51 protein-coding genes and 1 tRNA gene (1 of these 52 running past the window's edge) are annotated in these 57,671 nt (G+C 59.0%); 19 read left to right on the top strand and 33 right to left on the bottom strand.

Features of this window, described 5'->3' with window-relative positions; genetic code table 11:
- From VE934_RS03505 to VE934_RS03450, 12 genes are all read right to left on the bottom strand, one after another.
- Positions 1-164 carry the start of a MucB/RseB C-terminal domain-containing protein gene (locus VE934_RS03505; RefSeq protein ID WP_324884372.1) on the bottom strand. 859 nt of this gene lie to the left of the window's left edge, so 164 of the gene's 1,023 nt are visible here — the first part of the coding sequence; its start codon is at positions 162-164; its stop codon lies off the left edge, out of view.
- 37 nt (positions 165-201) lie between these two features.
- Entirely contained in the window at positions 202-813 is a 612-nt protein-coding gene (locus tag VE934_RS03500; RefSeq protein WP_324884370.1) for a sigma-E factor negative regulatory protein, read from the bottom strand.
- A 77-nt stretch (positions 814-890) separates the two neighbouring features.
- Positions 891-1,526: an RNA polymerase sigma factor RpoE gene (gene rpoE, locus VE934_RS03495; protein ID WP_324884368.1), complete on the bottom strand. Its 636-nt coding sequence runs from the start codon at positions 1,524-1,526 to the stop codon at positions 891-893.
- On the bottom strand, positions 1,523-2,035 hold the full coding sequence (locus VE934_RS03490) for a hypothetical protein (protein WP_324884366.1): 513 nt from the start codon (positions 2,033-2,035) through the stop codon (positions 1,523-1,525). The genes rpoE and VE934_RS03490 overlap by 4 nt, the downstream gene beginning before the upstream one ends.
- A gap of 51 nt (positions 2,036-2,086) precedes the next feature.
- A complete protein-coding gene (fabF, locus tag VE934_RS03485; protein ID WP_324884364.1) occupies positions 2,087-3,331 on the bottom strand; it encodes a beta-ketoacyl-ACP synthase II in 1,245 nt (414 codons plus the stop codon).
- Between the two features lie 72 nt (positions 3,332-3,403).
- Positions 3,404-3,643, bottom strand: coding sequence for an acyl carrier protein (gene acpP, locus VE934_RS03480; RefSeq protein ID WP_324884362.1), 240 nt, complete (start codon positions 3,641-3,643; stop codon positions 3,404-3,406).
- Between the two features lie 175 nt (positions 3,644-3,818).
- Complete coding sequence (gene fabG, locus VE934_RS03475) at positions 3,819-4,565, bottom strand: 3-oxoacyl-ACP reductase FabG (RefSeq protein WP_324884360.1); 747 nt, start codon at positions 4,563-4,565, stop codon at positions 3,819-3,821.
- Entirely contained in the window at positions 4,562-5,512 is a 951-nt protein-coding gene (fabD, locus tag VE934_RS03470) for an ACP S-malonyltransferase (RefSeq protein ID WP_324884358.1), read from the bottom strand. The genes fabG and fabD overlap by 4 nt, the downstream gene beginning before the upstream one ends.
- Before the next feature lie 52 nt (positions 5,513-5,564).
- On the bottom strand, positions 5,565-6,542 hold the full coding sequence (locus VE934_RS03465) for a beta-ketoacyl-ACP synthase III (RefSeq protein ID WP_324884356.1): 978 nt from the start codon (positions 6,540-6,542) through the stop codon (positions 5,565-5,567).
- Positions 6,543-6,545: 3 nt separating this feature from the next.
- On the bottom strand, positions 6,546-7,643 hold the full coding sequence (plsX, locus tag VE934_RS03460; protein WP_324884354.1) for a phosphate acyltransferase PlsX: 1,098 nt from the start codon (positions 7,641-7,643) through the stop codon (positions 6,546-6,548).
- Between the two features lie 85 nt (positions 7,644-7,728).
- Positions 7,729-7,911 (bottom strand): 50S ribosomal protein L32, encoded by a 183-nt coding sequence (gene rpmF / locus VE934_RS03455; protein WP_324884352.1) that lies wholly within the window; start codon positions 7,909-7,911, stop codon positions 7,729-7,731.
- Positions 7,912-8,079: 168 nt separating this feature from the next.
- The gene (locus tag VE934_RS03450) at positions 8,080-8,622 is read right to left on the bottom strand and encodes a YceD family protein (protein ID WP_324884350.1); all 543 of its coding nucleotides are present in this window, start codon (positions 8,620-8,622) and stop codon (positions 8,080-8,082) included.
- A gap of 59 nt (positions 8,623-8,681) precedes the next feature.
- Between VE934_RS03450 and VE934_RS03445 the strand changes: the two genes are divergently transcribed.
- Both VE934_RS03445 and VE934_RS03440 read left to right on the top strand, forming a co-directional pair.
- Entirely contained in the window at positions 8,682-9,287 is a 606-nt protein-coding gene (locus VE934_RS03445) for a Maf family nucleotide pyrophosphatase (RefSeq protein ID WP_324884348.1), read from the top strand.
- On the top strand, positions 9,284-10,051 hold the full coding sequence (locus VE934_RS03440) for an SAM-dependent methyltransferase (RefSeq protein ID WP_324884346.1): 768 nt from the start codon (positions 9,284-9,286) through the stop codon (positions 10,049-10,051). Before VE934_RS03445 ends, VE934_RS03440 begins: the two co-directional genes overlap by 4 nt.
- Before the next feature lie 62 nt (positions 10,052-10,113).
- Here the strand turns inward: VE934_RS03440 and VE934_RS03435 are convergent, their stop codons facing one another.
- Genes VE934_RS03435 through VE934_RS03420 form a run of 4 tightly spaced genes read right to left on the bottom strand, consistent with a single transcriptional unit; the run spans position 10,114 to position 13,347 of the window.
- The gene (locus VE934_RS03435) at positions 10,114-11,130 is read right to left on the bottom strand and encodes a S49 family peptidase (RefSeq protein WP_324884344.1); all 1,017 of its coding nucleotides are present in this window, start codon (positions 11,128-11,130) and stop codon (positions 10,114-10,116) included.
- 9 nt (positions 11,131-11,139) lie between these two features.
- On the bottom strand, positions 11,140-11,517 hold the full coding sequence (locus tag VE934_RS03430) for a Rieske (2Fe-2S) protein (RefSeq protein ID WP_324884342.1): 378 nt from the start codon (positions 11,515-11,517) through the stop codon (positions 11,140-11,142).
- Between the two features lie 11 nt (positions 11,518-11,528).
- On the bottom strand, positions 11,529-12,200 hold the full coding sequence (locus VE934_RS03425; protein ID WP_324884340.1) for an HAD-IA family hydrolase: 672 nt from the start codon (positions 12,198-12,200) through the stop codon (positions 11,529-11,531).
- Positions 12,184-13,347, bottom strand: a complete 1,164-nt coding sequence (locus VE934_RS03420) for an RluA family pseudouridine synthase (RefSeq protein WP_414693807.1) — start codon at positions 13,345-13,347, stop codon at positions 12,184-12,186. The genes VE934_RS03425 and VE934_RS03420 overlap by 17 nt, the downstream gene beginning before the upstream one ends.
- Before the next feature lie 571 nt (positions 13,348-13,918).
- Between VE934_RS03420 and VE934_RS03415 the strand changes: the two genes are divergently transcribed.
- Both VE934_RS03415 and VE934_RS03410 read left to right on the top strand, forming a co-directional pair.
- Positions 13,919-17,083 (top strand): Rne/Rng family ribonuclease, encoded by a 3,165-nt coding sequence (locus tag VE934_RS03415; RefSeq protein WP_324884335.1) that lies wholly within the window; start codon positions 13,919-13,921, stop codon positions 17,081-17,083.
- Positions 17,084-17,180: 97 nt separating this feature from the next.
- On the top strand, positions 17,181-18,011 hold the full coding sequence (locus tag VE934_RS03410) for an urease accessory protein UreD (protein WP_324884334.1): 831 nt from the start codon (positions 17,181-17,183) through the stop codon (positions 18,009-18,011).
- 4 nt (positions 18,012-18,015) lie between these two features.
- On the opposite strand, the gene VE934_RS03405 is transcribed toward VE934_RS03410, so the two are convergent.
- The 4 genes from VE934_RS03405 to VE934_RS03390 form a co-directional block, all read right to left on the bottom strand.
- Positions 18,016-18,390, bottom strand: a complete 375-nt coding sequence (locus VE934_RS03405; protein ID WP_324884332.1) for a response regulator — start codon at positions 18,388-18,390, stop codon at positions 18,016-18,018.
- An 81-nt stretch (positions 18,391-18,471) separates the two neighbouring features.
- Positions 18,472-21,801 (bottom strand): PAS domain-containing protein, encoded by a 3,330-nt coding sequence (locus VE934_RS03400; protein ID WP_324884330.1) that lies wholly within the window; start codon positions 21,799-21,801, stop codon positions 18,472-18,474.
- Positions 21,764-23,662 carry a 7TM diverse intracellular signaling domain-containing protein gene (locus tag VE934_RS03395; RefSeq protein WP_324884328.1) on the bottom strand — a complete coding sequence of 633 codons (1,899 nt, stop codon included), beginning with the start codon at positions 23,660-23,662 and terminating at the stop codon, positions 21,764-21,766. The genes VE934_RS03400 and VE934_RS03395 overlap by 38 nt, the downstream gene beginning before the upstream one ends.
- 133 nt (positions 23,663-23,795) lie before the next feature.
- Positions 23,796-24,230 carry a DUF3597 domain-containing protein gene (locus tag VE934_RS03390; RefSeq protein ID WP_324884326.1) on the bottom strand — a complete coding sequence of 145 codons (435 nt, stop codon included), beginning with the start codon at positions 24,228-24,230 and terminating at the stop codon, positions 23,796-23,798.
- 232 nt (positions 24,231-24,462) lie between these two features.
- On the opposite strand from VE934_RS03390, the gene VE934_RS03385 reads away from it, so the two are divergent.
- From VE934_RS03385 to VE934_RS03375, 3 genes are all read left to right on the top strand, one after another.
- Positions 24,463-25,266 carry a M48 family metallopeptidase gene (locus VE934_RS03385; protein WP_324884324.1) on the top strand — a complete coding sequence of 268 codons (804 nt, stop codon included), beginning with the start codon at positions 24,463-24,465 and terminating at the stop codon, positions 25,264-25,266.
- Between the two features lie 151 nt (positions 25,267-25,417).
- Complete coding sequence (locus VE934_RS03380) at positions 25,418-26,617, top strand: cation:proton antiporter (RefSeq protein WP_324884322.1); 1,200 nt, start codon at positions 25,418-25,420, stop codon at positions 26,615-26,617.
- Positions 26,618-26,902: 285 nt separating this feature from the next.
- Positions 26,903-28,753, top strand: a complete 1,851-nt coding sequence (locus VE934_RS03375; protein WP_324884320.1) for a sensor histidine kinase — start codon at positions 26,903-26,905, stop codon at positions 28,751-28,753.
- A gap of 50 nt (positions 28,754-28,803) precedes the next feature.
- On the opposite strand, the gene urtE is transcribed toward VE934_RS03375, so the two are convergent.
- The 5 genes from urtE to urtA form a co-directional block, all read right to left on the bottom strand.
- Positions 28,804-29,496, bottom strand: a complete 693-nt coding sequence (urtE, locus tag VE934_RS03370) for an urea ABC transporter ATP-binding subunit UrtE (protein WP_324884318.1) — start codon at positions 29,494-29,496, stop codon at positions 28,804-28,806.
- A 705-nt stretch (positions 29,497-30,201) separates the two neighbouring features.
- A complete protein-coding gene (gene urtD / locus VE934_RS03365; protein WP_324884316.1) occupies positions 30,202-31,083 on the bottom strand; it encodes an urea ABC transporter ATP-binding protein UrtD in 882 nt (293 codons plus the stop codon).
- A complete protein-coding gene (gene urtC, locus VE934_RS03360; RefSeq protein WP_324884314.1) occupies positions 31,080-32,198 on the bottom strand; it encodes an urea ABC transporter permease subunit UrtC in 1,119 nt (372 codons plus the stop codon). The genes urtD and urtC overlap by 4 nt, the downstream gene beginning before the upstream one ends.
- Positions 32,199-32,200: 2 nt before the next feature.
- Entirely contained in the window at positions 32,201-33,775 is a 1,575-nt protein-coding gene (urtB, locus tag VE934_RS03355; RefSeq protein ID WP_324884312.1) for an urea ABC transporter permease subunit UrtB, read from the bottom strand.
- A 213-nt stretch (positions 33,776-33,988) separates the two neighbouring features.
- Positions 33,989-35,278: an urea ABC transporter substrate-binding protein gene (gene urtA, locus VE934_RS03350; protein ID WP_324884310.1), complete on the bottom strand. Its 1,290-nt coding sequence runs from the start codon at positions 35,276-35,278 to the stop codon at positions 33,989-33,991.
- Positions 35,279-35,733: 455 nt separating this feature from the next.
- Between urtA and VE934_RS03345 the strand changes: the two genes are divergently transcribed.
- Positions 35,734-36,216 carry a hypothetical protein gene (locus tag VE934_RS03345; RefSeq protein WP_324884308.1) on the top strand — a complete coding sequence of 161 codons (483 nt, stop codon included), beginning with the start codon at positions 35,734-35,736 and terminating at the stop codon, positions 36,214-36,216.
- Positions 36,217-36,244: 28 nt separating this feature from the next.
- Here the strand turns inward: VE934_RS03345 and VE934_RS03340 are convergent, their stop codons facing one another.
- Positions 36,245-37,660 carry a DHA2 family efflux MFS transporter permease subunit gene (locus VE934_RS03340; protein WP_324884306.1) on the bottom strand — a complete coding sequence of 472 codons (1,416 nt, stop codon included), beginning with the start codon at positions 37,658-37,660 and terminating at the stop codon, positions 36,245-36,247.
- 223 nt (positions 37,661-37,883) lie between these two features.
- Between VE934_RS03340 and VE934_RS03335 the strand changes: the two genes are divergently transcribed.
- Entirely contained in the window at positions 37,884-38,870 is a 987-nt protein-coding gene (locus VE934_RS03335) for a response regulator (protein ID WP_324884304.1), read from the top strand.
- 199 nt (positions 38,871-39,069) lie between these two features.
- On the opposite strand, the gene VE934_RS03330 is transcribed toward VE934_RS03335, so the two are convergent.
- A complete protein-coding gene (locus VE934_RS03330; protein WP_324884302.1) occupies positions 39,070-44,259 on the bottom strand; it encodes a PAS domain S-box protein in 5,190 nt (1,729 codons plus the stop codon).
- Between the two features lie 292 nt (positions 44,260-44,551).
- The gene (locus VE934_RS03325) at positions 44,552-45,025 is read right to left on the bottom strand and encodes a CreA family protein (protein ID WP_324884520.1); all 474 of its coding nucleotides are present in this window, start codon (positions 45,023-45,025) and stop codon (positions 44,552-44,554) included.
- A 122-nt stretch (positions 45,026-45,147) separates the two neighbouring features.
- On the opposite strand from VE934_RS03325, the gene VE934_RS03320 reads away from it, so the two are divergent.
- On the top strand, positions 45,148-45,573 hold the full coding sequence (locus VE934_RS03320; protein ID WP_324884300.1) for a hypothetical protein: 426 nt from the start codon (positions 45,148-45,150) through the stop codon (positions 45,571-45,573).
- A 20-nt stretch (positions 45,574-45,593) separates the two neighbouring features.
- Complete coding sequence (locus tag VE934_RS03315; protein ID WP_324884298.1) at positions 45,594-45,794, top strand: hypothetical protein; 201 nt, start codon at positions 45,594-45,596, stop codon at positions 45,792-45,794.
- Between the two features lie 12 nt (positions 45,795-45,806).
- On the opposite strand, the gene VE934_RS03310 is transcribed toward VE934_RS03315, so the two are convergent.
- Positions 45,807-45,953, bottom strand: a complete 147-nt coding sequence (locus tag VE934_RS03310; RefSeq protein WP_324884296.1) for a hypothetical protein — start codon at positions 45,951-45,953, stop codon at positions 45,807-45,809.
- 260 nt (positions 45,954-46,213) lie between these two features.
- Between VE934_RS03310 and VE934_RS03305 the strand changes: the two genes are divergently transcribed.
- A complete protein-coding gene (locus VE934_RS03305) occupies positions 46,214-46,813 on the top strand; it encodes a DUF502 domain-containing protein (RefSeq protein WP_324884294.1) in 600 nt (199 codons plus the stop codon).
- 103 nt (positions 46,814-46,916) lie between these two features.
- On the opposite strand, the gene infA is transcribed toward VE934_RS03305, so the two are convergent.
- The 4 genes from infA to VE934_RS03285 form a co-directional block, all read right to left on the bottom strand.
- Positions 46,917-47,171, bottom strand: a complete 255-nt coding sequence (gene infA, locus VE934_RS03300) for a translation initiation factor IF-1 (protein WP_324884292.1) — start codon at positions 47,169-47,171, stop codon at positions 46,917-46,919.
- Between the two features lie 43 nt (positions 47,172-47,214).
- Positions 47,215-47,463: a hypothetical protein gene (locus VE934_RS03295; RefSeq protein ID WP_324884291.1), complete on the bottom strand. Its 249-nt coding sequence runs from the start codon at positions 47,461-47,463 to the stop codon at positions 47,215-47,217.
- A gap of 376 nt (positions 47,464-47,839) precedes the next feature.
- The gene (locus VE934_RS03290; RefSeq protein ID WP_324884289.1) at positions 47,840-48,823 is read right to left on the bottom strand and encodes a response regulator transcription factor; all 984 of its coding nucleotides are present in this window, start codon (positions 48,821-48,823) and stop codon (positions 47,840-47,842) included.
- The gene (locus VE934_RS03285) at positions 48,816-52,397 is read right to left on the bottom strand and encodes a hybrid sensor histidine kinase/response regulator (protein WP_324884287.1); all 3,582 of its coding nucleotides are present in this window, start codon (positions 52,395-52,397) and stop codon (positions 48,816-48,818) included. The genes VE934_RS03290 and VE934_RS03285 overlap by 8 nt, the downstream gene beginning before the upstream one ends.
- Positions 52,398-52,528: 131 nt before the next feature.
- On the opposite strand from VE934_RS03285, the gene VE934_RS03280 reads away from it, so the two are divergent.
- From VE934_RS03280 to VE934_RS03250, 7 genes are all read left to right on the top strand, one after another.
- Positions 52,529-52,831 (top strand): urease subunit gamma, encoded by a 303-nt coding sequence (locus tag VE934_RS03280; RefSeq protein WP_324884285.1) that lies wholly within the window; start codon positions 52,529-52,531, stop codon positions 52,829-52,831.
- 210 nt (positions 52,832-53,041) lie between these two features.
- On the top strand, positions 53,042-53,347 hold the full coding sequence (locus VE934_RS03275; RefSeq protein ID WP_324884282.1) for an urease subunit beta: 306 nt from the start codon (positions 53,042-53,044) through the stop codon (positions 53,345-53,347).
- Positions 53,347-55,065, top strand: a complete 1,719-nt coding sequence (ureC, locus tag VE934_RS03270; RefSeq protein ID WP_324884281.1) for an urease subunit alpha — start codon at positions 53,347-53,349, stop codon at positions 55,063-55,065. Before VE934_RS03275 ends, ureC begins: the two co-directional genes overlap by 1 nt.
- An 18-nt stretch (positions 55,066-55,083) precedes the next feature.
- On the top strand, positions 55,084-55,674 hold the full coding sequence (gene ureE / locus VE934_RS03265) for an urease accessory protein UreE (protein WP_324884279.1): 591 nt from the start codon (positions 55,084-55,086) through the stop codon (positions 55,672-55,674).
- Positions 55,671-56,369 (top strand): urease accessory protein UreF, encoded by a 699-nt coding sequence (locus tag VE934_RS03260; protein WP_324884277.1) that lies wholly within the window; start codon positions 55,671-55,673, stop codon positions 56,367-56,369. Before ureE ends, VE934_RS03260 begins: the two co-directional genes overlap by 4 nt.
- Positions 56,366-57,022, top strand: coding sequence for an urease accessory protein UreG (ureG, locus tag VE934_RS03255; RefSeq protein ID WP_324884275.1), 657 nt, complete (start codon positions 56,366-56,368; stop codon positions 57,020-57,022). The genes VE934_RS03260 and ureG overlap by 4 nt, the downstream gene beginning before the upstream one ends.
- Positions 57,023-57,090: 68 nt before the next feature.
- Positions 57,091-57,178 (top strand) — tRNA-Ser (locus VE934_RS03250).
- Positions 57,179-57,671 lie beyond the last annotated feature (493 nt).

Below are 57,671 nucleotides of genomic sequence, written 5' to 3'. Positions count from 1 at the left end.
GCTTCGTGCATACGCATCAACCACTCGTTGATGTTTTTGGATTCACCGGTTGGGGCAGAGGCAGCCGGTGCGGGCGCCGATGACACGGCTTGGGCTGCTACGAAATTAGTAGCAAAGAAGCCACAACCTAAAAGGGCACAAAGGCTGAAGAGCTTGAAATTCATGGCATGAAACCGGTAAGGCTTTCGGGCACCAAACGCATCAACGCCGGTCACCCTGAGGCGCCTCGAAGGTGGCGTTTCGCAGGAAGCCAGACGGCATTTGCAAGGCTGACGTGCCGCCAAACTGTTTGTGCGCCGCCAGCAACTCCTGCATGCGTGCGTCGCGAACAATAGCGCCCTGCTCCGACATCACCAGCACCTGCTGCGGCGCGCCAGACTGAGCCAACTCCGGCCCGGATGAAGGCGCCAGCAACCCCGTGGCGGCTGTCCAGGCAATCGCAGCCACGGCCGCGACGGAGGCAAAACCGGCAACCAGCTTCCAGCGAAAAACGGCGTCGTTTGCCGCTTCAGGAGCGGGCAAACGCACAGGCATTTCTGCGGGAACAATCGTCACGCGCCCATCAGTCTGGCCATCCAGAGACGGAACTTGCCCCAGGCGTCCACGCAAGCGAGTCACAAAAGCTGCATCCGCGCCAAGCGGTGCCAGACCAGGTGAACGCAAGACGTCACCAATCAGGTGGTAGGCGTTCCAGCTCGCCACTGACTCGCCGTCGCTTTCACACACCGACAAAACATGCGCAAGGTCTTCCCCCGACAGCTGTCCATCAACGAGGGCTGAAATGAGTTCGCGGTTTTCGGATTTTGCATTCATGGTGTCAGTGGGCAGCTGGGCTGCCATTTTTCAATGATTTCTCTGCTTTCAATGACCTGTGTTTGATCATGCAAGTCCTACCAGCGTTTACCCGACTGGTTTTCCAGCAAGGGCTTGATCCGCTCCGATATCGCTTCACGTGCGCGGAAAATACGCGAACGCACAGTACCAATCGGACAACTCATGGCCTCGGCTATCTCTTCGTAACTCAAGCCTTCAATTTCCCGCAAAGTGATGGCCTGTCGCAGCTCCTCGGGAAGGGCCTCCATGGCCGCGTTCACCATCTCGGCAATTTCCTTGCCGGCAAGCACGGCTTCAGGCGTATCCGGGCTTGTTAGTTCGTTTTCAACAGGGGAAGTTTCATCATCGTCATCAGATTTGAAGGTATTTTCCGAAACGGTGGGATTGCGCTTGAGGTCCATCAGCGCCTTTTTGGCGGTGTTGACGGCAATCCGGTACAGCCAGGTGTAGAACTGGGCCTCACCCCGAAACTGGGCAAGCGCCCGGTAGGCCCTTATAAAGGTTTCCTGGGCAATGTCTTCCACCAGATCGACATCACGCACCATGCGCCCGATCAGGCGCTGAATCCGGCGCTGGTACTTGATGACCAGCAACTCGAAGGCCTTTTGGTCGCCCGCGACTGTACGCTCGACCAAAACGGCATCACTGTCGCTTGCCGTAGCAGGCTCTGCAAGAGGATTGTCAGTGCTCATGAATAAGGACGTGGCGGCGAGGCGTCCACCGGGAGCTCAACAGTGGAAAAGGCAGGGACTGGCTCAGGGTTCAGCGGCGTTGCCCGGCGCCGCGAATATACAGCACGACGCAAATCCATCCAACGCTCTGGTTGAGCTTGCCGCTCCACCCACAACCAACACACGGCGTTGTCATGGTTCTTGAGTTTGAGCAAAAGCACCTGCTGAAAATCAATCGCAACCGACAGCTCAAGCGCCGGCGTTGACGCATGACCTTCCGGGCCTTGCCAGCACCAAACCTGTCCGTCCCATCGCAGTTGCCCGTCAGGCGAGTTCTTCCAGCCCCAACCGGCAATCACCCCGCCAAGAACAAGGGCGGCGCCAGCGCTTGACTGGCGCCAATCGAAAACGGTTGCAGTTCCCCACCAGAGAAGAAACACAACCGCACCAGCCAGCCAGGTCGCGACCAACAAAAGGCCCGAAACCCGCGAACGCCGCAGCGGATAAACCACTGCAGGCGGGTTATGCACGGTCAGCGCCAGTGGTCGTATGCCGAGCAGCCGAGCGCGCGTGAAAAGGCATCAGGCCCGCTTGAAAACCAGCGTTCCGTTGGTGCCACCAAAGCCGAAGTTGTTTTTGACGGCAACGTCGATGTTGGCGTCACGCGCGGTGTTGGCGCAGTAATCCAGGTCGCACTCGGGGTCCTGGTTAAAGATATTGATGGTTGGCGGAATTTTCTGGTGGTGCAAGGCGAGCACGGTGAACACCGACTCAATGCCACCTGCGCCCCCCAGCAAATGCCCGGTCATGGATTTGGTGGAGCTCACCACCAGCTTTTTCGCATGGTCGCCAAATGTCAGTTTGATGGCATTGGTCTCATTCAAGTCGCCCACCGGTGTGGAGGTGCCGTGGGCGTTGACATATTGCACGGCATCCGCGTTGACACCGGCACACTGCAGCGCCATGTTCATGGAGCGCCGTGGACCATCCACGTCGGGCGAGGTGATGTGATACGCGTCGCCACTCATGCCGAAGCCCGAAAGTTCTGCATAAATCTTTGCGCCCCGCGCCTTGGCGTGCTCATATTCTTCTAGCACAAGCACGCCCGCACCTTCTCCCAGCACAAAGCCGTCGCGGTCTTTGTCCCAGGGTCGCGAAGCGGTTTTTGGGTCATCGTTGCGGGTAGACATTGCACGCGCGGCGGTGAAACCGCCAACCCCCAGAGGGGATACCGTGGCTTCGGCACCACCGGCAATCATGACATCGCAGTCACCATATTCGATCATGCGGGCAGACAGACCAATGGCATGCAAGCCGGTGGTGCAGGCCGTTACGACAGCAATATTGGGTCCCTTGAATCCGTACTTGATCGACACGTGACCCGAGATCATGTTGATGATGGAAGCTGGTACAAAAAACGGTGAAATACGGCGTGGACCGCGGTTGGTAAGCTCCGCGTGCGTCTGCTCGATCATCGGCAAACCGCCAATGCCCGAGCCGATGTTGCAGCCGATACGCGTTGCCAGCTCATCACCCAGCGCGTCGCCCGTCGGCAGCCCGCTGTCAGCGACCGCCTGGCAGGCCGCAGCCAATCCCAGGTGGATGAAGCGATCCATATGCCGGGCTTCTTTTTCGGGAATGTAATCCGCGATGTTGAAACCCTTGACCTCACCGGCAAATTTGCAGGCAAAACTGCTTGCATCAAATTGAGTGATCAGGTCAATGCCGGACTGGCCAGCCAGCAAGTTGGCCCAGGAATCGGCCACGGTATTACCTACCGGGCTGACACACCCCAGTCCTGTCACGACGACGCGACGACGGCTCATGCACAAATCCTGTAAAAATTCCCGACAAGGCCCGAAACGACCCATCGAGCGGGATTAAAACCAGCTGGCGCTTTAGGCTTTTTGATGGGCGTTTGCGTAGTCGATGGCGTTCTGAACAGTGGTGATTTTCTCTGCATCTTCGTCAGGAATCTCAATGCCAAATTCGTCTTCCAAAGCCATCACCAGTTCGACGGTGTCAAGCGAGTCTGCGCCCAGATCAGCCACAAAGGCCTTTTCGCTGGTGACTTGACCTTCTTCTACGCCAAGTTGCTCGGCAATGATTTTCTTAACACGTGCTTCGATATCGCTCATAGTTCCCTCTGAGGGTTGGTGATTAATCCGTGATTTTAGCGTTGTTAGAGTTGCTTCCCTAGCCCGCCAGCCGGACGGATAAAACCCGGCTTGAGTCCAGTGCCTGCAGATCTGCCTGCATCCCCATTATTCATGATCCTGGTGACACAGATGCAGCTCACAGCCGCCAGATAATTTACATGTACATCCCGCCATTGACGTGCAGCTCTTGCCCAGTCACATAACCTGCCTGCGGGCTGGCAATAAAAGCCACCGCATGGGCGATGTCCTGAGGTTTGCCAAGATGGCCCAAGGGAATCTGCCCCAGCAGCGCTTTTTGCTGCTCTTCAGGCAGACTCGCGGTCATGTCGGTTTCAATAAAACCCGGGGCGACACAGTTGACAGTGATGTTGCGGCTACCCAGCTCACGCGCCAACGCACGCGTCATGCCTGCCACACCGGCTTTGGCGGCAGCGTAGTTGGCCTGGCCTGCATTGCCAGACGCACCCACTACCGATGTGATGCTGATGATGCGCCCGTAACGCTGCTTCATCATTGTGCGCATCACCGCGCGGCTCATGCGAAACACCGCTTTCAGATTGGTGTCAAGCACGGCATCCCAGTCCTCGTCCTTCAGGCGCATGGCCAGCATGTCGCGCGTGATGCCGGCATTATTGACCAGCACATGCAGGGCGCCATGCTCCTTGACGATGCCATTAATCAAGGCCTCCGAAGCCACGGCATCGTTCACATTCAGATTGGCGCCGGAGCAGCCGGGGAAAGCGGCAAGCGCCTGGCTGATGGCCGAGGCGCCAGCGTCGCTTGTTGCAGTGCCAATCACTTTCAGGCCTCTCTGTGCCAGCTCAAGCGCAATCGCGGCCCCGATGCCTCGCGAAGCGCCGGTAACCAGGGCAACTTGCCCTTCAAATGAAACGTCGCTCATGCCAGCATCTCCCTGGTTTGCGCCAAACTGGCGGGATCAAACATCGCCACACCCGTGAGTTCGGCATCTATGCGCTTGACCATACCGGCGAGGACCTTGCCGGGGCCGCATTCAACAACCGTCGTCAATCCGCGGGCCTTGATGGCTTGAATACATTCAACCCAGCGCACCGGACCGAAGGCTTGCTCATACAAGGCAGCCCGAATGCGATCCGGCTCAGTTTCGACGGTGACGCCTACGTTGTTGATCAACGGAATCAGCGGAGGAGCCAATTGCACATCCGAGAGCTTTTCTTTCAGCTTGTCAGCAGCTGGCTTCATAAGGCTGGAGTGAAACGGTGCCGAAACCGGCAACGGCAATGCGCGTTTGGCGCCATTGGCCTTGAGTACCTCACAAGCTTTTTCCACCGCGGCTTTGCTGCCTGCGATGACGGTTTGCATCGGATCGTTGAAATTGACCGCTTCGACCACTTCCTGCGTATTCGGACCAAAGGAATTCACAGCCTCTGCGCAACCCATCACCACGCCAGCCGCATCCATGCCCAGGATGGCCGCCATGGCGCCGACACCGACGGGCACCGCTTCCTGCATGGCCTGCGCCCGAAAACGAACCAGCGGCGCTGCCTGCGTCAAAGTCAAAACGCCCGACGCGACCAATGCCGAATATTCACCCAGGGAATGACCGGCCACTGCGGCGGGCGCCGCGCCAGTCTCGGCCATCCAGACGCGGTAAGCAGCCACACCAGCAATCAACATGACAGGCTGTGTGTTGGTGGTCAGCGCCAACGCTTCCTTCGGGCCTTCATTGATCAGCCGACCCATCTCCTCGCCAAGCGCATCAGACGCTTCGGAGAGTGTCTGGATGACGACAGGGTGCGCGGCCCACGCGTCGAGCATGCCGACCGACTGCGATCCCTGTCCGGGAAAAACAAAAGCAAAAGGTTTCATCAGATTTCAGAGAAAAATCAGGTGTTCACCCATATAGAACGGGCGCAAGCTGCTACAGATTTAATAGTACCGATCCCCAGGTGAACCCACCGCCCACGCCTTCAAGCATGAGGGTGTCACCTTTTTTGATCTTGCCGCTTCGCACCGATACGTCCAGCGCCAACGGAATGGATGCGGCCGAGGTGTTGCCGTGCTGGTCCACGGTGACAATCAACTTTTCCAGGGGCATCTTCAGCTTTTTGGCCGTGCTGTGCATGATGCGGATATTGGCCTGATGGGGAATCAGCCAGTCGATGTCACTGTCCTGCAGGCCAGCTTTGGCCAGGCTGGCACGTGCGGATTCCTCCAGCACACCCACCGCCAGCTTGAAAACCGCCTGCCCATCCATCTTCAGGAGCGGGTCGCCCAAAACCTTGCCACCTGACACGGTGCCGGGTACGCACAGAATGCCAACGTGTTTGCCGTCAGCGTGCAGGTCCGTCGCCAGAATGCCGGGCGTCCGCGATGCTTCCAGCACAACAGCGCCCGCGCCATCACCAAACAACACGCAGGTGGTGCGATCGGAAAAATCAAGAATGCGTGAAAAGACTTCGCTTCCGATGACCAGCGCCTTGGTGGCAGAACCCGTCTTGATCATCGCGTCGGCGACCGTCAGCGCATAGACAAAACCACTGCAAACCGCCTGAACATCAAAGGCGGGGCAACCCGCGATTCCGAGCTTGTTCTGCAAAATGCAGGCCGTTGACGGAAAGATCATGTCGGGCGTGGAGGTCGCCACAATGATCAAATCGATATCCGCAGCTTGCAAGCCAGCAGCCTGCAATGCGTTTTTAGCGGCTTCGAGCCCCAGATCACTGCTGCATACATCCGGCGCCGCAAAATGCCTCGCCCGAATACCGGTGCGCTCAACAATCCATTGATCGGAGGTTTCGACGCCCTTGGCCGCGAGTTCAGCGGCCAGCTCGGCATTGCTCAGGCGTCGGGGGGGCAGATAACTGCCGGTACCTGTGATGCGTGAATAAAGAGTCATTAATTAGTGTGCGAGGGTGGGATCAGTGGACTCCGCCAGCGCTACCGCGACTTCCGGCTGCGCAACCGCCGCTCTCGCCAGTAGCGGAGCAGCGTGTACGATGCGTTCTCTGACCCTGTCCAGCAAATTGTTCCGAGCCGCATCATAAGCGCGATTCAAGGCGCGCTCGAATGCAAAGGCGTCTGCGGATCCATGACTCTTGAACACCAGTCCACGCAATCCCAGCAAGGCCGCGCCGTTATAACGCCGGTGGTCAACTCGATTCTTAAATGCAGATAGAACCGGATAGGCGACGATAGCAGCCATTTTGGTGAAGATATTGCGCGAAAACTCAGCCTTGATGAAGCCGCCGATCATGCTGGCGAGGCCTTCACTCGCTTTCAGCGCGACGTTACCGACAAAACCGTCACAAACCACAATGTCGACCACGCCTTTAAAAATGTCGTTACCTTCGACGTTGCCGTGAAAATTCAATTCACCGGCTCTCGCCGCAGATCGCAACAGTTCACCTGCTTTTTTGATAGTTTCGCTGCCTTTTATTGCTTCTTCGCCGATGTTAAGCAAACCCACGGTTGGATTGGGCCTGTCGGCAATAGCCGAAACCAGCGCCGAGCCCATGACCGCAAACTGAAACAGATGATCTTCGGTGCAGTCGATATTGGCACCCAGATCCAGCACGGTCGTAGCGCCGCCCACCGCGTTTGGCAACTGTGTGGCGATGGCTGGGCGGTCAATGCCGTCCAGGGTTTTGAGTACATGCCTGGCAATGGCCATCAGTGCGCCGGTATTGCCCGCCGAGACTGCAGCCTCGGCCGCGCCGTCTTTCACCTGGGTGATGGCCACCCGCATGGATGAGTCTTTTTTACGGCGAAGAGCGACCTCAATCGGGTCGTCCATGGCCACCACTTCAGAGGCAGCCACAACCTGGCAACGGGGGTGGGACCGAATAAGGGGGAATTGGGCCTGAGCGGCCAGCGCATCGGGCTGGCCCACCAGCACGATGCTGGCTTCAGGGTGACTGTCCAGAAATGCCAAGCTGGCAGGCAGCGTAACGGAAGGTCCGAAATCGCCACCCATGGCATCAACGGCTATCCTGATCATGGCAGGACCAACGCAGTCAAAAATGGGGGATTCAACAAAACAAAGGCCCGCAGGGTAAGTGCGGGCCAGTCGTTAAAGCGTGAAATTACGCTTCAGATTTGGTTTTCAACACCTTGCGACCACGGTAAAAACCGGTGGGGCTGATGTGGTGACGCAGATGGATCTCACCGGTGGTGGATTCAACAGCGATACCTGGAACGGTCAAAGCGTTGTGCGCACGGTGCATGCCGCGCTTGGAAGGTGATTTTTTGTTCTGCTGGACGGCCATGATCCGCTCCTGAGGGGGTATAGGGTTGGTAAATACGCTGAAATCCCTCCGGGGGACCGAGCGCCAAGCCTTTGATTATAGCGCGATATCTGACGGATTTCCATCCCCGGTTTGCGCGGGTGGATTCTGCCCCACGGCGAGCCGCCAGGCCAGTAAAACCGCCAAAAACTATTTGGGCTTCTTTAACTGGGCCAATGCCGCGAACGGATGCGGTTTGGCGTCTTCCTGCCCCGCCAATTCGCTTTCCCCCGCGCTGAACACAGGGGTGACGGGGCAGGTCTCGTGCATGGGCACCAGGGGCAAAGCCATCAAAAGCTCGTCTTCCAGCACGGCCAGCAGGTCAAACTGGGGCGCCATCACCAAAAGGTCTTCCTCCGACTGGTCGTCCTCAGCCATGGCAATGTCTTCGTCGGCGACGAAGCGGTACAACTGGTCAATCTCCACCGGCGTGGCAACCGCACCCATGCAGCGCTGGCACGTCAGCGGCAAGCTGGCTTTCGCCTCCAGCCGCAACCAGACTTCGTCTTCCACGCCGGCGCGCGGGCGCAACTCAGCGGTGGCTCGCCAGTTGATGGCTGAATCAGCCTCCAGCCCATGCATTTCCTGGGCTAGCCGCTCCAATTTTTGTAGCGGTGTGATTTCAACAAGCGGTTCGCCCTCCTGGGCAAGGGCCTGCATATTGAGGCGCTGGACATGAACATGTTTGGACATGCCAAGCAGTGTAAGAGAATCGCACCCATGACTCCCCTGCTGACTCTCCATCTTTCACCATGACACTGCGCACCCTGATTCTGGGATCGACCTCCCCCTACCGCCGCGAACTGCTGCAGCGCCTGGCGATTCCTTTTGAGGTCGCGTCCCCGAACGTGGACGAATCGCCGCGTCCGGGCGAAGCCCCGGCCCAGCTCGCGCAGCGGCTGGCTCTGGCCAAAGCCCGCGCAGTGGCCACCAACTTCCCGGAGGCTGTCGTCATCGGCTCCGACCAGGTCGCCGATCTGAATGGCGAGCCGCTGGGCAAACCTGGCACCCATGAACGCGCGGTTGCCCAATTGCGCCAAATGCGGGGCAAAACTGTTGTCTTTCAAACGGCGGTCGCCGTGGTCTGCCTGCAAGGCGGATTTGAGCAGACTGAAATTGCCGCCGTCAAGGTGAAGTTTCGCGATCTGAGTGACACCGAAATTGAAAACTACCTGCAAACCGAGCAGCCCTATGACTGCGCCGGCAGCGCCAAAAGCGAAGGCTTGGGCATTGCCCTGCTGGACGCGATCGACAGCGATGACCCGACTGCTCTTGTGGGACTGCCCTTGATCCGCACCTGCCGGATGATCCGGGCGGCCGGCATTCCCCTGCTTTCCGCCCCCGGAGGCCAGCCATGACGAACACGCGACGAGGCAAGCTTTACCTTGTGCCGGCACCGCTTGATTTTGGCTGTGACGTCCAGACTCCGATTCAGGATGTCATTCCGCTCGCCACCCTAAGGCAGGCCGCCGTGCTCTCCAGCTGGATTTGTGAAAACGCCAAAAGCACGCGGGCCTATCTCAAACGAATCAATGACGTGCAGCCACTGGCGCAAACGGTGCAGCAGCAGCAGATCCAGGAGTTGCCACGCGAAGTACACAAGAAAGGTGACCACGGCGGCAACTTTGACGCGCGACCTTTGCTGAAGCCGGCGCTTGAGGGCGACGATATGGGGCTGATCAGCGAAGCGGGTATGCCGGCGATTGCTGATCCTGGCTCGTCGGTGGTCAGGGCCGCGCACGATCTTGGCTTGCAGGTGCTGCCTCTGGTGGGTCCCATGTCGCTCATGCTGGCGCTTGCCGCCAGTGGCTTGAATGGACAAAACTTCGCGTTTGTCGGATACCTGCCGCAGGACGGCGGCGAACGCACCCAACGCATTCGCGAGCTTGAATCAATAGCCCTGAAGACCGGCCAGACGCAGATTTTTATTGAAACCCCCTACCGCAATGCAGCGCTGACGCAGGCGCTGTTGCAAACTCTACAGAGCAACACGCGGCTGGCTTTGAGTTGCGGCTTGACCATGCAAAACGGCTGGTCGCACAGTGCACAAGTCAGTGCCTGGAAGCGGGACAAGCCCGCTGCGCCATTGGCTCTGCCCACGGTGTTTTGCATGGGGCGCTGAAATTGCGCGCAACATAAAAAGGCCCGCTTGCTGCGGGCCTTTTTGCAGGCGTAAACCCGCGATTAACGAATCGCCGGCATCGCCTTGAAAGCCTGCATGGCACCACTGCCAACCGCTGCACCAAACTTCTTGGCCAGCCGCTCGGCCACGTTTTCCCGGCGGGTGTAATCAATGATTTCTTCTGCCTTGACGATGTCACGTGCAACAAACTCCAGCGTGCCAAGCTGGTCAGCCAGACCCAGCTCAATCGCCTGCTGACCTGTCCAGAACAAGCCACTGAACATCTCGGGGGTTTCTTTCAGCCGATTGCCACGGCCATTTTTTACAACGGTGATGAACTGCTGGTGAATCTGGTTCAACATGGCTTGCGCGTAGGCGCGCTGCTTTTCGGTCTGTGGGCTGAACGGGTCCAGGAAACCCTTGTTTTCACCCGCCGTCATCAAGCGGCGTTCAACGCCAACCTTTTCCATCAAGCCGGTGAACCCGAAGCCGTCCATCAAGACGCCGATGCTGCCCACAATACTGGCCTTGTCGACAAAAATCCTGTCGGCGGACGCGGCAATGTAGTAGGCCGCAGACGCGCAGGTTTCTTCAACGACGGCATAAACCGGCTTTTTATGTTTGGTCTTGAGGCGAACGATTTCGTCGTTCATCATGCCGGCCTGCACAGGACTGCCGCCGGGAGAGTTGATCAGCAACACCACCGCTTGCGCACCTTCATCTTCAAACGCTGCGCGAAGTGCAGCATTGACAAATTCAGCGCTGGCATCTGCGCCGTCCGCAATTTCACCCTTGATTTCCACAACGGCGGTGTGCGGCGCGCTGACGCTGGTGGAAGGTGCACCGCGCTGCACCACAAACCACACCAGAAACACAAAAAATGCCAGCCATGAAAGGCGAACAATGGTTTTCCAGCGGCGCGCGGCTTTTTGCTCGGCCAGCGAGGCAAACGCCAGCTTCTCTAGCGTGGCCCGCTCCCATCCGGGTTGGGATGTGGGATCAACTCCACCAGGGGATGAAGACCGTGGGGGGGTGAATTCCGGGTTATCTGACGGGTCGGGGCGGTTTAGATCATTCATGAGGGTAGTTTAGAACTCAATTGTTTTAAGGTTGTAGGAGGAGTGCCAGAAAACAAGGCCGTCTCGCTCGGTCAATGTAATTTTGACGAGGCCGCCCTGACAAGGCCCGCCAGCGCATTCGCCGGTATCAGGCCGGTACGCCGCCCCGTGGCTGGCGCAAAGCAGCCATTGCCCGCTGGCGTCGAACACCCGATTCGGCTGCCAGTCCAGCTCCATGGCCACATGGCTGCACCGGTTCAGATAAGCGTGGGGTTGTCCTTCAAACCGGACAGCGAAGGCGCGACAGGTCTGGCCAGCGTAAATGACATCAAAAGGCACGGCCTCTCCGCCTTCGATCAGTTCGCTCGCCCGGCACAGGGGAACAACCCCATTTGCCAGGTCAGACATGGGCAAACGCCTCAACCATTGACCGCCAGCCAGTCGTGCAACTCCTGCACCGAATGCGCAACAAAACGCGGATTCAAGGCGCCAAAGGCAGCGCTTTCATGGGCGCCGTAGCTGACGCCCACACTGGCGCAACCGCCCTTCAGGGCCATCTGCAGATCATGCGTGGTGTCGCCAATCATGAGGGTGCGCTCCGGTGTGGTGCCGAATTCCTGCATCAGCTCATGCAGCATGCGCGGATCCGGCTTGCCAGCAGTTTCGTCCGCAGTGCGCGAACCGTCAAACAGGCCCTGAAGCTCAACCGCCTGCAGCGCCTCGTCCAGCCCGCGCCGGCTTTTGCCGGTCGCAACGGTCAGCGTATGCCCACGCACTTTCAAAGCATCCAGCATGGGCAACACACCGTCGAACAGGCTGATATCGTGCTGGTGCGAAAGGTAATGGTGTCGATAACGCGCGCCGAGCTCGTTGTGCTTTTCTCTTGGCACATCCGGCGCCGCATGGGCCAGGGCCTGCATCAACCCCAGGCCGATCACATAGCCCGCGGCTTCGTCTGTGGGCACGGTCCCGCCTACATCGCGCACTGCGGCCTGTATGCAGCGGACGATGATTTTGGTGGAGTCGAACAGGGTCCCGTCCCAGTCAAAGGCAATTAAATCAAAGCTGACAGGCTTAAGCGGTGATGGCATGGGCGGCAAGACTCTCAAGGTCGGGTGGAAGAACAGCCAGCAGCTCGATGCGTTTGCCGCTGGACGGATGGGTGAACTTTAAACGCCATGCGTGCAGAAACATGCGCTTGAGGCAGGCGCCGGACACTTCTTTTTGCAAGGCTTTGTTCAGATCAAAGTCGCCATATTTGTCGTCGCCAGCGATGGGGTGGCCTTCGCTGGCCAGATGCACACGAATCTGGTGTGTGCGCCCCGTCTTGATGGTTACTTCCAGCAGCGAGAAAGCTCGCCCCGCCATAGCCACTGCAGATTGGACCTTGACGAGCGTGACCGCACGCATCGCGTCGGGGTGGTCCTTGTCCACCACCCTGACGCGGCGCTCCCCATCGGGCAGCAGATATTTTTGCAAGGGCTTGTCCAGCACCTTTTTATTGCCGGGCCAGGCGCCGCTGACCAGGGCCAGGTAGATCTTGTCGGTTTCGCGCTCTCGAAACTGCTCCTGCAGGTTTTTGAGCGCCATGCGCTTTTTGGCCACCAGCAAAATGCCGCTGGTTTCACGATCCAGCCGGTGTACCAGCTCCAGAAACTTCGCTTCAGGCCGCGCCATGCGCAGCTGTTCAATCACACCAAAGGCCACACCGCTGCCGCCATGCACGGCAACACCCGCGGGTTTATCGATGGCCAGGACGTGTTCATCCTCAAAAAGAATCGGGAATTCACGCGATGGCGCATATCCCCCCACCGTCGAAGCCGCACCGTCACGGGCGATTTCCACCGCCATGGCCCGGGCCTTTTCGTCCGCACGCTCGGAGGTACGGACTGGCGGGAGGCGAATGCTGTCCCCGGCCTCGATGCGAGTATCCGCCTGCGCCCTGCCCTTGTTGACGCGCACTTCGCCGCTGCGAATGATGCGGTAGACGTGAGTTTTGGGCACCCCTTTAAGCAGGCGAATCAAAAAATTGTCCAGCCGCTGCCCAGCCAGATCCGGATCAACCGTAACAAAGCTTGCTTCCGGTATCGACCGCACAAGCTGGTCCGCAGGGGGATTGCGGACGGGGTCCGCTGAAACCTGTCCTGCAGAGGGCGGCGGGCGATGCAATTCAGGCGCTTCCCGGGGTTTACCCGGGCGCCGCGTTTTCCCTGAACCTGCACCTATAATGTGTTTCACTAGCGACAAGCTGTAAGTGGTTGATTTGTCTGGGAGTTTAGTCCACACACCAATCAGCACACTGCCAACAGCCTTGCTGGAAGGTCGACGCCACTGGCAGCAAATGCCCCAAAAGCGAACGGTGCCAGGCACCCCCGCAGCGGAAAATTGCAGTGCAGACGAGTCGACGTTTTGCGAACACAACTACGGAATACGATGTGTTCAGCCCCGCGGGCTGGACACGGATCCAGGCAAGATCTGGTCTTCGAATGGGTAGCCTCTTGACAACACTGATCGTACTGATAAACACATGCCTGCGGCGCTTTTTAGCCCCGCTTTTGGGCATTTATCAGCCGCCAGCCCTTGTCCTGCGGGCGCAAGCAGCTACTGTTTTGGTAGCAAACACCCATCGGACCCTGACCCGCCCCATCCAAGCGCCTACGCCCAGACTGCTCAGCGACTGATCTTTCAGTCGCCGTGGCTTCGTCAAAAGCTCTCCGGCAATTCCCCACGTTCGCTCAACGTCTGCTCTGGCGTCGTTTGCCCATTTTTGGGCAGTGATGTTTGAGAACAGAAGAACGAAGGAATCACCATGAAACGCATGCTGGTCAATGCCACCCAGTCGGAAGAACGCCGCCTGGCCATCGTCGACGGACAAAAACTCCTCGACTACGAAATTGAAATTGAAGGGCGCGAACAGCGCAAGGGCAACATCTACAAGGCCGTGGTCACCCGCGTCGAGCCATCGCTGGAAGCCTGTTTTGTCGACTACGGGGAAGACCGTCACGGCTTTTTGCCTTTCAAGGAAATCTCCAAACAGTACTTCGCCCAGGGCGTGTCGGTCAGCCAGGCGCGCATTCAGGACGTGATCCGCGAAGGCCAGGAAATCCTGGTCCAGGTCGAAAAGGAAGAACGCGGCAACAAGGGCGCAGCCCTGACCACCTTTGTCTCGCTCGCCGGCCGTTATGTGGTGCTGATGCCCAATAACCCGCGTGGTGGTGGCGTCAGCCGCCGCATCGAGGGCGACGACCGCGCCGAGCTGAAGGAAAACATGGACCAGCTGGAATACCCGGCCGGTGCCAGCATCATTGCCCGCACCGCCGGTATTGGCCGCAGCGCCGCCGAGCTGCAGTGGGATCTGAACTACCTGATCAAGCTGTGGACCGCTATCGACGGCGCCGGTAAAGGCGGCAAAGGCGCTTTCCTGATTTATCAGGAATCCAGCCTGGTCATCCGCGCCATCCGCGACTACTTCAACAGCGACATCGGCGACATCCTGTTCGACACAGACGACGTGTACGAACAAGCCCGCCAGTTCATGGCCCATGTGATGCCTGAGCACGAGCACCGCGTGAAGCGCTACCGCGACGACGCACCCCTGTTCAGCCGCTTCCAGATCGAACACCAGATCGAATCGGCTTACGCACGCACCGTGCAGCTGCCTTCCGGCGGCGCCATCGTGATCGACCACACCGAAGCGCTGGTTTCGGTGGACGTCAACTCGGCCCGCGCCATCAAGGGCGGCGATATCGAAGAAACCGCAACCCGCACCAACCTGGAAGCCGCTGACGAAGTCGCACGCCAGATGCGTTTGCGCGACCTGGGTGGCCTGATCGTCATTGACTTTATCGACATGGAAGAGTCGCGCAACCGCCGCGACGTTGAAAACCGCCTGCGCGATGCGCTGCGCCAGGACCGCGCGCGTGTGCAGTTCGGCACCATCAGCAAGTTCGGCCTCATGGAAATGAGCCGCCAGCGCCTGCGCCCTGCCCTGTCAGAAGGCGCATCGATTCCCTGCCCGCGTTGCGGCGGCTCTGGCCACATCCGCGATACCGAAAGCTCGGCCTTGCAGATCCTGCGCATCATCCAGGAAGAATCCCTCAAGGACAGCACCGCCTCCGTGTTGTGCCAGGTGCCGGTTGATGTGGCGTCTTTCCTGCTGAACGAGAAACGCTCCGAAATTTCCAAGATCGAAATGAAGCAGCGTATCAATGTGCTGCTGGTGCCCAACAAGACACTGGAAACGCCCAACTACAAGCTCGAGCGGCTGAAACATGACGACCCGCGTCTGGACAACATCGAAGCCAGCTACAAGATGGCTGACGAGATGGAAGACGCGACCACAGTCACCCGCCGCAGCCAGGAAAAACACAACAAGCAAGAGCCCATCATCAAGGGCGTGTTGCCTGATGCACCGGCGCCTGCGGCCGTGCCGAAACCCGCGCCAGTGGCCGCCCCTGTGGCAGCGGCACCGGTTCGCGCGACCGTTGCAGCCCCGGCCGAAAAAAGTTTCTTCGCAAAAATCAAGGCCTTCTTTGTGGGTGAAGAGGTCACCCCGGTTGTGGTTCCGGTCCGTGAGGTCAAGAAAGACGAACGCGGCGACGGCCGTCGTGACGAGCAACGCCCTGACCGCGGTGGCGAGCGCGGCGGTGAACGCGGAGGCCGCGATGGCCGCCGTGGTGGCCGTGGTGGCCGCGGCGAAGGCCGCTCCGCTGAAGGACGTGGCGAAGGCCGTCCTGACCAACGTGGTGAACGCACCGAAGGCCGCAGCGAGCGCGGCGAGGGCCGTCCGGATCAACGCGGCGAGCGCCGTGACCGCAACCCCGAAGGCCGCCCGGAAGGTGGTCGTCAGGAACGTCCGGCGGGCGAGGCACGCAACGACGGCCGCAACAACGAGGCACGTCCCGAGCGCGCAGAGCGTCCCGAAGGCCAGGGCGGTAACGAGGGCCGCGGCGAGCGTAGCCGCCGGGGCCGGGGTGGTGAGCGTGGTGGCGAGCGCGGTGAGCGCGGCGCACCCGTGCGTGATGCCGAGCAGCAGGACCTTGCACTCGCCAACCAGGCGGCCATGGCCGCAGCCATGAACGAGGGTGAAAAGCCTCAACGTCAGGAACGGCAGGAGCGTCAGGAACGCCCGCCGCAAGACGGTGGCCGCAATGAACCGCGCGCCGATGGTCAGGGTCGCCGTGAACGCGGTGAACGTGGCGAGCGCGGCACCGGCCGCCGTAACGAGCGACGCGACGAACGCAGCGATGGGAGCGTTGCACCGGCCGCTGCGGCCCAAGCCGACAGTTTTGACGCGGCCCATCCCGGCGTCGTGGCAGGTCTGGATGACACCGGCCACGCCGTGGTTCCCGCATCGTCCACTGACGTTGCCCCCAACGGCGGTCAGGAAGAAGGCCAGGACCGCCAGCCGCGCGAACGTCGCAGCCGCGACCGATATGGGCGCGAGCGCCGCGAACGCAATGACCCGCCAGCCGCTGGCTTGACCGAAGGCTCTGAGCCAAATCAGGCTTTTGCCCAGGAAGAACGCGCGCCGGCTGCTACTGAATTTGTAGCAAATGCAGAACCCGTCAGCGCACCCTATGTGGCACCTGTGGCACATGTGGCGCCTGTCGCTCCACCTGTGATAGCTGCGCCCGCGCCGGTGTTTGCCGCACCGGCTCCGGTTGTTGCTGCACCAGCCGCTGCCCCTCGCGCACTGCCAAAGGTTGAGGCGTATGAGTTGCCGCTGCAGGACCTGGCCCAAGTCGCCAGCGCATCGGGTCTGCAATGGGTCAACTCCGACGCCGGGAAAATCGCCGAAACGCAAGCAGCCATGGCCGCGCAGCCACAGCCCGTCCACGTGCCCCGCGCCCGCCCACCGGCACCTCAGCTTGACACCAGCCCGCTGGTGCTGGTTGAAACTAAACGCGACCTGCGTGAGATGACGCTTCCGTTTGAACAGGCTGCAGCGCCGGTTGGCGAACGCGCGGAATAGACCACAGCGACGTACTCCAAAAAAGCAGCCTTCGGGCTGCTTTTTTTATGCCCGGCGCGAAATACGGGCCCGCTGGATGCACAGTTAAACTTTGCCCATGGCCTGGCATGCAACCCTCTCACTTGACTACACCCTGCAGGCCCGCAAAACGGTCGCACGTTATCGCCATGACGGTCCACTTCGTATTTTGCAAAGCCTCTATCCGGAGGGCGATGCCGTTTGCCACAACGTGCTGGTGCATCCTCCGGGAGGACTGGTCGGAGGCGACACACTGGACATCAAGGTTAGCGCCGCAGCGGGAAGCCATGGCTTGATCACCACACCGGGTGCAACACGCTTTTACCAATCAGCGGGAGAGACCGCTCTGCAGCGCACGCACATCCGCCTGGAGGCCGATACTCGCGTTGAGTGGCTCCCGATGGAAGCGCTTTGCTACAGCGGTTGCCTGGCTGAAAACCATCTGACCATGGACCTTGCACCCGGCGCTGAACTAATGGGCTGGGATGTCACGGCGCTCGGCCTTCCCGGCGCCGGCCAGCCGTTTGTGGATGGGAGTTTTTGCCAGCACATTGAGCTGCCGGGTGTGTGGCTGGAGCGCGCGCGCATCCGTGCTGATGACAGCTTGCTGCTCGACAGCCCGCTGGGCCTGGCAGGCCAGCGCTGCATAGCCACCCTATTTTTTGTGAGCGGAAGCAAGCTGGAACGCGGGCGCAGGCAGATGGCGCTGGACCTTGCACGGCAAGTGATGGCGTCTCACCCCTTGAGCACTTTTGCGGGTGCTACCAGCCCCGACGCGCAAGTGGTGCTGGTGCGGGTGCTGGCGCCGCTGGTTGAACCAGCCATGAACCTGCTCAGGCAGGTCTGGAAAATCTGGCGGCAGCATTTCTGGGATCAATCGGCGCCCAGCCCGCGCATCTGGTCGGCGTGATCACTCAGCCGGCGATTAGCTCGTCAATGCGCTGGCGCAGCTCTGCAATGGGCGCCCTCTTCGCGACGCCTGGTCGGCCCCCCACGTTACCACCCATGTCGCGTGCTTCTTCCGGCGAAACCAGCGCCGTAAGGTAGAGGACCGGGATACCCGCTGTCTCGGGGTCTTCTGACAGCGCTGCAACCACATCACCGCCACCCATTCCGGGCATGTCAATATCGCAAAGAACAAGATCGGGACGCTCGGTCTTCGCGAGCTTTAGCGCCTTGTGCGGATCGGTCGTGCTCACCAGGTGATAGTGCTCGGCCAGTTTGGCCTCCAGGTAGGCCACGATCGATTGGTCGTCGTCGATCACAAGGATTTTTTTACTCGATGCCATGGCAGTTTCTCCAAAAGGGGGCCGGAACAGGCCGCGGAAAGAATCAGCCTGTGCACACCAAATTATTACCGCATACCGTGCTCAGGTTTCGTCGCCGGGGACCACAAGCTTGACGGTCTCGAGATGAACCCGCACGCTTTGTATCAGCTCCTGCGCCTTGTCGGGGGTCAGGCTCGAGGCCCCACGCTCGATGGTCTTGCCGACGCCGGCTGCCCACTGGAAACCATAGACAGCGAGGCTACCCGCCAGTTGATGCGCCGCGCGCCGCAGTTCCTCCCTGTCTCCCGCCATAGCGGCTTGGTCCATAGAGTCCAGTAATTGCCGTCGCGAAAGCAAAAAGTCCGTCATCAGACTGGCCAGATCCGGGTCAACCTCGACAGTGGCCGGTGCGGTTTCCGAACTCGCGTCCTCCCTTGGCGCCGCTTCAACATTGGCTTTGCGCCCATGGTCACGCAGGGTCTTCTGAATCAGGTCGCGCGTGACCGGTTTGGTCAGGTAATGATCAAAGCCAGAGGCCAGGCATCGTGTTCGCGTTTCGTCATCATCATGCGAGGACAACACCACCGCAAAACATCGGGGCATTCCATTCGCAACTTCCTGTTGACGCAGTTTTCCAATTGCCTCCAGCCCGCCCATGATGGGCATGTCCAGATCCATGAATACCACGTCCGGTTTTTCCTCCAGCGCTACCTCCAGCGCCACGCGGCCGTTGAAGGCAGTGAACACCTTCAACGGTGGTGTAGGCAGGAAACGCCGAACAATCAGCAGATTAAATTCGTCATCATCCACCAGCAACACTGTCGAAGCGGGCAAACTGCCCATGCCCAAGGGCTGCGGGTGATCACGCCTTTCGCTGGCATGCCGGAGAATCGCGGGGACCTTGCCGACTGGTGCTGCGCGCAATGTGACCGACAAGGTGGTGCCCTCAGATGCCGAGGTCTGCATGGTCACGTCGCCGTCCTGCACGCGCGCCATGAGCCGCGCCGAATATGTCCCCAAACCTGTCCCGCTGGCTTTGCCCGCCGTTGCGTACTTGACAAAAAATGCACCACGGACTGCCTCAGGCACCATGCCCACGTTGTGGATATGCAGCGCGACTTTGCCGCTTTCCTCGATTGCTTCAATCGAGGCCGTAACGACGGCGCCCTCGGGCGAGGCTTCAACGGCATTCTTGAGCAGGTTGGCAATCAGTGAATAACACAGCAACTCCTCCGCCCAGGCGCAAGCCCGGGTGGCGCTTGACTTGATTCGGAGGCTTACGTTTTTGGAAGCGGCATGACTGTGAATGTCCACCGCCACCTTGTCAAAAAGATCCACAAGATCCACAGCGTCGGGCCGGAAGATATAGCCGCCCTGCTCCATTTTGTACAGGTCCAGCGACAGGTTCACCATGCTCAAAATGCGATAACCCGCACGCTCCACGATGCCAAGCAACTCGTCGGCCTCGCGCGTGAGTTGCCTCTCCTCGCGCAGCAGCCGGGGAACGGCGATGATGCTGTTCAGAGGTGTCTTGATGTCATGCCGTGCTATGCGCTCGACCTCTTCCCGTAACCTCACGTTTTCCTTGAGTGCCTCGTTTTGCTCCTCCAGCAGCATGGCCTGCGCGCGCAACATTTCATCCTGCTCGCGCCGTTCGCTGATGTCGGTGATGGAGGCTATGAACTGGGCGGTGAGGCCTTTTTCATTGGTAATGGACACGCCCATGCCCTGTACCCACACCCAAGAAGCATCCGCACGCTTGAGGCGATAGTCAATGCGGTCGTGGTAGGCCATGGCACCTGGCTCGCGTTTTGCAACGATGTGTTTTCGGAACTCACTCGCCACGCGACCCTTGTCGTCAGGGTGAATCATGTCGAAATAATCCGGCCACGCTGAGGTGTCAGCGTCGGGGGCGTGACCAAGAATCTCGCGCAGCCGCGGCGAGTAATAACCGGTGCGAGCGATCGCATCAAAGTCAACAATGCCCGCCTTGGCCGCCCGCACAACCAGCTCAATGCGTTTTTGTTCCGTGGCCAGGGCTCGCTCGATACGCCGCCGTTCAGTCACATCCTGCGTGGCCACAACCACGCCCACAGCTTCGTCACGGGCATTCAACATGACCGTGCGCATTTCGGTGTACTCGCGGCCCTCAAAGTGAACGTCTTCGGTGTAGAGGGGCCCATCTGTGCCCTGTTTCAGTGCCGCAGCATCCAGCGCTTCGACGCGCTGTGCTTCGTTCAGCTCAAACGCCTCCGCGGCGCCATGTCCAATGGCATCTTCCCGACGCTGGCCGTAGTAGCGCTCCCAGGTCCGGTTGGCAAAGACGTAACGGCCGGCCGGGTCGCGCATGGACAACGCCAGCGGCAACGCGTCAACCAGATCATTGACAAATTTCATGCGGTCGGCCAGCTGGGCGTGGGATGCCAACAGGGCTTCCTCCTGAGCCCGGCGCTCACTGAGGTCGATGATGGCGGCGATCCAGCGCACCGCAAACCCGGCCTCGTCGCGCACGGCTATCCCGCTGACCTGCACCCACGCGGAACTTCCGTCCGCCCGCATCACACGGTATTCGTCCGGCGAATAGAACTCGCCACGAGGGCCCTCCGGCCCTTTGCCCTTGATAAAAGCGACCCACCGACGCGTGATGCGCTCCTGATCGTCGGGATGAATCATGACCTTGAAATAGTCGGGCCAATCGGTGGTATCGGTGTCAGGCGGGTATCCGCGAATTTCCCGGAAACGAGGCGAGTAGTAGGTCTCGTGCGTTTTCCCGTCCCAATCAACAATTCCAACCCGTGCACCACGCACAACCAGGTCCAGACGGCGCTGCTCGGTCCGCGTCAGTTCCACCTGGGCACGCAGCGCCTCCTCCTGCTCGTGAAACGCCGTGACGTCCAGAAACGAGGTGATAAAGCGTTGGGTACGACCCTCATCGTCCACTTGCGAAATGCCTTCAGCGTGGATCCAGATGTAGCTGCCGTCAGCCCGGCGCAAACGGTAGGCCATTGGCGCTCCCGGTTCCTGTTCCGTTCCCGGGTTTTTCTTGCGCGAGATCATTTTGCGAAACTGCTCGCGGGACGCCTCGCGGTCATCGGGATGCATCATGTCAAAAAGACTGGGCCATCGGGAAGTATCCTCTTCCCCCGGATAACCCAGCATCTCCTTGAAGCGCCTCGAGTAGGTCACCACATCCTTCTGTGCGTCCCAGTCGCCAAAACCGGCCTTGGTAGCCCGCACCAGCAGTTGCAAGCGGTCCCGCTCTACAGCAAGCGCCTGCTCCGCCAGATGTTTTTCGTGCATGTCGATGCTTGCAATCAACACGCCGATGATCTTGCCCTCCGCATCCGCCATCACCGTACGCGATTGGGAATATCGCCGGCCCCTGAACGTGTTCTCACGCGGCCCCAGTGTGGCGCCCGGCCCCAGCGCCATGGCGGCGCGGTCCAGAGCCTCGATAAGCTGAACCTCGTTGGGGGGCGCGCGCTCGCGCAGGGTCTTGCCAAATCACATCCTCGCGCTTGACGCCAACGTACTGCTCCCAGGTCTTGTTGACAAAGAGATAGCGGCTTTCAGTGTCCCGCAGGGCCATGCCGACAGGGACGGTGTCAAACAGGTCAGCAATGAACTTGGCATGATTGGAGAGCGCCATTTCATGGCGCTTGCTGTCACTGATGTCAATATATGTACAGATGAACCGCAGGGTCCTGCCATCCGCACCGATGAGCGCTATGCCCTCAGCATGTACCCAGATGTCACCTCCGTCGGCCCGGCACATGCGGTAATCGAGTGCCCGGTGATGGCGCGTTGTGCTCCAGGCGCTTCTGTCACGCAACTCGTCTACAAAACTCTGGCGGACACGGTCTCTTTCATCTGGGTGGACAAGATCAAAAAATGGCGGCAGTCCCGACGCAGGCGTATCGGCGGGATACCCGAGCATTTCCTTGTACCGATCTGAATAGTTGACAACGTCGGAAATGGCGTCCCAGTCCAATACTCCTGCTTTGGTGGCCCGAACCAGCAAATTGGTACGCTCACGCTGTTCAATGGAACGAAGCTCTTCGGCCGCAAGCGCGCGGGACATGCGCCGCGCCAGGGTAATACCCGGCGCAAGTGCAAAAATAAGGAAGCCAAAGGGGGTCCAGTAGCCCGCCTGAAGCGTTCTGAAATATGCGACGTCATGGGCCACTGCAACCGTCATGGCCGCCAGCCCACCCAGGAGGACCAGCGCACTGCGTCGGCCTTTCGCCCAAGCCACCGCCAGAACATACGCGAGATAGATGCCGACGAGCGCCACGCCAGCGATCAGACCGGGAACCATCAGCGTGAAGGTACGTGCCGGGGTCAAAAGTACACCGACTATCGCGGTTACCGCAATCAGCTGGATGACCCGTTTCGGCAATTCCCGGAACTCGATCGGAAACAGCGAATGGACGAACAAGGCAAACAAAGCGGTCCCGGCGCAGTAGTTGACGAACAAGACTTTGAGATAGGCATCCCAACCCCATGGTCCAACCACTGGCAGCAGCAATCGCTCGCCTGACAGCGCGATGACCACCCCCGTTGAAAGACAGTACAGCCCTAGATAGAGTGGTGCTCGCTCGCGGCGCCGCCACAAGAAAAACAGAATGGGCAAAACCCCCATCAGGACGACGCCGGTCAATGCTGCGGCATCGCGGATCAGTCCCCACTCGCGGCGGTTTTGCATGTGCGCCGCAGTGCCAAGCTCCATTGCCCTGACCATGCCGCCCCGACGGTGCTGAAAATTGGAGACGTGGGCCGTGATCTGCATGGGACAGGACGGCACCCCCAGGGCGACATACTGCTGGCCGATAGCGGCGCGGGTTTTACCACCGTCAATACCTGGGGCGCCTTGATGAGCAACCTCCTGGCCGTTGACATACAAGCGCATGGCGCTGTGCTGGTTGGGAATAAAAAGACTTAATGCCTCGGCATTTTTACACTTGATCTGAAGGTGGTAGGTGCCGAATCCGTCGGAGCCCAAAACCGCGCTCCCGACCGGGTAGCCGTGCCATGCGCCTGGAACTTCAAGGACATGGCTGGTTGCCCGCCCCGCAGCCAACCCTCGAGGCGGCTCAAATATCTGCCAATTGAAAGCCCATTCGCCAGAGAGGCGAACGCTACCGTCCCGCTCAAAATTCCACGCTTCGAGATCAAGCACTCCAGCTCGCGCTGAGTGCAGTGGCTGAGGAACCGGGCCCTGCGCTGCAGCCATTCCAGCTGACAACATCAAAGCAAAAAGATACGCCCAAAACGCCCGCAGGATGAGTTGCATGCGGGGAGGATACGGGAATACAGCAGGACCTCAAAGTCCTGTTTTCCCTCCGTCGACCGTCTAACGGTCCCGGCGGGCGTAGGCGAAACATAAAACCCGGAGGGCATGGGGAAGCAAATGCCTCCCCTCAGACTCAATCTTGCAGTTCCGCGGGAACCTTGCCGCCATTGGCAGCCAGCTTTTTCATCACCTGTTTGTGCAGCCAGATGTTCATGGAAGCGCTGTCGCTCATGTCGCCGGTGTAGCCCAGCTCGTTCGCCAGCTCTTTGCGTTCACCCAGACTGCTGTCCAGTTTGAGCAGTTTCATCAGGTCAACGATGGAAGTTTTCCAGTTAAGCTTTTCAGGGTTGTTGCTTGCCATGTCATTCAACAAGGCCTCCACATCCACATCGGCCATGGACGCACTGCCGGCCCCTGCCGTAGCGGCGGCGCGCGCTGCTGCATCGGATGCAGCCGTCGCCGCTGCAGCATCCGCTGTGGACAGCGAACCGTCTGCGGTGGCTGCGGGAGGTGTTGCAGCGTGGGCTGAAGGGAAAATTTTGGCAAATATTTTGCTGAGAATGCTCATGGTGAATCCAGAAGTGAAGTTAGATGTCTATGGTGCGCCCCCGAGAAAAAGCATGACGGAGGAATCCAGCCTGATCGCGTGTGGGAGAAATGCGCTTTGTGCGCCTCAAAGAATTGAAACAACCCTACAGTTTTGCTTTGCCCCGTCCTACCCCTGCAGCAGCGAGCCGACAGACAATAAGGGGCATCATTAACCCCGTACATCCTGCAAAACCAACAATCACGAGACACGCATGAAACAATACCTGACCCCCGTCGCTCTGGCTTTGACCCTTTTGATCACCGCTTGCTCAAGTACCACGGAAAGCGGTTCCGTTGGTGCGTCGCGATCACAGTTGTTGCTTGTGTCTTCAGCCCAGCTCGACCAGATGGCCGTGCAGAGCTATAACAAGCTAAAGGCCGATGCAGCAGCCAAAGGAGCGCTTAACACCGACGCAGCCATGTTGGCCCGCGTACGCGCCATTGCAGCCCGCATACAGCCACAGACTGCCGTCTTCCGGGCGGATGCGCCGCGCTGGCAGTGGGAAGTCAACCTGATCAACAGCGAACAGGTCAATGCCTTTTGCATGCCCGGCGGAAAAATCATGTTCTATACCGGATTGATTCGCAAACTCAACCTGAGCGACGACGAAATAGCGGTGGTGATGGGCCACGAAATCGCCCACGCATTGCGCGAGCATTCGCGCGAACAGGTGTCCCAGGCCGCTGCGGCCCAGACAGCCATTGGCATCGGCACGCAGCTCCTGGGGCTGGGCGGCGGCACTACCCAGTTGACGGGCGCGGCCTATGAGGCGCTTGTGGCCACACAGTTCAGCCGCTCGCATGAAAATGAGTCTGACCGCATTGGCCTAGAACTGATGGCGCGGGCTGGCTATAACCCGCAAGCCGGTGTGAGTCTTTGGCAAAAAATGGCCAGTGCCGGAAGCGCGGGGGGCGGTGGCTTCCTCAGCAGCCACCCCAGCGACAGCAGCCGCGTCCAGCAAATTCAGTCCTTGCTGCCAACGGTGATGCCGCTGTATCTGGCAGCGCGCCGCTAGCCTGTACACCGTCCGCGCCTGCTGGACGGTTTCAGCGAGCGGTCCGCTCATGGCCCGCTGCGTACTGCATAATTCGCGCTCTTGGCAAACCGGCCACGCCGGTGTATTTGCCCTGTCTTGAAAAGCACATTGGGCCGCTATGCACTCCGCCATGACCACCACCGAAATTTATTTGATCGCCATGGCGATCATCTTCACCGCTCCCTACCTGATCTGGCGGGTTTTCAAGACCGACTATTACGCGCCTCTGGTGGTGGTGCAAATCATTGCAGGCATCCTGCTGGGCCCTGGCATCCTCGGCAAGGTGTACCCGGACTACTACGCCTTTGTGTTCAGCGCACCGGTGGTGCAGTCGCTGAACGGCGTCGCCTGGTGGGCCGTCATGGTGTTTGTGTGGATTGCGGGCATCGAGCTCGATCTGAAAAAAACCTGGACCCATCGGCGTGAAAGCAGCATCACCGCTGGCCTGGCGCTGGGCACACCGCTGCTGGCGGGGTGTGCGGTGGCGGGGGGCATGTTGATGTTCGACGGCTGGGTGGGCCCGCAGGGCATGCGCTGGCAGTTTGTGGCAGGGGTAGGCATGGCCTGCGCTGTGACCGCCTTGCCCATCCTGATCTTGCTGATGGAAAAACTCTCCATCCTGCGCCAGCCCATTGGTCAGCGCATGCTGCGCTACGCCAGCCTGGACGACATCGCCATCTGGGGAGTGCTCGCCCTGATTCTGATGGACTGGGAGCGCGTTGGCCGGCAAGCCGGTTTTCTTGCGGCGTTCGCAGTCTTCAGCTACCTCTTCCGCAAATTGATGGTCTGGCTGCCGGAGCGTGATCGGTGGTATGTGGGTCTCATCTGGCTGATCATCTGCGCTTTTGGTGCTGACTGGGCGGGCCTGCACTACATGGTGGGTGCTTTCCTGGCTGGCGTCATCATGGACGGCGAATGGTTCAACCAGGATCATATGGATCAGTTGCGGCACAACGTCCTCCTGGTGCTGATGCCCGTGTTTTTCCTGAGTACGGGTTTGCGCACCAACTGGTCAGTAGGCGGCGAAGCTGTGTTTGTGGCCGCTGCGGTCTTGCTGGTGGCCTCGGTCGGCGGCAAACTGATTGGAACGCACATTGCAGGCCGGATGCTGAAGTGGGCCCCGGGTGAGAGCTCCATCATGGGTTGGCTGCTACAGACCAAGGGCCTGATCATGATTATTTTTGTCAATATCCTGCTAGATAAACAGATCATCACGAACGAAACCTTCACCGCCCTGTTGCTGATGGCGGTTGCCAGCACCATGCTGACAGTGCCGGTGGTGGCACCCAAGCTTCAGCGCATGAAAGAGATTATTTTCAGGACGAAGTGAGTGGACTTGACATCCCGTACCTGAGCCGGGATCCACGTCAGATAGGCGGCTTTCCAGCACGACCCGCGTGGGCTGAGGGGTCAGGCCCGGAATAACGGTCTTGTGGTGTCGTCCTGCAGCGTACCGTCTGAACCACAACAATTTCGGCATCGCTTTGACAAAGCCCAAGCTGCCCCGGAAAATTCGTTCTATAGTGCGCGAAATTGGCGCACACTGGATCATGCTCTTCTCCACAAACGCCCCTCAACGCAAGTGCGCACGCGTGCCGGGCGCTCTGCCACCGCCATGACGTCACCAGCCGTGGTGATGGGGTTGCGGGCGCGCATCATTTTGCTGGTGGCGCTCGCAGCGCTGCTGCCGGCCACGGTCGCCATGGGCTTCCTGTTCAAACAACGCGACCATGACATCGCCCACGCCAAGGACAACCTCGCCGCCCTTGCGCGCGGCGCGAGCAATGAACTGCGGGTCAAAATTCAGGGCACCCACCAGTTGCTGTTCGGCCTTGCCCGGTCCCGCAAGCTTGACGTGGATGAGCGCGACGCCTGCTCGGCCTACCTTGCCGAAGTGCTGAAACAGCATCCGCAATACACCGGCATCCTTACGATCAAGCCGAATGGCGATTTGCACTGCGACTCGCTACGCACCGGCCGCAAGCTCAATCTGACCGACCGCGCCTATTTCCAGCAGGCCATGGAGTCCACGGCACCAGCGCTGGAGGCGGTCTTTGGCCGTCTCACCGGCATTGGCGTGGTGCAGGTGGCCCACGCCTCGCGCGACCCACAAGGCAAAGTGCGATTCGTGCTGCTTGCATCCATCGATCTAAACCAGTTCTCGCGTGAGCTTGCGGCGGCGCAGCCATATTCAGATACGGCCATCACCCTGTTTAACCGAGCCGGTGTTGTGCTGACTTCGGGCAGCACGCGCGCCGGGGGACCAGGCGTCGGCCGACCCACGCCAGGAGTTTCTTTAGCCAGTACCGAACTCGGCCGATTCGCCATCAACGGGAATAACGGCGATACGGCTGAGTTCGCTGGCCCGGCTGGCGTGCAGCGGGCTTGGGCTGTGGGTACACTGCCGCAGCCTTGGGATGCGGGCATCCAGATCACGCTGGGGGTGCCTACCCGGGACCTGGCAGCCCACACGGAGCGTCACGCACGGATCGTCCTCGCGGGCGTCATGGGAGCAGCGATTCTGGCACTGCTGCTGGCCTGGGCGTTTGGGGAGCTGGGAGTCCGCCGCCCGCTGGGCCGGATCATGGAGGGCACAGCCCGGCTCAGGAACGGGAACCTGGATGCCCGCATCGGCCCGCCCTACCCGCGCGGCGAAATCGGCGATCTGATGAAGACCCTGGACGACACGTCCAACAAGGTTCAGGTAAATCAGCAGGAAATTCAACAACTTAATGACGGACTGGAAGAACACGTGCGGGTCCGCACGGCGGAGCTTGAAACCGTCAATCAGGAACTGCAGGCTTTCTCGTACTCACTGGCGCACGATCTGCGCCAGCCGCTGATCACCATCCACGGGTTCTGTGATCAGCTGGGCAGAACGTTGCAGTCCGACGCAAGCGAGCAGCAGAACCACTACCTGAAGCGCATCCAGGCGAACGTGCGCAAGATCGCCGAGTTGTCGGACGCCATGGCGTCACTGGCCCGTCTTTCACGCCCACAACTGGAGAGCAGCGCAGTGGACGTCAGCGCGATTGCTGGCGCCGCGCTAGCCGCCTGCCAGCAGCGCGACCCCGACCGCGTCGCCACCCTCCGCGTCCAGGCGGAAATGAAGGCCACTGCGGACCCAGCCATGCTGAAGCTGGCCATTGATCATCTGATCGACAACGCCTGGAAGTTCACACGTGAACGAGCCAGCACGGAAATTTCGGTCGGTTGTGCAGACGATCCTGATGGCACACAGGTCTTTCATGTCAAGGACAACGGTGTCGGGTTCGAGATGGCTCATGCGAGCAAGCTGTTCAACGCCTTCCAGCGCCTGCATCTCGTGGCTGATTTCTCCGGCACCGGGATCGGTCTGGCAAGTGTGCACAAGATCATCACGCGGCATGGCGGGAAAGTCTGGGCAAACTCCACGCCGGGCGAAGGCGCCACGTTCTACTTCACGCTGCGAAACGCAAGCACGTAGCACTGGCGGCCGCAAGGACGCTCCGCGAGCCCATTCCGGGATGACAAAATTCAGATGGCAACCAGCTGCCGCACTTTGTTGGCCTGCATGTCTTTGCCCTGACCCCGTGCGATGAATTCCCCGCGTTCCATCACGAGGTAGTCGTCTGCCAGTTCTTCGGCAAAGTCGTAGTACTGCTCCACCAGCAGAATGGCCATATCGCCACGGTCAGCCAGCATGCGGATGACACGGCCAATGTCTTTGATGATGCTGGGTTGAATACCTTCGGTTGGCTCATCAAGTATCAACAGCTTAGGCTTAGCCGCGAGTGCGCGCGCAATCGCCAGCTGCTGTTGTTGCCCGCCAGACAAATCACCACCACGGCGGTTCAGCATCTGCTTCAACACCGGGAAGAGTTCGTACAACTCGGCCGGGATCGGTGTGCTGGCACTTTTGTAGGCCAGGCCCATGCGCAGGTTTTCTTCAACTGTTAGTCGGGCAAAAATTTCACGGCCTTGAGGTACAAAGCCGATGCCGGCTCTGGCTCGTTCGTAGGGTGTGGCGGTCTGGATCTGTTTGCCGTCGAAGTCAATGCTGCCAGTCTTGATGGGCACGAGTCCCATCAGGGACTTGAGCAGCGTCGTTTTGCCTACGCCGTTGCGGCCGAGCAATACGGTGACCTTGCCGAGGTGGGCTTCGAGACTTACGTCGCGCAGGATGTGGGAGCCGCCGTAGTACTGGTTGATGTTTTTGACGTTTAGCATGGGATAGCTCTCCTCAGGCTTATGGTGGAGTCGAACGGCTGCGGCGGTGCGGGACAAGCCGGGTCTCGCCCCGGCAGGCGACTCACTTTCTCTTGCTTCGCCAAGAGAAAGTAAGCAAAGAGAAGGCGACCCGATGGTCCGGGTCCCTTCGCTTCGCTACGGGCAACCTGCGGTGCTCGGTAAAAGCGGGGTCTCGCAGAACTCGCCTTCGGCTCAGACAGCTGCGAGCCCTGATCCGCTTTGACCTGCGCTCCTCGGCCCAGCCCGACGGGATTGGAGGAGAAGGGCAAAACCAATACAAAACCCAATTCGGGGAGGCAGGGACGCGCGAAGCGCGTCCTTGCCGGAGCCCGATCCCGATTCCGATTCCGATTCCGTTCCCAAACCCCTTCTGTATGCGCCGAGGAGCGGAGGTTCAGACGGATCAGGGCTGGCGTTGTTTGAGCCGAAGGCGAGTTTAGCCAGACCCCGGCTGAACCGAGCACCACAGGTTGCCCGCAGCGAAGCGGAGGGACGCAGACAGCAGGGTCGCCTTTTCTTTTGCTTACTTTTCTTTTGGCGACGCAAAAGAAAAGTAAGTTGCCGCCGGGCAACCCCCGGCTAGTTGGCAAACTACCGCACCCTGAATGTCGAGGGGTAGTCAGCAAACATGGGCCCCGGATCAAGTCCGGGATGACGAGAAGCTCACCTCCAGCGGCAAAGAGTTCAGCGCCCAAGATAAACCTCAATCACCCGTTCATCCGCTTGGACCTGATCCAAAGTCCCCTGAGCCAGCACCGACCCATCACACAACACCGTGACGATTTCCGAAATCGTCTTGATGAAACTCATGTCGTGCTCCACCACCATCAGCGAGTGTTTGCCCTTGAGCGTGAGAAACAGCTCGGCCGTGCGAGCGGTTTCTTCATCAGTCATGCCTGCCACCGGCTCATCGAGCAGGAGCAGCTTGGGGTCCTGCATCAGTAACATGCCAATCTCCAGCCACTGCTTTTGCCCATGGCTCAAGTTGCCCGCCATGCGGCCCACGCTATCAGCGAGATGAATCGTCACCAGGATTTCAGCTAACCGGTCGCTTTGCATCGAGTCAAGCCTGAAGAACATCGATGACTTCACGCCTTTGTTGGTCTTCAAGGCGAGCTCCAGGTTTTCAAACACTGTGAGTTGCTCAAACACCGTGGGCTTTTGAAACTTGCGGCCAATACCTAGCTGGGCGATCTGCGGCTCGGTGTGGCGCAGAAGATCGATCGTGCTGCCGAAGAAAACTGTGCCTTCGTCAGGCCGTGTCTTTCCGGTGATGATGTCCATCATGGTCGTTTTGCCGGCGCCGTTGGGGCCGATGATGCAGCGCAACTCGCCCGGCGCGATGTCGAGCGAAAGTTTGTTGATGGCCTTGAAGCCGTCAAAGCTCACGCTCACATCTTCCAGATACAAAATGCGGCCATGCGTGACATCAACCTCACCCGGGGTGGCAATGCGGCCTATGCCTGCGTTGCGCCCACCGGATGCGGTGTTGGATTTGTTGGCCGCCAACGCCGCACGGCGTTGCTCAATGCGCTGTGCGCCTTCCTCAAGAAGATCGGGGGTCATTTGGCGTCTGCCTTGCGGAGTTTTTTCAGGAGGCCAACCACGCCGTTGGGCAGAAACAGCGTGACCGCAATAAATAGCATGCCCAAAAAGTACAGCCAGTACTCCGGATAGGCGACCGTCAGCCAGCTCTTCGCACCGTTGACAATGAAGGCACCAACGATGGGGCCTATCAGCGTCGCGCGCCCGCCCACCGCGGCCCAGATCGCCATCTCGATTGAATTGGCAGGGCTCATTTCACTCGGGTTGATGATGCCGACCTGCGGCACGTACAGTGCACCTGCAATACCGCACATCACGGCCGAGATGGTCCAGATGGTGAGCTTGTAGCCCAGGGGCGAATAACCGGAAAACATGACGCGCGTTTCCGCATCGCGAATGGCCTGCAACACGCGGCCAAACTTGCTGCGCACCAGCCATTTGGCAAACAGGAAGAAGCCGAGCAACGTGAGACCGGTCAACACAAACAGACCCATGCGCATGCTGGGCGTGGCAATCGGTGTATCCAGAATGCGCTTGAAATCCGTGAAGCCGTTGTTACCGCCGAAGCCCGTTTCGTTGCGGAAGAACAAAAGCATGGCTGCAAACGTCATGGCCTGGGTAATGATTGAAAAGTACACGCCTTTGATGCGTGAGCGAAAGGCAAAGTAGCCAAAAACGAAAGCAACGATGCCGGGCACCAGCACAATCAAAAACAGCGTTGCAACAAAGCTGTCGCTGAAGGTCCAGTGCCAGGGCAGCTCTTTCCAGTCAAGAAACACCATGAAGTCGGGCAGATCGCTTTTGTAATTGCCATCGCGGCCGATCTGGCGCATCAGGTACATACCCATGGCGTACCCACCCAGCGCAAAAAAGAGACCGTGCCCCAGCGACAAGATGCCGGTATAGCCCCAGATCAAATCCATGGCCAGTGCCACGATGGCGTAACACATGATCTTGCCGACCAGAGCCACGGCGTAAGTGCTCATATGGAACATGCTGGTCTCGGGAACCAGCAAGTTGAGCGCAGGGGCCAGCGCACACACAAGCAGCAGCGCAACGATAAAGGCGCTCAATCCGGCACGCGTAAACAGAGGTCCTTTGGATGGGAGAACCACGGAGGAAATTGGTGTACTCATGATCATGCCTCCGCCGAGCGGCCCTTCATCGCAAAAATACCTTGCGGCCGCTTCTGGATGAAGATGATGATGAGGACCAGCACCGCAATCTTGGCCAGCACTGCGCCGGTCCAGCCTTCCAGAAATTTGTTCAAGATGCCCAGGCCCATGGCCGCATAAACAGTGCCGGCCAGTTGGCCCACGCCGCCCAGCACCACCACCATGAAAGCATCGACGATGTAGCCCTGACCCAAGTCCGGGCCCACGTTGCCGACCTGGCTCAGCGCGCAACCGGCCAGACCTGCAATGCCCGAGCCGAGAGCGAACGCGTAGGTGTCCACTCTCGCCGTGTTCACGCCCATGCAGGAGGCAATCGGCCGGTTTTGCGTGACGCCGCGCACAAACAGACCCAGCCTTGTTTTGCTGATCAGCCAGGCCATGCCCAGCAGGACGGCAATGGCAAAACCGATGATGACCAAGCGGTTGTAAGGCAAAGACAAATTGCCCAGTACCTGCACGCCGCCACTCATCCACACCGGGTTTTCGACACCCACATTTTGTGCGCCGAAAATCGAGCGCACCAGTTGCTGCAACATCAGGCTGATGCCCCAGGTCGCCAGCAGGGTTTCGAGTGGCCGGCCGTAAAGGAAACGAATCACGCCACGCTCCAGCGCGGCGCCCATCAAGGCCGACGCCATGAAGGCCACCGGCACGGCGGCCAGCAGATACCAATCAAAAAATCCCGGTAGGTACTTCTGAAACAGACCCTGCACCACATAGGTGGCATAGGCACCAATCATCATCAGCTCGCCATGCGCCATGTTGATGACGCCCATCAAGCCGTAAGTAATGGCTAGTCCCAGCGCCACCAGCAGCAGGATGCTGCCCAGGCTGATGCCGCTGAACACAGCACCGAGTTTGTCACCCCAGGCCAGCGCAGATTCGACCTTGCGCAGCGAGGTCTGCAACGCGCTCTTGACTTCCGTGTCTGTCTCCTCGCCCAGACGCGCAATCAGCACGGTCTTGCTGATCGGGTTGTTGCTACCGGCCAGGCGCGCAGCTGCTTCCAGCCGTTTGGTTTTGTCACTGCTGCCCAGCAAGATGGTGGCCCGCACCATCTCCAGTTGGTCCTTCAGCGCGGGCACACTTTCTGCCGCGTAGGCTTTTTCAATCAGGGGCAAGCGTGACTCGTCGCTGCCAGTGGCCAGCACCTTGATCGCATCTGCCCTGACTTTTGCGTCTTTGGATAACAGCTTGAGTGCCGCAAGGGCAGTGTCCAGCTCGCCGCGCATCATGTTGTTGTTGATCACGTCTTCGGCGTCGTCGGGCACCTTCAGCTCTGCGCCGGTGGCGGGGTCAAAACCCTTGTCGTCCTTGATGACAAATACCTTGTCGCCAGCGGTCTTGACGGCATCGTCGGCCAGCGCCTGGATAAAGGCGGCGGTTTTTTCGTCGGAGTTGGCGGAGGCTTTGTTCAGCGCTTCGACCCGCGCTTCAGTTTCACCCAGCGCCATGCCTCTGGCCTCGTCCGGCGTAAGCGCGTGGGCTCCAGCCGCCAGGAGTAATGCAAGTGCTGCGAGGAGAGTTCGAATCATCATCATTTTGAAGAACCTGTAGGGTGGGCACGGCGACCCGCACATGCGGCCCGCGGCGGTGTCCAGGCTGCAACTTCCTTTGAAAAACATCTTTTGGTCATGCACCGTGATAGTGCAAGAACTGGACCAGACCAAAAAAAGCCGCACCGGTCTTGCAAACCAGGTGCGGCTTGCGCCGCAGGCCCCTGGAGACTCCAGGGGCCAGGCGGCGGCGGCTTACTTGGATGCCATTTTTGCCGGCTCGTCAGGCTTCTTGTCGTTGCCTTCGATGAACGGGCTCCATGGCTTGGCTTTCACCGGGCCAGGTGTCTTCCACACCACGTTGAACTGGCCGTCAGCCTTGATCTCGCCGATGAACACCGACTTGTGCAGGTGGTGGTTTTTCTCGTCCATCTTGGAGACGATGCCCGACGGTGCCTTGAAAGTCTGGCCAGCCATGGCGGCGATGACTTTGTCGGTGTCAGTGGACTTGGCTTTCTCGACAGCCTGCTTCCACATGTTGATGCCGATGTAAGTCGCTTCCATCGGGTCGTTGGTCAAAGGCTTGTCCTTGTGACCGGCGATACCTTTGGCCTTGGCGTAGTCAGACCATTTTTTGATGAACTCGGTATTGGCCGGGTTCTTGATCGACTGGAAGTAGTTCCAGGCAGCCAGGTGGCCGACCAGCGGTTTGGTGTCCACGCCGCGCAGCTCTTCCTCACCCACGGAGAAAGCAACCACCGGCACGTCCTTGGCCTTCAGGCCCGCATTGCCCAGCTCTTTGTAGAAAGGAACGTTGGAGTCACCGTTGATGGTGGAAACCACAGCAGTCTTGCCACCAGCGGAGAATTTCTTCACGTCAGCCACGATGGTCTGATAGTCAGAGTGGCCGAACGGTGTGTATTTCTCGTCGATGTCCTTGTCAGCCACGCCTTTGCTTTTCAGGTAAGCGCGCAGGATCTTGTTGGTGGTGCGCGGGTACACGTAGTCTGTGCCCAGAAGAACCCAACGCTTGGCGCCACCGCCGGCTTTGCTCATCAGGTAGTCAACGGCTGGAATGGCTTGCTGGTTGGGAGCTGCGCCCGTGTAAAACACGTTCTTGGACAGCTCTTCGCCTTCGTACTGCACAGGGTAGAACAACAGGCCATTCATCTCCTCAACCACAGGCAACACCGACTTGCGGGACACCGAGGTCCAGCAGCCGAAGATCACGGAAACCTTGTCCTGACCCAGCAGCTGTTTGGTTTTTTCTGCAAACAGGGGCCAGTTGGAGGCCGGGTCCACGATCACTGGCTCAAGCTTCTTGCCCAACACGCCGCCTTTGGCATTGATCTCGTCGATGGCCATGAGCACGGTGTCTTTCAACACGGTTTCAGAAATGGCCATGGTGCCCGACAGGCTGTGCAAAATGCCAACCTTGATCGTGCCACCCGACTGGGCATGGGCGGGCAGAACCGACAGGCCCGCCAGGGCGACGGCGGCTGTGAGCGCCTTGAGGGTAAATCGGCGTGAATTGAGGCGTTGCATGTGTAGCTTCTCCGTTAGGTGGGTAAATCGCTTGTCGTTCTGCACAAGCCGACAAGGCTTTTACAAAACGATGAGGCGATTCTGTAGACCCCTGGCGCATCGGCAAATACGCCGGGTGGCGTATGTAGGAGTAGACCTACATCTTTTTGCTCCGAAATTAATAGCGAACAATCGCCGTGTTCATTGGGCAGGCGGTCATTTTGATCCTTAAACCCTCTGCCTGCAGCGCACCTTTGCGGCTCAAAGGGTGTCAGGAAAATTATTCAAGAAGAAATCGCTCATTCCCCCTGGATCGTGGCCATAGTTCGCTATTAAAGTAATAGCAACGGAGGACGCAAAGAAATGTGTCGCTGCGGTGGCATCCGGTAAACCTGCGAAACACCGCGCAAGGGCACTGGCGTCATCCAGTTGTTTGGGTTTGAATGTCCGATGTCTTACTTTCAAGGGTCATCAACATGACGCCACCCCGCAAACCCTCTCCGCCATCCGCTCTTGCATTAAGTGGCTTGTCCAAGTCTTACCTTCAGCTCGCCAGCCTGCTTGTATTGGGAGCCGCTGCAACATTGATATCGCTCGGTGTAAACGCCCAGTCGGCGGGGACGCCTGCATCGCCCGCGGCAGCGCAAGTTCAGGAAGCATTCCCCGTAATTTCAAAGGCCGCGAAGGCCGCAACGCCTGCAGAGCCTGCCAAACCAGTCGCAGCCAAATATTCAGACCGCGACATTGATCGGGCATTTGGCTACATGGATGCAAACCGCGACGGCAAGCTGAGTCGTGAGGAGGCCTCAGGATTCAGGAACGTGGCCAAGTATTTTGATCTCGCAGATACCGACAAGAACACCGTGCTTAGCCGGGACGAATTTGCAAAGGCGCTAAATCGCAAGAAGCCCGCGGTCGCTACAACTCCGGCTGCGCCTCAAGCAGCCGTCAAGCAGTAGGCATCACGCCCTCTTCCCCTGGCCTGGCTCAGGCGCCAGACTTCCTGGTCCGAAGAAGGGCGCCGCCCAGCACCGCTGCAGCAGCGGCGAACACGGCTCCGATCAGGAAAGCAAGCTGGTAGCCGCTGTTCAGCGCCGCAGTAGCGTCCATGCCGTGGGCAAGCAGGGATTGCGTGCGAAATGCTGCAAGGCTGGCCAGCACTGCCAGACCGAGCGCGCCGCCCATCATGAACGCCGTGTTGACCACACCGGAAGCAACGCCTGACTGGTCGGGCCCTACATCACTCATGGCCGCAAGCAACATCGGGTTGAAGGCAATGCCGGCGCCCAGACCGAGGAGCAGCATCCCCGGAAGGATGTCAGCAACAAAACGCCCATTCAACGGCGCCTGCGAGAAAAGCGCCAGGCCCAAGGCCCCCATGAGCAAGCCGGCACACAGTGTCCATCGGATACCGAATCGCAGAACAATGCGCGCCGAAAGGCCCAGGGAAAAAACCGCCATGATGAGATTGGCAGGAAGAAAGGCCAATCCCACCTGCATGGCGCTGTAGCCCAGCACCAGCTGCATGTAAAGCGCCGAGATAAAAAACCACGCAAACATGGCCGCCGCCCACAGCACGCCCAACACGTTGGCCGTCGCGACATTGCGCAGGCGAAAAAGACTCAAGGGCATCAAGGGCGTTTGCACACGCGACTCGATCATCAGGAAGATGAGCATCAAGACCGCTGCGGCACCCAGCAAACCGAGGGTTCGTGCAGACGTCCAGCCGGCTTCATTGCCGTTGACGATGGCGTACACCGCGAGCATCAATGAGGATGTCACCGTGACAGCGCCCCCCACATCAAGGCGGGCGCGTGTCGCCGGCCCACTGCCACCGGGAAGGAGCAACAGGCAGAGCGCAAATACCGCTGCACCAATCGGCAGGTTAACCAGAAAAATCCAGCGCCAGCTCAAGGCATCGGTTAATACGCCACCCAGCAAAACACCTATGCTGCCGCCGCCCGCACACACAAAACCATACACGCCCATGGCTTTGGCACGTTCGGACGGCTCGGTAAACAAAGTGATGATCAGCGACAGCGCGATGGCCGACACCACAGCGCCACCCACACCCTGCACCGCGCGCGCAACGATCAACACAAGCTGCGAGTTGGCCAGGCCGCAGCCGAGTGACGCCAGGGTAAAAAGTGTCAACCCAAAAAGGAAGACCCGCCTGTGCCCATACAGGTCACCCAGCCTGCCACCCAGCAACAAAAAACCGCCAAAGGTCAACATGTAGGCGTTGACCACCCACACCAGTGAGGTCTCGGTGAATCCCAGGTCCGAACGGATGGACGGCAGGGCAACGTTCACGATGGTGGTATCAAGAACAATCATCAACACACCAAGGCAAAGAACCGTCAGTGCCCACCAGCGCTTGCGGCTGTCCATGTCTTCCCTCATCAAATCCCCCTGTAGAAAATATGCCACTTTACAGGGGCGTGCGATCCCACCAGTGAGTTACACACCCACCCCTTAACAAGCAGCCAACGCAAGACTCTCGTTTGACGTGATAACCCAAAAGGCTTACGCTGCGATCGTGTGTTACCCCAGATTCAGCGCTATTCGGCGCAGGTAGCACCCAAAAGTAAACGGCGTCCAAAATTCACTTAGGTTAAAGGCCTGCATGCATCCCGACCGCGCGCCAGCCGACGAGTTTGTCAATCAGCGGCTGGAACCCATCGTGACCCGCGCCCTGCAGCGGTTTCGCGCGCTCTTGCCGGCAGAAGTTGGGCTGTCGCTGAGCCTGACGCACGACGACCCCGGCATCCGCGCCAACGCGGACCGTCTGGAGCACGCCCTTCTGAGCGTTTTCATTGTGGCCTGGCAGTCTCTGGGAAAGCTGGCTACCCAGATCATTGTGGAAATGAATGAAGTTGTGCTGGACGACGTTGTGCTCGACGATGATGCGGCCAAGTTGCAAGGCGGTCTGCCGCCCCGGCGTTACGCACGTCTGGTGGTCAGCAACAGCAGCCGAATGTCCATAGGTCCCGACCACACGCTGGCGCCCGCCCCGTCACTGGTGGACGACAAGCCGCGGGGTGCTCATCGGCTTCCGCTGGTCGAGGTTCACGACATCATTCTTCAGCATTTGGGCATGTTTACGGTGCTGCCAGAGCCCGGCAAGGGAACTGCTTTTGATATCTACCTGCCAACGGCCATGCCCGTCGAGGAATCGGCATTCAACGAACTGGCACTGGCGGTCAAGCATATTTTTTATGTCGATGACTACGAGCCCATGCGGACACTCGTCAGCGAAACACTGCCGGACGCAGGGTTCAGGGTCACCTGTTTTGAGTCGGCGAAAGACGCTCTGGCCGCCCTGCAAAAAGGTGCGTCGCCGTGCGACCTGGTCGTAACCGACTACCGGCTCAAGGGCTCCTCGGGCGTCGAGCTGCTCAAACAAATCAAGCTGGTCCGCAACTATCTCCCCGTCATCCTTATTTCCGGCTACGTTGACAGTGCGCTGGAGTCCAAGGCTCGGGAGGAAGGAGCGGCGCTGGTGATCAGCAAAACCAGCGATCTCAGCGACCTGTGTATTGCCTTGCACAAGCTGCTCGGTCACACACCAAGCCCGGCGCTGGTGAACTATTCAGAGTGGGGTCGGCTGTAATTCGCGGCGAACGCTGAGACCGGTGGATCATGAGCCGTGAGCCGTGAGCCGTGAGCCGTGAGCCGTGAGCCATGAGCCATGAGCCATGAGCCATGAGCAATGGGGCTGGCACCAACCGAGCCTTATCGGATGCCTGCTATTGAATAAATAGCAACTCTCGCCCGTCTTTATTGGGGAGAACACTGATTTGTTCGCAAATCTAGCCGCTGCGCGAGATCGTATAGCGACTCTGGCTAAGAACCCGCTGCAAGGTTTCCAGCAACTCAACGTTGGAGGTCTGCGCCTTCAAAAGCACAGCGGCAGCACGTCCGCTCTGCGCCCGGTCTACTTCAACGGCCGAGAACACGACCACGGGAGGGGGTCTGTCCAGTGCCTCAATATCAGAGAGCAAGTCCCAGCCCGAGCCGCCTGGCAATGTCAGGTCCAGCAGGATGAGATCAAATTTCTGGTCGAACAAACGGGCGCGTGCCTCGCCAAGCGTCGCAGCAAACTCAAACGTGGCAAAGTCCTGCGCAATGGCCGCAGTGATGCGCTGAATGTCGAGGTCATCCTCCACATGCAAGATTCTCGGTTTGCCCACGGCCATTCCGTCAATGGCGCGGCGCAGTCCCAAAATCAACAGATTTTCATCAATTGGCTTTTCGAGCCAGTCCGACACGGACAGAGGCTGGTTATTAAGCTGGATCTGGCTCTCCCCGGCAATGGCCGAGACGACAACAATGGGAAGGTCGCGGGTATGTTCCTGGCGACGCAATGTGCTGATGAGCGCTATTCCGCTCTGGTCTGGCAGCTGAAGGTCTACTGTCATCGCGGCATATCCACCCTGAGCCAGATGGGAAAGCGCCTGGGCCCCGCTGTACGCCATGTCGGCGTCGAAGCCGCCCTTGTCCAGCATCATGGCAAGCAGGCGTGCGATGTCGCGGTCATCCTCGCAGATCAGAATGCGCGGGCGATCAGATTTCGGTCCGCCCACTGTCGGGGCTGATTCCGGCTGCACTTTCCACTCGGGAAGCTCAAAGAAAAAGACGGTGCCGACCCCAGCCCCTGTCGTGAACCCAATGCTGCCGCCCAGCCGCTCAATAATGGCACGCGAAATATTCAGCCCCAGCCCCGTACCGCCCTTCTGGCGCGTATCAGACGAGTCTGCCTGGGAAAACTTCTGGAAAATCCGGTTGCGGAATTCTTCCGGAATACCGGGACCACGGTCCCTGACTTCGACCCGAACGCCTATGCCACCGCGCGTCACGTGAACCTCTACAGCTTCGCCCGGTGGAGAGAACTTCATCGCATTGGAAAGCAGATTGGTAATCACTTGCGTCAGGCGATCGCCATCCACATTTACCTGCAGTTCGTCATCGGGGAAGTTCAGGGTCAGGCCCACGTTTTGCGCAGCCCCAAAGCCCTCCGTCGCTGCAAGTGCCTGAACCATCAGTGGCTTGAGTTCAATGACCTGAAGCTCCAGGCGCATCTTGCCGGATTCGATTTTCTCGATATCCAGAATGTCGTTGATCAGCCGGATCAGACGCTCGCAGTTGTTCTTGGCGATACCCACCAGCGTTTTGACCGCATCGGGTAATTGCCCTGCAACACCGCCCGATATAAGCCCCAGTGAACCGCGAATCGACGTCAGCGGCGTCCGCAGCTCATGGCTGACTGTTGAGACAAACTCGCTCTTCATTCGGTCGATGCGCTTGAGTTCAGTGATATCTGTAGCGAGGGAGAAAAAGCCGATGACATCGCCTTCGTCCTCGCCATCTCCGTAACGCGGGAAATAGTTGACCACGTAGTCCCGATGATCTCCACGTGGAGTTTTCTGGGTGCGTTCGTACACGACGGGATAACCCGTCAGCACCTCTTCAACCCGGGAGCGCACAACCTCATAGAAGGTTGGCCCCATGACTTCCAGAAGCGTTTTCCCGTCGATCTGCTCCGGCAACAAACCAAAAGCTTCTTCATAGGCGCGATTATGGAAACGAAAGCGCTGATCCACGTCCACGTATGCGATCAGGGCCGGCACGGTGTCGGTGATCTGGCGCAATTGGGATTCACTGGCACGAAGCGCATCACTCACGCGGTGCATTTCCGTGTTGTCGCGACCCGTTCCGCGGTAGCCGGTGAATTTTCCAGACGCATCAAAAATGGGCACGCCGCTGATGGTGACGTAACGAATATTCCCGGCACTGTCCAGCCGGGTGACTTCAAAATCACGGAAAATTTCGTGCCGTTCCAGCTGCGCCTTGTGTGCCTCCCATACGCTTTCTTCCATGTTGACGTGGTCAAGCTCCCAGCGGGTTTTGCCTATGGCATCGGTGCGGGTGGCCGAAACGAGGTGAGCATGTGTCATGTCGCCAGAAATCTGGATAAAGCGGAAGTTTTCGTCCTGCTCCCAGAACCAGTCAGAGGACAGCTCGGTCAGCGCGCGGAATCGTTCTTCACTTTCCCGCACGGCACGTTCAGTTTCCTTGCGCTCAGTGATGTCCTGCACCTGGGAAATGAAATGCAGCGGTTTGCGGTCTGAGTCCCGCACCAGCGAGCAGGTCAGATAACCCCAGACAATGCGCCCGGACTGGTGGATATAGCGCTTTTCCCACTGGTAGGTCTCGATCTCGCCGGCCAGCGCTCTCTTGCGCTGCAAGACGTCCCATTCAACATCATCTGGATGGGTGATTTCCTGCACCGTGCGCGACAACATTTCCGCCTCAGAGTAGCCCAGCATCTGGCAGAAGGCGCTGTTGACACGCAACCGCCGGGAGTCAACCCCGATGAGCGCCATGCCGATGGCGGCATGCTCAAACGCACTGGAGAACTGCTGATCACTGACCGACAGAGCGTCGTTGTCCGTACTGATAAAGCTGCCCGCACCATCACCGATGGCCGACTGGGCGGACCGCGGCACATGGGCAAGCGCGATGCGTGGCTCCTCGTCAAGGGCTTCTGCGCCACCCGCTCTCTCGCCGGGGTCATTGCCCAGCGTGAAGTAAAAGGTCGTCCCTTCTCCCACAACGGACTGCGCCCAGATCTTTCCGCCATGGCGCGTCACAATGCGATTGACCGTTGCCAGGCCGATCCCGCTTCCCGCAAACTCCTCCGGAGAATGAAGACGCTGGAACGTCCCGAACAGTTTGTCGGAGTAGGCCATGTCAAAACCCGCGCCATTGTCTTTGACAAAGTAGACGGTCTGCTGGTCAGGGCCTGTCAGTTTTCCAACCGAAATTTCAGCCTCGGGCTTTTTGGACGTGAACTTCCACGCATTGGCGATCAGGTTTTCCAGAACCTGCCGCAACAACGAGACATCCGCCCGGACCACGAGCCCAGGCTCTACCGTCACGCGAACGTTCCGCGCACTGTCATTTTCCGACCATTGCTTGAGCACACGGGCGGCTTCGGCGCTCAAGTCAACCTTGTCCCAGGTCAGGCTGGTGCGCGAAAGCTGGGCAAGTGACAACAAGCCGTCGGTCAGCTCGCCCATGCGCCTCACGCCGCTTCGCATACGCGCCAGATAGTGATGGGCACGCTCACCGGAATCGGCAGGGACCGCCTTTTGCAGCAGGGCCCCGTAGCCGTCGATGGCGCTCAGGGGCGAACGCAAATCATGTGCAACCGAATACGAAAAGGCTTCAAGCTCCTTGTTCGCCGCCTCGAGCTGCGCGGTACGGCGCAAGACCCTGTTTTCCAGATCGACGTTGAGCCTGACGATTTCGCTCTCGGCACGTTTGCGTTTGGTGATGTCGGTGATGGTCGTGACATAGCCGGTCGGCGGCTTGTCCGCCACATCAAACAGCGGCTGCACGTTGATCAAGGACCACAAATCCGTTCCGTCCTGCTTGCGGTAACGGACCACCGCATTTGTTTGTGCCTTGCCCGTGCGCATGGCGACAATGTTGGGCCGCTCGTCGTCGGGCATCAAGGTGCCGTCTTCCCGCAGCATCTCCCACTCGGGCGTGGCCAGAATCAGCCCCTTCATCTGGGCCAGTGTTTTACCCAGAATACGCTCTGCACTGGCGTTGCACTCGACAATGCGCCCGTCAGCGTCGCGCAACACCACGCCCTCGGCAAGCGCAGAGACCACCGTCCTGAAGCGCGCCTCACTTGTGCGTAGGGCCGTCTCGGTTTGCTTGCGCGCCGTTACATCGGTGCCAACGCCGCGATAGCCGGTAAATCCACCGGCACCGTCGATCATCGGCTCGCCGCTGATGCCGAAAATGCGCACCGTCCCTGTTTCAGGGTCCACATACTCGTAGTCAAAGTCTCTAAAAGTCTCGTGGCGTTCAAGTTGGGCACGGTGCCGAGCCCACATCTCGCGGTGTGCAGGGTTGGGATCTATTTCCCACCGCGTTTTACCAACGACATGACTGACCATGCTGCGTAGCTGATCCGTCGTACCGCCCGCCATCTTGGTAAAGCGGAATTGCTCATCCATTTCCCAGTACCAGTCCGAAGAAAGATGGGTCAGACTGCGAAAGCGCGCCTCGCTATGCCGTAACCTGGCCTCAGCAGCGAGCCGATCTGTGATTTCCTCAGCCGTGACGAGGACATGCGTCAGTACGCCATTGGCGTCCCTGAGCGGAACCTTGCGCATATGAACGTGGATCAGGCCGCGATTTTTTGTCGGCACCGTGCGGTCGGGGAAGGCCTGCATCTCGCCCGTCTTCATCAGCTCCTGGTCGGCGGCATACATCTGATCAGCCATGGCTTTGGGCCAAAGGTCATGGACGGTGCGTCCCAGCGCTTCTTCACGGGTCAGCCCGTAGAGGGCCTCGGCAGCCTTGTTCCACACCAGAATCCTGCGTCCGTCCTCTCCCATGGACTTTAGATGGACCGCGACCGGAATGTTGTCGACGATGTCATCCAGGAAACGCGAGGAGCGCGCTTGCGCATCTTCGGCCTGACGTGATTCAGTGACCTCCCGTGTAGTGCCCCGGTACCCCAAAAATTTCCCGCGGTCCCCGAAAATGGGCACACCACTGACCGAAAAATAGCGGCGACCCTGCCCTTCAATGTCCCGCAGGTACTCAAAATCGCGAAACGGTTCATGGGCATCAAGAACGGCGCGGTGTTCGTCCCATGACATGCTCAGCGGAACGATGCCGGACAAACCCCAACGAAAATTGCCGACCGAGTCGCCCAATACAGGCTTGTCAAGCTTGTTCGTACCCACTTCGGTCGCAAATTTGGTAAACCGATACTCGGCGTCCTGCTCCCAGTACCAGTCAGCCGAGATGATTGCAAGGCTGCGCAGGCGCTGTGCTTCGTCCTGAAGCTCTTCCATGGCGCGCTTGGTCTCGGCAAGTTCCTGCATGAGCGCTTTATTGGCAAAAACCAGCTCTTGCGCGTCAGCTGCAGGGGCAGATGCGGACGCTGCCTTGGACGTGTCGTTCGGCTTCACCATGTCACCACTCCCGGAGGAGGCTCGTCGCTACCAACCGAGCGCCCGGGTGACTGCGGCAGTGTGTAAAAACCGGCTGCCTTCCACGTGCCCAGGGGGGTGTGCTTCATGCCTTGTCCGTATCCTTCTGGGCAGGTGTCGAGCGACCCGCGCAATTGCGTTTGCATTGCCCACTCCAGTGTGCGACGTTCGATGCAAATTTGTTATAGGGATAAGTCCCGTATTTGTGCAGGCTTTCCCCCACCTGCTGCGGCAAGTAGGCATGTTGCGTTTCCAACACAGTGCGCACTTGGGTTCAGGGTTGCATCAGGATCTTCGTGGCCCGGTCAACCGGGACCACCGAAATGCTGTTCTGGGGGGATCCCTCGATAAGCCGATCTGAATAGGTGAGATAAACCAGGGTATTGCGCGCCGGATCCACCATACGCACAATGCGGATCTTCTTGAAAATCAGGGAAATGCGCTCGCTGAAGACCTCCTCCTGCGCCTGCAAGGGCTTTTCAAAGGAGATGGGGCCAATCTGACGACAGGCAATCGAGGCCTCCGCCTTGTCCTCGGCCAGCCCGATGGCACCCTTGATGCCCCCCGTTTTCGCCCGCGAAACGTAGCATGTCACACCCTTGACCTTGGGATCGTCGTGGGCGTTGACCACGATCTTGTGGTCCGGTCCAATAAACTTGAAGACTGTATCCACCTCGCCGATTGGCTGTGCCTGCACGGCGGCCAGCATCCACGGCATCAACAGACATGGAACAAGACGGAGAATCATTTTCATAAGGCGCTTTCGGGTAGGTCAAATCGACATTCCAACATACCGATGCTTTCGGATGGATCTGAAACCACCATACCATCCAGCATGCATCATCGTTTCACTTTTCATCAGGATCTGAATTGAGAGCCTTTCTTCTTTTTGCCGCCCTTCTTGGCTGCATGCCTCTGCTGCAAGCTGCGGACGAAGCCAAAGCGACTTGGGGTGTACATCCGCTAACCGGAACATGGAGCTGGAGTTTGTTTGGCGGCAGTTGCACGGAGACCTACCAGTACCGCGCCAATCGCACGGTCCTCGCAACCAGTGGCCCGGAGGTTTCGGAAAAAAAATACGCAGTCGCCATGAGCCCCGACGAGCAGGGCTTTTACAAACTGGTGGAAACAGTGGTGAGGCAAAACGAAAAAGCTGACTGTTCAGGGGGTATCCCTGAAGGGCCCGGAGAGCAAACTACCCGGTATATCCAGTTCAGTCCGCAAAAGGACAAGCTGCTTGTTTGCGAGCAGGCTTCCTTGAAAGCCTGTTTCGGTCCCCTGCGGCGCGTCCCTTGATCCTGCAATAAGGCATCAGAATGAGAACAACAGGCACGATTTTCGGTGTGGTGTTGATACTGCTCGGCGTTATCTGGATGTTGCAAGGCATCAATATTTTGCCGGGCAGCTTCATGACGGGTCAGTTGCAATGGGCGCTGTATGGCGCAATTTGCAGCGGGGCGGGCGCTTGCATAGCGGTGTTTAGTCGCCGGCTGAAGCGCCCGCCGCCCGCATCCTAGTCAGGCAAGAAATCAGGCGTCTACCGGTCCAGCACGCCTGCGGCGTCGGGTCTGAGGCGCAACGACGGCACGCTCTTTTTGTTGCCGTTCAACGTACATTTTGTAGAGCTTTGCCGCCACTCCTGAAGTGACTGCCAGCGCGATGAATTTACGAATCATGCAGTCCTCCTAAAACACGCCAAACAACATCAGAAGGATGACGACGGTAATGGGGACGCCGAGTAGCCAAGCGATAACGGGCATTTGAATTCTCCTTGGTTGATAAGCCTTCACAGTAAAAAAACTCGCAGCACGCGATTGAAAGACTTGGGCCAATACACAAGTAGGGGCGCACCTACAGACAAGTCTGCACACCCAACACGTATTACTGCCATCAGGCCTGGTTATATTGAGACACCCCTCCCCCATTGAATGCCTCCATGAATAAACTGTATAAATACTTTTTTCGCGGGCTGATCACCATCCTGCCTGTGGCGCTGACGCTGTACGTTTTGTACGTTTTTCTGGCCTGGACAGAGTCTTTGGCGCTGTGGGCGTTGCGCCCGTTGATTGGCAGTTTTTATGTGCCGGGAATGGGACTTGTTTTTGGGGTTGCCGGGATCATTGCGATCGGCGTGCTGGTGTCGGAGCGCAGGGTCCGGGGCCTCCTGTCCATTGTCGAGCTACCCTTGACCAACCTGCCCGTCATCAAAAGCCTTTATTCGTCGCTCAAGAGTTTTGCCGACTATTTTTCGTCGACCGGTCAGTCGGATGCCCAGCAAGTGGTGATTCTGCGCATGCCCGGCAACGAGCTTGAAATTGTGGGACTGGTGACGCGGCGCAGTTTTGCAGACCTGCCAGCCGGTTTTTTGCCAGGGGAGCGTGTTGCGGTTTATCTGCCCATGGGCTACATGATCGGTGGTTACACCGTTTTTGTGCCGCTTGAATGGGTACAACCGATTGCGATGTCGGTTGAAGAAGCCATGCGCTCCTCACTGATCGCATGGATGGCCCGCCCGGCAGCAGCCAAAGCAGACTAAGGAACGTTCGCCTGAAAGCGGTTGCTATTGAATAAATAGCAGACTTCGCCCATAACTCATGGGCGAAGCGTCGATTTCATCATGAAACCGGCTTGGAAGACGCTTAATGCGACGGACGTGAGGGTCCGGGACCGCGGCCAGCGATGTGGCGGAAGGTAATGCGACCCTTGCTCAGGTCATAAGGCGACAGTTCCAGCGACACCTGATCGCCTGCCAGAATGCGGATATGGTTTTTACGCATCTTGCCGGAGGTGTAAGCCACCAGCTTGTGACCGTTGTCCAGCGTCACGCGAAAGCGCGAATCCGGCAGGACCTCGTTGACCAGTCCGTGCATTTCAATCAGTTCTTCTTTGGGCATATGAAAACTCCTGGAGATTGGGATGATAGTTTGAGTGTGTGACTCATGCGCAGGCGCAGGGGGTGGGCGCCGAGCGCTCGTGAATCCAGCCAAGCGCATGCTCGGTGGCGTAGTGCACGGCAGCGGCAGCGCTGTCAAAAAGCCCGGTGAAACGCAGCACGCGGTCATGCGTGGCGCTTCCGCGGCCAGAGCGAATCGAGACCGAAGCCTCGAAACGGCCTTCGCCCTGCGGCTTGGCCAAAGGTGAGACAAGGTACTTGCCCACCGCGATATTGGTGTGATCGATCGTCATAAAAATCCGGGCCGGGTATTTTTTCCCGGCTTGATAAAAAAGGGAAGTAAACGGCTTGCATGCAAGCCGGCTTGTGTTCGGTTGGTGCGGCCACGCCCGTTGGCGAAGGGCTGGGCTGCTTGAGCCTTGAGTGGGCACCCTTGGGATAGGTGCACGCTGGAATGGAACAGTGAATGAGGGGGTCAATGCTGTATGGGCACTGAAAACACTGTGAATTCGGGCTCCGGGAAGCGCCGCAATTGAGAGGGAGGCCAAGTGGTGGTGGGCTTCCGTGTAAAAAGCTGGAGCTTTACCGAAGCCCCTATTGTACCTGTTTGTTAGTTTTCGCTCTCGCAGCCGGATCACACCGGCAATTGCATCCCCCAAGGCGGTGTAGCTAGCCTTCGAATTGAGGGTGCAACTGACGAATCCGGCTCATGGCCATCCCTGCCGCGGCGGTGCGGGTCTCGACCCCCAGCTTGACAAATACGTGCTCAAGATGCTTTTTAACCGTCATCGGGCTGGTGCCGAGGATGTCGCCAATGTCCCGGTTGATCTTGCCCTTGACCACCCAATACAGCACCTCTGCCTCCCGTGCGGTCAATTTGAAGCTCAGGCCGATGGCCTGGATTACCGACTCCTCGGACTCCTCACGCATGATGATCAGCCAGTCACCGCCCCCTTCACTGTCTCCGGCCTGCTGGTGCAACCGGATGCTGAGGCGCCTGGCGCCCTGTGTTGCGTTGGGGCAGATCAGACGCGGCGGCTCGCTCTGGAGATTGGCGGTGGCAAGGCTTTGGCGCAACCATGTCAGCAGCGCTGACGGCGTCTGCGGCGCGCAGGTGCCAAAGTATTGCTGCAACAAATCCCGCGCCAGTGGTGTCTGCCACATCAGCTTGCCGTCACTCAAGCGCACGGTAATAGACGCATAACCAAAAGCATCCAGCGCATTGCGTGCCTGCCGTTTTTCACGCGCGCCCTGCAGATGCACCCCCATGCGCGCCAGCACTTCCTTCGGCTTGATCGGCTTGGTCACGTAGTCCACCCCGCCAGACTCCAGCGCGGCGACCAGGTATTCGGTCTCCGTCAGTCCGGTCATGAAGATGATCGGAATATGCGCCGTCTTCGGATCTGCTTTCAAACGCTTGGCTACCTCAAATCCATCCATCCCAGGCATCATGGCATCGAGCAACACGATGTCGGGCACAGCCTGCGTTGCACGCAGCAGTGCGGCCTCGCCATGGGTGGCCACCAGCACGGTGTAGCCGGACTCATCCAGTGCGTCGTGTAACACGGACAGGTTGTCCGGCACATCGTCGACGATCAGCACCACATCGCTGTTGGCGCGGTCAAGGGTTTGGGCCAAAGCGCGGTCATTCATGGGGCACCTGACTGAGTTGCTGACTCATGGCTTCAAACTGGAACTGGCGCGCCAGGCTGCGCATGTCTGCGGCGAAACCAGTGCTTTGCGGATTCGCTTTTTCGATGTCATCAAGCGTATTCATGATGCCGCGAAAGTAACCGAGGTTGACCACTTCGCGCAAGGCATCCAGTTGTGCCGCTGGCGGGTACACACGCGTCAGGGGCAACGCGGGCGCCGCAACGGGCGGCTGCGCCGGAGCCTGAAGCCACACCAGACATAGTCGACGCTCCAGCCAGTCGAGCAACTCACTGTGGCGTACTGGTTTGAGGATGAAGTCTTCCAGCAAAACTCCCACATCGTTGTCCAGCCCTTTGTCGAATGCATTGGCCGAAACGATGGCGATTTTGGCCCCCACGCTTGTCACTTTGTGTACTGCGCTGCCCCCCGGGGGGGCTTCCCCGCCTTGGGACGGCCCGGCGGCGGGGAGGCGCCCGGACTGCTCTAGGGCCCGCACGCGGCGTATGGTTTCCCACCCATCAATTCCCGGCATGGCGAGGTCCATCAGAATCGCTTCGGGCTGGTACCCGGCTGTCAGCAAATCGAGGCAATCGTGACCGCTGGCTGCAGTTCGTAATTCAAAACCCAGAGGCTGCAAAACATTACCCAGCAACTCGCGGTCGGCTTCCTCGTTGTCCACTACCAGAATGCGTCTGCGCGGCCCGGCGTAGCCGTGTCGGGTTTTGTGAACGCGGGATGCAGCCACCGGATAAGGCGTACCCGGCACGATCCGCACCTCTGGCAAAAAGAGCTTGACCCGAAAAACCGAACCAACATCTGGGGTACTGTTCACGGTCAATTCACCACCCATCAAGTCGGTCAACATCTTGGCAATCGTCAGGCCCAGGCCGGCGCCGGGCGCGGCCGGACCTGGGGTGGCGGCGCGGGTAAAGGGCTCAAAAATTCGTTCAATCTCCTGCGCAGACAAACCCGGGCCAGTGTCTTCAATCTCGATGCTGGCCATTTCCCGCGCGTACTTCAGGCGCAGACTGATGCGGCCAGCGGACGTGAACTTGATGGCGTTGCCAAGCAGGTTGATCAGGATTTGCCGCACACGTTTCTCATCAGCACGCACCACCACTGGCATGACGCCATCGGACTCAAACTTGAAGGCCAGTCCCTTGGCCTGCGCTTCCAGTTCGAACATGCCCACAATCTCCTGCACGAACTCCGCAAAGTGCATGGGCTTGACGTTGAGCGTTAATTTGCCACTCTCAATTCGCGCAATATCCAGCGTGCCTTCAATCAAGGTGAGCAAGTGCTCGCCGCCGCGTTTGATGACGCCGACGGCCTGCTGACGATGCGCTGGAATGGATGCGTCTTCGCCCATCAATTGCGCGTATCCCAGAATGCTGTTGAGCGGAGTGCGCAGCTCATGGCTGATGGCGCTGATGTATCGGCTTTTGGCCTGGTTGGCCAGATCTGCCACGCGTTTGGCCTGTTGCAACGCCTCGTCGGTCTGGCGGTGCGAGTCGATTTCTTTCATCAACAAATGTGTCTGCCGGTTGGATTCTTCCTGCGCAACTTGCCGGCTCTTGTGCGCAAGCACCAGCCACCAGGCCACCATGCCGGCAATCACCAGGAGCGCCATGTAGGCCTTCAGAAAGCCAGAACGCAACGCAGATTCCGAGGCCGCCTGTAGCTCCAGTAAAGCGCGCATTTCCTGGTGGTACAGCAGGCCGAACACACTGGCCAGCAACGGAACGATGACCAGCATCAGGAGCAGAAAATGCCCGAGCCCGGTGTCCAGATAAGGCCAGATGCGGCGTGGCAACAGCCAGCGCAAAGTAGCGGACCACTGTGCAGACAGGCTGGCCTGGGGTTTGCACAAGTCACCGCAGCGCGCATCGAGCGTGCAACACAGTGAACAGATCGGCCCCTGGTAAGCCGGGCAATGGGCCATGTCCGGCCCTTCGTAGTCACGCTCGCAGATCACACAGCGTCTGAGTACATAGGGCTTGTAATTTCCCTGGGCGTCGGTCTCCGGCGCTTCGGCCTGGCGCGCAATGTAGTAGCGCCCTTTCGTAGCCCAGGCGATCAGCGGCGCGGTCACGAAAGCAGTACCCAGCGCAATCACCGCTGAAAAAGCCTGTGCAGTACGGCCAAACAAACCCAGATGGGCGCTGACCGACAGTAGCGAGGCCAGAGCCATAGCGCCTACGCCTACCGGGTTGATGTCATACAGATGCGCGCGCTTGAACTCGATACCCTTGGGCGACAGACCCAGCGGTTTGCTGATAACCAGGTCGGCCACGACGGCCATCATCCATGCGATCGCGATGTTTGAAAACAGCCCCAGCACATCTCCCAGTGCCTGAAAGACATTCATCTCCATCAGCATGAAGGCAATGAGGGTGTTGAACACCACCCACACCACCCGACCAGGGTGGCTGTGCGTCAGGCGCGAGAAAAAATTGGACCACGCCAACGAGCCGGCGTAGGCGTTGGTCACATTGATCTTGAGCTGCGAAATCACTACAAACAGCGCGGTAGCCGCCACCGCCCAGCCGTAATGCGGAAACACATATTCATAGGCAGCCAGGTACATCTGGTTGGGGTCTACCGCACGGTCCAGGGGCACCATGGCCTTGATCGCCAGGTAGGCCAGACATGCGCCGCCCAGCATTTTGAGAACACCCAAAACAACCCAGCCCGGTCCACCCGCCAGCACACCCAGCCACCAGCGCCGGCGGTTGGCTGAGGTCTTAACGGGCATGAAGCGCAAATAGTCGGCCTGCTCCCCCATTTGGGTAATCAGGGCGATTCCGACCGTTAATGCGGCACCAAACAAGTGCAAATCAAACCCCGATCCGACTCCCTTTTCACCTTTGTAGTGCGTTAGTCCAGAAAATGCACCGGGATCGCGAACGACGACATAGACGAAAGGAACAATCAACATGATCAGCCACAAAGGCTGGGTCCATATCTGAAGCCGGCTGATGACCGACACGCCGTGAGTCACCAATGGAATCACCACCAAGGCGCAAATCAGGTAGCCCCAACTGGGCGGTATGCCCAGCGCCAGCTCAAGCGCATACGCCATCACCGCAGCTTCCAGCGCAAAAAAGATGAAGGTGAAGGAGGCGTAGATCAACGAGGTCAGCGTCGAGCCGATGTAACCGAACCCGGCACCGCGCGTCAGCAAATCCATGTCCAGGCCGTACCGGGCTGCGTAAATGCTGATGGGTAGCCCGGCCATGAAGATGATGAGGCCGGTGGCCACGATGGCCCAGAAGGCATTGGTAAAACCGTACTGCACCAGCAAGGTGGCGCCCACCGCTTCCAGAATCAGGAACGAGGCGGCGCCGAAGGCGGTGTTGGCCACGCGCCATTCAGACCACTTGCGAAACCGCTGGGGCGTAAAACGCAGGGCGTAATCTTCCATGGTCTCGCTGGCCACCCAGCTGTTGTAGTCACGCCGGACCTTGATGACGCGCTGAACCGGCGCTTCGGCTTGAGCCGCCAACGGCGCAGCCGGCGCCCAGGGCGGCACGGGCTGGTCCTGCGTTGGGAGGGGCGTAGATGCGGCGTCCATGAAAAAGGTGTCAATACGTCATAAGGGGTAGAACGCTGCAAGTGCAGATTCCATGCCACAGGTATGTCCAGGCGCTTAGCCCGCGGCGATTCTTGTGGCACCATCCTTGCTGCCCCGACCCCGGAGACACCATGGAACTGACCCCCCGAGAAAAAGACAAGCTGCTGATTTTCACGGCTGCCCTGCTGGCGGAAAGACGCCAGGCCAGGGGCCTGAAACTCAACTATCCCGAGGCTATCGCTATGATCAGCGCCGCCGTGATGGAGGGTGCGCGCGATGGCAAAACCGTTGCGCAACTGATGAGCGAGGGCCGGACCATATTGACGCGCGCCGATGTGATGGACGGCATCCCCGAGCTGATCCCTGACATCCAGGTCGAGGCCACCTTTCCTGACGGCACCAAGCTCGTCACCGTGCACCAGCCCATTGTTTGACCACTCTCCCCAGCTGCATCATGAAAACAAATACTCCTAGATTTATAGCAGTCTTCGCCCTACCTACATGGGCGGGTGCCGCTTTTGGTCATGAAGGCCATTTGATGGCGGGCGCCCATTGGCACGCCACCGACGCTTGGGGTTTTGTCGCACTGGGCGTGCTGATTGCCCTTGCACTCTGGTTTTCAAACAACGACAAGTGAGGCGGCAATGATTCCAGGCGAGATGTTTACCGACGGCCCCGACCATGTGCTGAACGCCGGGCGCCGCACCCTGGCCGTGGTGGTGCAAAACACGGCTGACCGGCCCATCCAGGTTGGCTCGCACTACCACTTTGCCGAAACCAATGGTGCACTGGAATTTGACCGTAGCGCTGCGCGCGGCATGCGTTTGAACATTGCGTCGGGCACGGCGGTGCGCTTTGAGCCGGGCCAGCAGCGCACCGTTGAGCTGGTGGACTATGCGGGTGAGCGTTTGGTCTATGGCTTTCGCGGCCAGGTTCAAGGAGCTGTCTGATGGCCACCATAGGGCGACGTGCGTATGCCGAAATGTTTGGTCCCACGGTGGGTGACCGTATTCGGTTAGCCGATACCGAGCTCCAGATAGAAGTTGAAGCCGACTACACGCTGCGCGCGGGCAGCTACGGCGAGGAGGTCAAATTCGGCGGCGGCAAGACCATTCGCGACGGCATGGCCCAGTCGCAAAAAACACGGGCCGAGGGCGCAATGGACTGCGTAATGACCAACGCCCTCATCATTGACCACTGGGGCATCGTCAAAGCAGACATCGGCCTCAAGGGCGGACGCATTGCCGCCATCGGCAAGGCCGGCAACCCCGACACCCAGCCCGGTGTGGACATGATCATTGGCCCCGGCACAGAGATCATCAGCTGCGAAGGCATGATCGTCACGGCTGGCGGCATTGACTCGCACATCCATTTCATTTGCCCACAGCAGATTGACGAAGCGCTGACCTCGGGGGTAACCACCATGCTGGGCGGAGGCACCGGCCCGGCCACTGGCACCTTTGCCACAACCTGCACACCTGGTCCCTGGAACATTGAGCGCATGCTGCAAGCGGCAGACGCTTTCCCGATGAACCTGGGTTTTCTCGGCAAAGGCAATGCCAGTCTGCCGGCCGCGCTGCACGAGCAAATCGATGCCGGCGTCATAGGCCTGAAGTTGCATGAAGACTGGGGCACTACCCCAGCCGCCATCAGCAATTGCCTGGACGTCGCAGACGAAACGGATACGCAGGTGGCCATCCACAGCGACACGCTCAACGAATCGGGTTTTGTGGAAAACACCATTGCGGCAACCAAGGGCCGCACGCTGTGCGCCTTCCACACCGAAGGCGCAGGGGGTGGCCATGCGCCTGACATCCTGAAGGTGGTGGGAGAGCAAAACTTTTTGCCTTCGTCGACCAACCCGACCATGCCCTACACCGTCAACACGCTGGACGAGCACGTCGACATGCTGATGGTCTGCCACCATCTGGATCCGGCCATCGCTGAGGACCTGGCGTTCGCTGAAAGCCGCATCCGCAAGGAGACCATCGCCGCTGAAGACGTGCTGCACGACCTGGGCGCGATCAGCATGATGAGCAGCGACAGCCAGGCCATGGGCCGCGTGGGGGAAGTCATTATCAGGACCTGGCAGACCGCGCACAAAATGATGGTGCAACGGGGCAAGCTGCCGGGCGACACCGAACGCAACGACAACTTCCGCACCAAGCGCTACATCAGCAAATACACCATCAACCCCGCGATTGCCCACGGTATCTCACATGAAGTCGGTTCTATCGAGCAAGGCAAATGGGCTGACATGGTGGTCTGGAAGCCTGCTTTCTTTGGCATCAAGCCAGCCCTGATTCTCAAAGGCGGATTTATCGCCATGGCGGCGATGGGTGATCCGAATGCATCGATCCCAACTCCCCAGCCGGTGCACTACAGGCCCATGTTCGGTGGCTTTGGCAGCGCCATCGCGCGCGGCTCATTAACCTTTGTGTCGCAGGCCGGCATGGCAGCGGGCGTGAAGGAGAAATTCGGCTTGGCCAAAACACTGGCCGCCGTCAAAAACATACGCGGCGTCCAAAAGCGGCACATGGTTCTCAATGACTACGCGCCCAAGATGGAAGTCAACGCACAAACCTACGCCGTGCGGGCAGACGGTGAGCTGCTGACCTGCGAGCCCGCTACCAGCCTGCCAATGACACAACGCTACTTTCTTTTCTAAGCCCTAAGTCCTTCTCTCATGCTTCAAGTTTCCAAAATCATGCCTCAGGGCGCGGGCCTCGCGCCCGTGCTTCTCAAGCGGGCATCCACCGTCGAACTTGATTGGGACGTACGCCAAAAAAGCCGCTTCGACGCCACCGACTCGCTGGGCCGCCAGCTCGGCGTGTTCTTGCCACGGGGCACATTGGTGCGTGGGGGTGACGTGCTTGTGGCTGAAGACGGCAGCCTGATCAAGGTCATCGCAGCGCCGCAGGTTGTCCTGCGCATTGCCGCTTGCACCGACCATGGCACCGCGTTTGACCTCACCCGGGCCGCTTACCATCTGGGCAACCGGCATGTGCCTATTGAGCTGAAACCGGATCACCTGAAGATTGAACCCGATCATGTGCTGGCCGATCTGCTGCGCTCCATGCATCTGATCGTCAGTGAGGTGAGCGAAGCGTTTGAACCGGAAGGTGGCGCCTACAGCGCTGGCGCCCACAGCCATGCACCCGCATCCGCTACGCCCCATGTACATGGTCCGGACTGCGATCACGATCACGGCCATTCGCATGCTGAAGCGCAGCCTGTAGTGATCCAGATTCACAAACACAAACCACACAGCCATTGAGCGCGACCACCCAGTCCTTGCCCGCTGCAAGCCTGTTGCAACTCATCTGGCTGGCCTCTCCGGCACTGCCCGTGGGCGGGTTTTCGTATTCCGAAGGGCTGGAAGCTGCTGTTGATTGCGCGGGTGTGAGCACGGAGGAGGCAGCTGCGAACTGGCTGAGCGATCAATTGCATTTGAGTCTGGCGCGCGGCGACCTGGCTGTGATTGCGCAGGCCATCCCGGCATGGCGTAACGCGGACATCAGCCGCGTGAAGGCGCTCAACGACTGGGTGGTGCAAACGCGCGAGACAAGCGAAATGCGGTTGCAGACCGAGCAAATGGGACGTTCATTGCTTGATTGGCTACGCAACCACAACAGCATCAGCCCGGCTCATCTTGATGTTTGCGCAGCCTTGCCGCCCACCTACCCCGTTGCCTTCGCACTTGCCGCTTCGCCCCTTGCTGCGGGGGTGCCTGACTGCCTGAGCGCCTATGCCTTTGGCTGGGCCGAAAACATGATGCAGGCCGCGCTCAAATCTGTTCCGCTGGGTCAAAGCGCCGGTCAGCGCATACTCGCGCGACTGGCTGCGGAAATTCCGGCAGCCATTGCAGAAGCGATGGCACTTTCAGACGCAGAACGCCAGGCGTTTTCTTCCATGCTGGCGATTCTTTCTTCGCAGCACGAAACCCAATATTCAAGGTTATTCCGCTCATGAGCATGCACCACATCGCCAATCGCACCAAAAAACTTCCACCACTGCGCGTTGGCATAGGGGGCCCCGTCGGTTCAGGCAAAACAACACTGCTTGAAATGTTGTGCAAAGCCATGAAGCAAAAGTACGACCTCGTGGCGATCACCAACGACATCTACACCAAAGAAGACCAGCGCCTGCTGACCGTCAGCGGCGCGCTGGACGCCGAACGAATCATGGGTGTAGAGACAGGCGGTTGCCCGCACACCGCCATCCGTGAAGACGCCTCCATCAACCTGGAGGCGATTGACCGCATGCTGGTGGATTTTCCGAACGCCGACGTGGTGTTTATTGAATCCGGCGGCGACAACCTTGCGGCCACCTTCAGCCCCGAGCTCAGCGACCTGACCATCTATGTAATTGACGTTGCAGCGGGCGAAAAGATACCCCGCAAGGGGGGCCCCGGCATCACCAAAAGCGACCTGTTCGTTATCAACAAGACTGACCTGGCCCCCTATGTGGGCGCCGATCTGGGCGTCATGGAAACCGACACCATTCGCATGCGAACCACCCCAAAAGGGCTCAAGCCCTTTGTCATGACCAACCTGAAAACGAATTCCGGCCTGGCTGAAGTCATTGCGTTTATAGAGACCAAAGGCATGTTAACCGCCGCGTAAAAGCGTATTTTTGGTCCGCTGATCAAAGGCTTGCCAAAGCAGCCGCTAAAATAGCGGTCTACGAACCAGGAAGCGTGGCAGAGTGGTCGATTGCACCGGTCTTGAAAACCGGCGATGGGAAACTATCCGTGAGTTCGAATCTCACCGCTTCCGCCAGAACCTCATCATCTTTAGGAAGCTCGATAGATCAGGGCGTCCCGCCTATCTAGTGTGACGCGTGGGCACTAAGTGATATTGCGTTCGCTTGCGACAGTAGTTCGGGCTACAGCTTCCAAGCATCGTAGTTTCCGCTGTTTTACCCTCGCGAAAGCCAAAGTGCTCCACCCGAACCACACTCTTAGCCCTACCCGTTAGCTATAGCAGCTCACAACTTAACATCCGCGCGACCCATGCGTTGTTGAGGAAATAAAGTACCAAGCAACTACTGTTGATCGTATGAGAGGCAGCGTTCACCTGCGATTACTGAGCGCTCTGAGGGGGACGAGCTACCGTCCCAGCAGAGCACGACTGGACTTGACCCGTTTCAATAGACACCTGATAAGGTCGAAATTGAAGAGGAGAGAAAGTCATGAAGAGATTGAGCTACACAGCCGAATTCAAGGCTGAGGCAGTCAAACAAGTCATTGAACGGGGCCACGGCGTAGTGGAA

This window comes from Polaromonas sp., from assembly GCF_035638815.1.
Taxonomy (GTDB): domain Bacteria; phylum Pseudomonadota; class Gammaproteobacteria; order Burkholderiales; family Burkholderiaceae_C; genus Polaromonas.
Note: the sequence above shows the minus strand (reverse complement) of the source record. Positions and strands in the feature narration are given on the sequence as shown.

Coding starts and splice junctions, on each gene's coding strand:
- VE934_RS03500 (WP_324884370.1), bottom strand. CDS start 813: ATGAATGCAAAATCCGAAAACCGCGAACTCATTTCAGCCCTCGTTGAT.
- rpoE (WP_324884368.1), bottom strand. CDS start 1,526: ATGAGCACTGACAATCCTCTTGCAGAGCCTGCTACGGCAAGCGACAGT.
- fabF (WP_324884364.1), bottom strand. CDS start 3,331: ATGAGCCGTCGTCGCGTCGTCGTGACAGGACTGGGGTGTGTCAGCCCG.
- acpP (WP_324884362.1), bottom strand. CDS start 3,643: ATGAGCGATATCGAAGCACGTGTTAAGAAAATCATTGCCGAGCAACTT.
- fabG (WP_324884360.1), bottom strand. CDS start 4,565: ATGAGCGACGTTTCATTTGAAGGGCAAGTTGCCCTGGTTACCGGCGCT.
- fabD (WP_324884358.1), bottom strand. CDS start 5,512: ATGAAACCTTTTGCTTTTGTTTTTCCCGGACAGGGATCGCAGTCGGTC.
- VE934_RS03465 (WP_324884356.1), bottom strand. CDS start 6,542: ATGACTCTTTATTCACGCATCACAGGTACCGGCAGTTATCTGCCCCCC.
- plsX (WP_324884354.1), bottom strand. CDS start 7,643: ATGATCAGGATAGCCGTTGATGCCATGGGTGGCGATTTCGGACCTTCC.
- rpmF (WP_324884352.1), bottom strand. CDS start 7,911: ATGGCCGTCCAGCAGAACAAAAAATCACCTTCCAAGCGCGGCATGCAC.
- VE934_RS03450 (WP_324884350.1), bottom strand. CDS start 8,622: ATGTCCAAACATGTTCATGTCCAGCGCCTCAATATGCAGGCCCTTGCC.
- VE934_RS03445 (WP_324884348.1), top strand. CDS start 8,682: ATGACACTGCGCACCCTGATTCTGGGATCGACCTCCCCCTACCGCCGC.
- VE934_RS03440 (WP_324884346.1), top strand. CDS start 9,284: ATGACGAACACGCGACGAGGCAAGCTTTACCTTGTGCCGGCACCGCTT.
- VE934_RS03435 (WP_324884344.1), bottom strand. CDS start 11,130: ATGAATGATCTAAACCGCCCCGACCCGTCAGATAACCCGGAATTCACC.
- VE934_RS03430 (WP_324884342.1), bottom strand. CDS start 11,517: ATGTCTGACCTGGCAAATGGGGTTGTTCCCCTGTGCCGGGCGAGCGAA.
- VE934_RS03425 (WP_324884340.1), bottom strand. CDS start 12,200: ATGCCATCACCGCTTAAGCCTGTCAGCTTTGATTTAATTGCCTTTGAC.
- VE934_RS03415 (WP_324884335.1), top strand. CDS start 13,919: ATGAAACGCATGCTGGTCAATGCCACCCAGTCGGAAGAACGCCGCCTG.
- VE934_RS03410 (WP_324884334.1), top strand. CDS start 17,181: ATGGCCTGGCATGCAACCCTCTCACTTGACTACACCCTGCAGGCCCGC.
- VE934_RS03405 (WP_324884332.1), bottom strand. CDS start 18,390: ATGGCATCGAGTAAAAAAATCCTTGTGATCGACGACGACCAATCGATC.
- VE934_RS03400 (WP_324884330.1), bottom strand. CDS start 21,801: ATGGCGCTGGGGCCGGGCGCCACACTGGGGCCGCGTGAGAACACGTTC.
- VE934_RS03395 (WP_324884328.1), bottom strand. CDS start 23,662: ATGCAACTCATCCTGCGGGCGTTTTGGGCGTATCTTTTTGCTTTGATG.
- VE934_RS03390 (WP_324884326.1), bottom strand. CDS start 24,230: ATGAGCATTCTCAGCAAAATATTTGCCAAAATTTTCCCTTCAGCCCAC.
- VE934_RS03385 (WP_324884324.1), top strand. CDS start 24,463: ATGAAACAATACCTGACCCCCGTCGCTCTGGCTTTGACCCTTTTGATC.
- VE934_RS03380 (WP_324884322.1), top strand. CDS start 25,418: ATGACCACCACCGAAATTTATTTGATCGCCATGGCGATCATCTTCACC.
- VE934_RS03375 (WP_324884320.1), top strand. CDS start 26,903: ATGACGTCACCAGCCGTGGTGATGGGGTTGCGGGCGCGCATCATTTTG.
- urtE (WP_324884318.1), bottom strand. CDS start 29,496: ATGCTAAACGTCAAAAACATCAACCAGTACTACGGCGGCTCCCACATC.
- urtD (WP_324884316.1), bottom strand. CDS start 31,083: ATGACCCCCGATCTTCTTGAGGAAGGCGCACAGCGCATTGAGCAACGC.
- urtC (WP_324884314.1), bottom strand. CDS start 32,198: ATGAGTACACCAATTTCCTCCGTGGTTCTCCCATCCAAAGGACCTCTG.
- urtB (WP_324884312.1), bottom strand. CDS start 33,775: ATGATGATTCGAACTCTCCTCGCAGCACTTGCATTACTCCTGGCGGCT.
- urtA (WP_324884310.1), bottom strand. CDS start 35,278: ATGCAACGCCTCAATTCACGCCGATTTACCCTCAAGGCGCTCACAGCC.
- VE934_RS03345 (WP_324884308.1), top strand. CDS start 35,734: ATGACGCCACCCCGCAAACCCTCTCCGCCATCCGCTCTTGCATTAAGT.
- VE934_RS03340 (WP_324884306.1), bottom strand. CDS start 37,660: ATGAGGGAAGACATGGACAGCCGCAAGCGCTGGTGGGCACTGACGGTT.
- VE934_RS03335 (WP_324884304.1), top strand. CDS start 37,884: ATGCATCCCGACCGCGCGCCAGCCGACGAGTTTGTCAATCAGCGGCTG.
- VE934_RS03330 (WP_324884302.1), bottom strand. CDS start 44,259: ATGGTGAAGCCGAACGACACGTCCAAGGCAGCGTCCGCATCTGCCCCT.
- VE934_RS03325 (WP_324884520.1), bottom strand. CDS start 45,025: ATGATTCTCCGTCTTGTTCCATGTCTGTTGATGCCGTGGATGCTGGCC.
- VE934_RS03315 (WP_324884298.1), top strand. CDS start 45,594: ATGAGAACAACAGGCACGATTTTCGGTGTGGTGTTGATACTGCTCGGC.
- VE934_RS03310 (WP_324884296.1), bottom strand. CDS start 45,953: ATGATTCGTAAATTCATCGCGCTGGCAGTCACTTCAGGAGTGGCGGCA.
- VE934_RS03305 (WP_324884294.1), top strand. CDS start 46,214: ATGAATAAACTGTATAAATACTTTTTTCGCGGGCTGATCACCATCCTG.
- infA (WP_324884292.1), bottom strand. CDS start 47,171: ATGCCCAAAGAAGAACTGATTGAAATGCACGGACTGGTCAACGAGGTC.
- VE934_RS03295 (WP_324884291.1), bottom strand. CDS start 47,463: ATGACGATCGATCACACCAATATCGCGGTGGGCAAGTACCTTGTCTCA.
- VE934_RS03290 (WP_324884289.1), bottom strand. CDS start 48,823: ATGAATGACCGCGCTTTGGCCCAAACCCTTGACCGCGCCAACAGCGAT.
- VE934_RS03285 (WP_324884287.1), bottom strand. CDS start 52,397: ATGGACGCCGCATCTACGCCCCTCCCAACGCAGGACCAGCCCGTGCCG.
- VE934_RS03280 (WP_324884285.1), top strand. CDS start 52,529: ATGGAACTGACCCCCCGAGAAAAAGACAAGCTGCTGATTTTCACGGCT.
- VE934_RS03275 (WP_324884282.1), top strand. CDS start 53,042: ATGATTCCAGGCGAGATGTTTACCGACGGCCCCGACCATGTGCTGAAC.
- ureC (WP_324884281.1), top strand. CDS start 53,347: ATGGCCACCATAGGGCGACGTGCGTATGCCGAAATGTTTGGTCCCACG.
- ureE (WP_324884279.1), top strand. CDS start 55,084: ATGCTTCAAGTTTCCAAAATCATGCCTCAGGGCGCGGGCCTCGCGCCC.
- ureG (WP_324884275.1), top strand. CDS start 56,366: ATGAGCATGCACCACATCGCCAATCGCACCAAAAAACTTCCACCACTG.